This window comes from Serratia sp. SM04, from assembly GCF_040280225.1.
GTDB lineage: Bacteria > Pseudomonadota > Gammaproteobacteria > Enterobacterales > Enterobacteriaceae > Serratia > Serratia sarumanii.
The window spans coordinates 1-57671 of sequence record NZ_JBEOQT010000009.1 but is presented as its reverse complement, the minus strand read 5'-3'; the positions used below and the strand labels follow the sequence as shown (position 1 = coordinate 57671).

The following is a 57671-nucleotide window of genomic DNA, read 5'->3' as shown; positions in this document are numbered from 1 at the left end:
ACGCTGGAAGCGCAGGTGAAACAGGTACCGACCCAGTCGCAGATCACCGAACTCATCAGCAAGCTGAGCCGCGCTGAGGCACAGATGCATGGGATGCAAGAGCAGATGGCCGCGACCTATCGGCGAACCGAGAACATCGAAGCCTATCTGCTGCAGAAGAAATAACGGAGGACACCATGAGTTTTGCCGACTTCCTGCGCGAAGACCAGCGCCTGGTCATGTTGCGCTTTCTGGCCGAGATGCCGAGCTACAGCTCCAACAGTTCGGTGATTTACCAGGCGTTGACGCGCTATGGCCATGCTCCGAGCCGTGACCAGGTCAAGACCGAGTTACGTTGGCTCGAGGAGCAAGGGTTGGTGCGTATCGACGATATCGAGACCGTGCTGGTCGCACGCCTCACCGAGCGCGGTGCCGATGTCGCTGCCGGTCGCGCCATTGTCCACGGTGTCAAACGCCCTGGCGCGGGAGGCTGAGATGGGCCGTAAATCGACCATTCACAAGTTGCCGACCGACGTTCGGGCGCATATCGAACGCCGCTTGCGTGAAGACCAGCTGACGCTGGATGAGCTGCTGGAGGATATTCGCCAGCACTTCCCTGATACGGATGAAACCCCGAGTCGCAGCGCGCTGGGCCGCTATAAACAATCATTCGGCGAGATGGTCAGCCGCATGCGCGAGCAGGACCAGATGGCACGCCTGCTGGTGAGCGAGCTGGGCGAAAACCCGGACGACCGCGCGGGGGCGCTGATGGTTCAGGCCGTCACCACCTTGACCACCCATGCCGCATTCACAGCGCAGCAAGAAGCCGATCCAGATATCGATACCGTGCGTCACCTGGCACGCGCGGCTAAAGATGTTCTGCAGTCCCGTAAGGCCAGCCTCGACGAGCGTCGAGAAATTGAGCGCGCCGCCCGCGAGCGTCTGTTGAAAGAGCAGGAAGAGAACCTGCAGGAAACCGCCCGCGCCCAGGGCTTGAGCGAAGACCAGGTGCAGTTCTGGCGTGAGCGCGTATTGGGGATCAAGTGATGAAACCGTTAGCCTCCACGGTCCGTACCGTTGAATGGGACGAGTTACCCGCCCGCGCCCGTGACATCCCGTTTGCCTTCAACCCGTTCGAGGACGGTGTTTTGATGGCGCACCAGGCTGAATGCCTGAGTTATGACGTGTCCATTCTGGCTATCCCGAAAGGCCGTCGAACCGGCATCACGTTCGCCTGGGGGCTCAACTCCACGCTGATTGCCGGTGCGCAGAAAGCTGCTGGCGGCGATAACGTCTACTACATCGGCGACACCAAAGAGAAAGGCCTGGAGTTTATCGGCTACGTGGCCAAATTCGCCCGCGTGATTGCCGCACAACAAGCACAAGAGGTTTCGGCGATCGAGGAGTTCTTGTTCGAGGACCAGGACGACAAGGGCAACACCCGCATGATAACGGCCTACCGCGTGCGATTCGCTAGCGGTTTCCAGGTGGCCGCTCTGTCCTCACGCCCGGCCAACATCCGTGGCCTGCAGGGTGTGGTCGTCATCGATGAGGCGGCATTCCACCAGGATGTCCAGGGCGTGCTGGATGCTGCAACTGCGTTGCTGATCTGGGGGGGGCGAATCGTCATCATCAGTTCACATAACGGCAAAAATAACCCGTTCAATCAGTTCTGTACCGACATTGAGGCCGGGCGCTATGGCAATGATGCGGCGGTGTTTACCGTCACGTTCGATGATGCCGTGGCCAACGGCCTCTACGAGCGTGTCTGTGCGATGAAGGGTGAGACCGCCACGATTGAGGGGAAGAAAGCGTGGTACAGCCGTATACGCAACGCCTATGGCCCGCGCAAAGCGGCGATGCGCGAGGAGCTGGATGCCATCCCGCGCGACGGAAACGGCGTATGTATTCCCGGCGTCTGGATCGAACGAGCAATGCCCGACGAGCGGCCGGTGCTGCGCCTGGCACTGGATGACGACTTTATTAACAAGACCGAGGTTGAGCGCGAATCATGGGGTAATGCCTGGATTGAAGAGTATCTGCAGCCGGTCATGGCCGAGTGCCTGAACCCGCAGTTGCGGCATGTGTTCGGTATGGACTTTGCCCGCCACCGCCACTTCTCGGTGATCTGGCCGGTTGAAATCACCGAACAGCTGCGCCGCGTCGTACCGTTCGCCATCGAACTGAACAATGTCCCGTCCGGCCTGCAGCAGCAAATCCTGTTCTGGTTCATCAAAAATCTGCCGCGTCAGTCTGGCGGCGCAATGGATGCTACCGGCCCCGGCATGGTGCTGGCCGAGTACACCGCAGACCATTTTGGCCGCCCGCGCATCGCCGAAATCACGCTGAACCGCAAATGGTACGGGGTATGGATGCCCAAGTTCACCGAGCTGTTCGAGGACAACATGATCGAGCTGCCGCGCGACGAGAACATCGCCCAGGATTTGCGGACAGTAGAAACCGTCGACGGCATTCAGATGGTGACGGCGCTGGAACGCAAAGACCTGAAAGACCCGGAGCTGGTGCGCCACGGTGACTCGGCGATTGCCGGTTGCCTGGGCAACTATGCTGCGCTCAACCTGGCGGCGGAGATCACTTTTGAATCCACCGGCGCACGGCCGGTTTATCAGGTGCTGTCGGGCTATGGCTCTACAGGAGGCGGCGAGTTGACGGATACCGGCTTCGGTACGGTGCGCGGATTGAATGACTTTGGAGGATTTATATGAGCCGTAAAAACCGACGCCGTCCAGGCCAGGCAACGCCTGCCATGCCGCGTCCGCAACTGGGTCAGGAGTTTGCGTCCACCGGCGACGGCCGCGACATTACCCGCCCGTGGGTCGGTGCGTTGGCGCTCGCAGAGGACAGCGTTCTGCAGAGTCGCGGTGCGCCAGACCTCAAAATTTACCGTGAGGTACTGAGCGACGAGGAGGTAAAGTCCGCGTTCACCCAGCGCCAGGATGCGTTGATCTCCCGCGAGATTAAGGTCGAAGCCGGTGGTGAACGGCCGATTGATATCGAAGCCGCCGACGCCATGCGCCAGCAGATTGATAGTCTGGGCTTTGACCGCATCACCCGTCTGATGCACTACGGCGTGTTTTACGGCTATGCGGTTGCCGAACTGATTTACGGGGTCCGCGACAACCTGTTGTGGTTCGACGAGATCAAGGTTCGTGACCGTCGGCGCTTCCGCTTCAGCCCGACAGGCGAGCTGCGGTTGCTGACACCGCAGAATATGACTGTCGGTGAGGCGTGCCCGGCACCGTACTTCTGGTCGTTCGCGACCGGCGCTGACCACGACGACGAACCCTACGGCATGGGCCTGGCGCACTGGCTCTACTGGCCCACGTTCTTCAAACGTAACGACATCAAGTTCTGGCTGATCTTCCTGGACAAGTTCGGTATGCCGACCGTCGCGGGCAAGCACCCGGAGGGCGCGACACCAGAGCAGAAACGTAACCTGTTGGCGCTGACGCGCGCCATCTCGACTGACAGCGGTGTCATCATGCCGGAGGGCATGGCGATAGAAATGCTGGGCGCGTCGCGCTCGGGCGCTGCCGATTACCAGGCGATGTATAACGCCATGAATGAGGCCATCCGACGTGTGGTGGTCGGACAGATTTCCAGCTCCGGCGGCGCGTCAAAAGGCATTGGCGGCGACGAGTCTCTGCAGGACAAAATCCTCACGTCGATCGCCAAATCCGATGCGGATGTGATCTGCGAATCGTGGAACCGTGGTCCGGGCAGATGGCTGACCGAGTTCAATTTCCCCGGTGCTGCCGTGCCTATTGTCTCCCGCGTGTTTGATGATCCAGAAGACCTGGCAGCGCGCGCAGAGCGTGACAAATCCATCAGTGAAACCACCGGGTTCCGCCCAACGCTGGCAAGCACCCAGGAAACCTATGGCGGCGAGTGGGAGCCGAAACCGGCTGTTGAAACGCCACTCTCCGCAGGTGCGAAAGCCAACGTCGAATTCGCTGAACACAGCCATCAACCTGACGCTCCGGCCGCGATGGCCAACCGTCTAAATCGTGAGTTGGCACCGACCACCGATGGCTGGATGGCGCAGCTGCAGCAGTTGGTCGATAATGCCGAGTCACTGGAGGCGCTGCGCGACGGCCTGGATAAACTACTGCCGGACATGGACCTGGAACAGTACGCCGAGGTGATGGCACAGGCGATGTCTGCCGCCGCGCTGGCGGGTCGCTATGAATTGCTGGAGGAAATGAATGACCGGTAATGTTGCCTACGGCTCGCTGCCGTTCCGCGAGCAGATTGCCTTTTTCCAACGCAAGCTTAATACCAAAACCGATGCCTGGACGGATGTTTACGGTGCCGAGCATGACAACGAGTTTATGGTGGCCGGGGCCAATCGCGACGATCTGCTGGCGGACTTTCGCCAGGCGATTGAACGCGCCATCGCCGACGGGCGCACGCTGGCCGACTTCCGTAAGGACTTTGCCAGCATCGTTGCGCGTTACGGCTGGAGCTACAAAGGCGGCTTTGAATGGCGCTCCCGCGTCATTTACGAAACCAATCTCCGGTCATCGTATATGGCAGGTCGCTTCCAGCAACTGATGGCCATGCGGGATTCCCACCCCTACTGGGAGTACGTCCATAGCGACGTCGTCGAGGAGCCGCGCGAAGAGCATCTGGCTTGGAACGGTATGGTGCTGCGCTGGGACGACCCTTGGTGGGTGTATCATTTCCCGATCAACGCCTGGGGTTGTCAGTGCAGCGTGATTGCCCGCACGGAGGACGACCTTAAACGCATGGGGAAAGCCGGGCCGGATACTGCACCGACCATCAAGTTCGTGCAGCGCACCATCGGGCAACGCAGCCCAGGCGGGCCGCGCACGGTGTTTGTGCCCGAGGGCATTGACCCCGGCTTCGAGCATACGCCGGGCCGCAGCAAATATTTCAGCCAGGTGCCATCACCACGAGACGGTTCACCCACTGCGCCTGCAGCACCCAATGAAACGCCGCCAGCGCCGCCGCTATCTTCGCCACGTCCAGCGCGTGATCCAGCTTCAACAGGGAATGGTCCAGAGGCATTTCTCAATATCTTTGGCGCGACAACTACACAGCCTGTTGCCTTCCGTGATGCCGCTGGCCAGCGTATCGCCATCGGTGCCGAGATGTTTGCTGCCCGTGACGGCGCGGGCCAGATAAATGATGCTGCAGACCAACTGCTGCTGTTGGCGCAGGCTATCCAGGTTCCCGATGAAATATGGGCACAAGTGGTCTGGCAACCCGGCATGGATCAAGCGGTGGTTCACCGTCGGTACCTGGCGCGTGTTGAGGTTGCTGGCCAGCCTGATCCGGTGTCGGTGATATTCGAGACCGGCACTGACGGCTGGGCCGGAAATGTCTCCACCGACGATGCCCTGCTGCAGTCAATGCGCCAGGGCGTGATGCTGTATCAGCGAGGAGACGAGTGATGGCCGGTGCAACGCTGACGTTTGACTATCAGGATGCGCTGAATACGCTGCTCAGCACCCAGGCGGCGCTGGCTGACCCCGCGCCGTTGCTGGCTGGTATGGGCGAGAAGCTGCTGGAGTTTCACCAGCAACGGTTCAGAGAGCAAAAGTCCCCGGACGGGGAGCCCTGGACGGATCTATCGCCGCGTTACAAAAAGCGCAAGCGCAAAAACAAGGACAAAATCCTGACCTTGGATGGCCCACTGCGTAACACGCTACGGTGGCAGGTCAACGCCGAGGAGCTGTTGTTCGGTACCGACCGGGTGTACGGTGCCATCCACCAGTTTGGAGGCACTATAGAAATCGCTGCGCGGAGCCAGCAGGCGTACTATCGGCAGAAGAAGAACGGCAAGGTCGATAACCGGTTCTTTCGCAAATCGAAGTCCAATCTGGCCAAGTGGCATACTCTCCCGGCGCACACGGTCACCATTCCGGCCCGCCCCTGGTTGGGGGTATCTGCCGAGCAAGGTGATCGCCTGGTCGAATTGGCGAAGAATTACCTGCAACGGCAATTAAATCCGTGACCGCCGCAAACGCGCTGTAACGGCCTCAGAGACGTTCTGTGGCATGATGGCACCAATCCTGTTGCCGAGCCGTATTATAATACGTTCTAATACGGCTATCGGCGCAGTTCATCTCCCGCGCTAACCCCGACTTTCGCTTCCACCCCATTATTATCTGTCCGAGGGCAGATTACCCCCGTGCTGCAATTCGCCATTATCACTCCGTAACGTTCTTGCACGTCTGACGGATGATAACGATGACCACCCAAACCTCTACCGCCACACTCGCTGTTTTTGCGCCAGGTACCCATACCGCGATGGATGGGCGCACCATGACGCTAACGGCCGAAGACTGCATCGACATGGCCAACAGCTATGATCCGACCCTGTCTGAAGCCCCTTTTGTGATCGGGCATCCCAAACTGACCGCGCCGTCCTACGGCTGGTCTCGCCGTTTCGAGTATCGCGACGGTTTCTTGTATACCGAGCCGCACCAGGTGAACCCGGCGTTTGCCGAAGCTTTCAATGCGGGCAGCTACAAAAAACGTTCGCTGTCGTTTTACCTTCCGAACACACCAGGCAACCCTAAGCCGGGCCACTTTTATCCGCGCCACGTTGGCTTCCTGGGGGCTGTTCCTCCCGGCGTAAAAGGCTTGCCGGATGCCGAGTTCGCAGAATATGCCGAAGGTGACGATGCCCCGGTGTCGTTCGCCATTCCTTGGGAAACCGAAGTCCTGACCGACTTATTGCGCGGTGTGCGTGATTACATCGTGGAAAAAGATGGCGCTGAACGTGCCGACCAACTGATGCCGCAGTGGCGTCTGCGAACCCTCGAAGAGATCGCAGCCAATGCGGTGGATGACTCTCGTATCTCACCATTGGCGTATGCCGAGGAGACCAATGTGGACCCGAACAAAAAGACCCCCGTTACGGCGGAGACACTCGCCCAGCGCGAAACAGAGCTGGCAGAGCGTGAAGCCAAATTACGCAAAGATGAAGAAGCTGCGAAGGAACGCGAAGCGAAAGCACGTCGCGAAGCGATCGTCAGCTATGCCGATGGCCTGGTGAAAGCCGGTTCCATTCTGCCGCGCCAAAAAACGGGTGTGGTTGAGGTTCTGCTCAGCCTGGACAGCGCGCCACTGTCTTTCGCTGACGGTGAAACCACGGTGAACAAAACGCCGGAAGAGCTGCTGCGCGATGTGCTGAATGAAAAGCCCAAGGTGGTAGATTTCAGCGAGAAAACGCGTCAGGAAGACGGTGCCGCGCTGGATTTTGCCGACGTTACCGTCGTGGCAGACGCCGCCAACGCCTATGTCGCTGAACAGGCACAAAAGGGTCGCACGGTTTCCTATACCGATGCCGTCAATTACGTGAAGAAAGGAGCTCAGCAATGAATATTCCGGTTCTGATCACCGCGCACAAGGTAGAGGCAGCAACGCTGCCGCGCCAGTTGGTCATGCACGGTACCGTGGATGACGAAATCACCCCGGCCGTTGACGGCAGCAAACTCATCATCGGTGTCACCAGCGCTATCGGCAACGATATCGGTGAAGCGGCGGACGTGATCCGCTCCGGCCTGGCGATTGTTCGTTATGGCGCTGACGTCACCGTCGGGCAACCGCTGACGGCCGATGACGAAGGCCGTGCCGTTCCTGCTGCTGCGGGTAACTTCTACATCGGTTTTGCTGAATACGCCGGTGCGGAAGACGACCTCGGTTCGGTGTGGATTGCGCCCGGTCAACTGGCGGCGGCCCCTGCGGGCGGTTAACCCGGCTTAGCCCGAAGATTTTTCGCCGGGTAACACCGGCATCTAATCCCTTTTTTGGAGAGTGACAGTATGTCAAAAGCACCGCTTCCTATTGACCCGCACCTGACGGCCATCGCCATCGCGTACCGCAACACCAGCATGATCGCCGATGACGTTTTGCCTCGCGTCCCGGTCGGTAAAGCTGAGTTCAAGTGGTGGAAGTACGACCTCGGTCAGGGCTTTACCGTACCGAACACCAACGTGGGTCGCACTTCGCAGCCCAACCAGGTCGAATTCAATGCGGAAGAAGAAACCTCGTCGACCAACGATTATGGCCTGGATGCGCCGGTGCCGCAGTCGGACATTGATAATGCGCCGGCGAATTACGATCCATTGGGGCGTGCTGCAGAGCGCACCTCCGATTTGATCCTGCTGGACCGTGAAGTGCGTACCAGTAAAGAAGTCTTCAACGCAGCGAACTATGCGACCGGTAATAAGGAAACGTTGGCTACCGCTGACCAGTGGAGCAACGACACCAGCAAGCCAATCAAGAAAATTACCACTGCGCTCGACAAGATGATCATGCGCCCGAACGTGGCCGTGTTTGGCCGTGCAACGGCAACCGCATTGCGGCAGAACCCGTCGGTAGTGAAGGCGTACAACGGCACGATGGGCGAAGACGGCCTGGTGCCACTGCAGTTCCTGCGCGACCTGCTTGAACTGGACGACATTCTGATCGGCAGTGCGTTCGTCAACATTGCCCGCCCTGGTCAAAAGCCGGTGCTGGTACGTGCCTGGGCGAACCATGCCGCGTTCATCTACCGCAACAAGCTGGCGGATACCCAGGGTGGCGTCACCTTTGGCTTTACCGCGCAATTCGGCAACCGCGTATCCGGCTCTATTCCCGATCCGGATATGGGGTTGACCGGCGGACAGCGCGTGCGGGTGGGCGAACGTGTTCGCGAGCTGATTGTGGCGCCTGACTGCGGCTATTTCTTCCAGAACGCCGTCGCAGTTGCGTAAGCCCATTCGGTTTGCATCGATACGCATGGCCAGTTTGAACGCTGGCCATGCGGGAGAGTGGTTTTGAGGAAGAGAGTTATGGCTCTGACCTGGTACATCTCGCTGGCTGAATTAGCGGAGCGCCCCGGCGCGGTTGAGTTGTCTCAAACGTTCGCCGGGATGGGGAAACCCATGCCGCGCCCGGAAATATTGGATGCGCTGCTGCGCGGCGAGGAGACGTCGTCCTGGCCACCGGCCGAGGTGGAAGTCGCACTGGCTGCAGTAGCGAAGATCGGCGATGCCGTTGAGGAGACCCAGGGGCTGGTTGATGGCTACCTGCTAAAACGCGGTTATAAGCTGCCGCTCGCGAAGGTGCCGTCGATCCTGACCGGTTGGGCGCGCGCCATCACCCGGTACAAGCTGCATTCGCACCGCGTGTCCGAAGAGAAAACCGATCCGATTGTCCGTGACTACCGCGATGCGCTGAAGTTCCTGGAACAGGTGGCCGCCGGTAAGTTCAGCCTCGGGCTCGGGGATTCGCTGCCCGCTGCAGGTGGTACCCCGCAAATCACCGGACCGGGCCGCACCTTCAGCATGGACACATTACGGGACTACGGCAAATGAGCAGCGGACCGTTCGATATCAACCTGGTCGTCGCGCGGCTGCAGGAGCTCGACCCACAGCCATTCAGCCAAATCGGCACCATCGTCGAGTACAGCAAAGTCACCGACCTGTCGGGGTTTGCGATGCCGGGTGCGTATGTGTTGATGGGGCCAGAGCGCGGCATTCCGGGTAACGGTGCCCGCGCTCAGATGGCCGAGGCAGTGATCGGGATTGCGATATCCGTGCGCAATTATGGAATGGGTGCTGAGGGGCTGACCCATGAGGTTAATCCACTCATCGGGCAAGTTCGCGACCACCTGATTGGCTGGCGTCCGACGCCCGCCAGTGCCACGGGTATGCAGTGGTTGCGCGGTGATGTCCTGGATTTTGATGGCGGAATGCTGCTCTGGATGGACACGTTCCAGGTTCAACATGTGATCGGGGGGCGACGATGCCTGAAGTGAAACTCCTGCAGCCGCATACCCACGCGGGTAAAGCCGTTGCAGCCGGTGAAACTATCACCGTAACCGACGCCGAGGCCGACTGGCTCCGGGGTCAAAAAATTATCGAGGTGGCATTACCTGTCGTGAACAACGACAACCAGGGTGGTCGCCGTAACAACAAACTGGAGGCGGATAATGGCGCAGCAAGTTGAAACCTATTACTACGGCCAGGGCAAGGTATTCCTCGCTCGCCGTTTACCGAACGGCCGCCCGGGAGCCTGGCGCTGGATTGGTGACGTATCCGCACTGGCGCTCGCGCTGACCGTGGAAAAATTGTCGCACAAGGAGTCGTACTCCGGTCAACGCACCACGGTGCGCAGCTTCCCAACCAGTAAAGATGGCACCGTGACCAGTACCTGGCATGAGCTGTCAGCGGAGAACCTGTCCATCGTACTGTACGGCGATCGGGTAACTATTCCCGGCGGCACTGTCACGGCGGAACTGCTGCCCGCCGGTATCACTGCAGGTGAGCGTTATTCCCTGGCCCATCAGCGCATCAGTGATGTTGTGATCGGCACGTTGGTTGAAGGCACGGATTATGAAGTGGACTACACCTACGGTGCCATTTTGTTCCTGACCGACCAAACCACCGCACCGTCGGTCAACTACAAGTACGCCAGCAGCGTTAACACCACGCTGTTTACCTCACAGCCGGAGAATCTCGCGTTGCGATTTGAGGGGATCAACCTGGCTGAAGGCGGCGCGGCAAAAATCCTGGAGCTGTACAAGCTGTCGTTCGACCCGGTTTCAACGCTGGCATTGATCCAGGGCGACACTTCACTGGCCGGTCTGGAGACCACTGCCGGGGTACTGTTCGATAACGCCCAACCTGCAGATCCAACGCTGGGTCGGTTTGGCCGTGTCATCGATGTCGGGGAGCCGGTTGCATGAAAAAGGCAGCACCCAAACCGGCTGCAGAGCCGGAAAACGACCTGGACGTGTTGCTGTCTACCCGCGATATCACTATCGCGGGCAAACCCATCACCGTCCGCGAGGTAACCCTGGTCGATTCGCTGGTGCTGCATGACTCACTGGCACCGATGGTGGCCAGCCTGGCCGACGTCATGCAGACCGAATACCCACGGTTTGAGGAGGTACAGCAGGTGCTGGCTAAACATGCCACCGTGCTGCCGGTGCTGATCGCCCATTGTACTGACCAGTCGGTTGAGTGGGTTCAGACATTGCCGGGGAGTGAGGGGCTGGCGCTGATGGACTGGTGGTGGGCTGTGAATCGGCGTTTTTTTATGGGCGCTGCCACCCGCATCCTGCAGCTGCAACTGGCCAGGGCGAAGACACTGTCGGATTCGGCTGCATCTTCGCAACCCTCATCCGGGCAGGCCACAACCCAGACCGCCTCGGACAGTACACCGCCCGCCAGTTGACACTCTACTACCGGGAGGCGCTGCAGTTGCAAAAGCAAGACAGTATCCACCGGATATTGGATGTGATTGCCGGGCACGCCGGTGGCCAAGCGGCGACAACACGAATCAATGCCCTGAAATAATCGGGGCATCTCTCTTCTTTATATAGGGTGCTGTTATGGCTGCAGGAAACTCTACCCTCAATCTGGCGCTACGCATTACCGCCGATCTGAACGATGCCAAACAGGCGCTCGGAACCCTCACCAGCGATATCACCGCGACCGGTAACGCCGCTGACAACAGCAGCCGGAAATGGGCTGACCATGCCAATGCCGTGGAAGGCGCTGCAGCTGCAGCGCGTGAGCATGCCCAGGCAGAAAAAAGCGCTGCTGATTCTACGCGAGCGACCGGCGATGTCGCACAGCAAACGGCAGAAAGTTACCACGGATATCAGCGCGCGCTGAACCAAACCCGTGAAGCAGCCAACGCCGCGCAAAACACCATCGAAGACCTGACGACTGACCTGGCAACCCAACAGGCGGCATTGGCCGCATTGGTCGGCCGCATTGATCCAGTGGTCGGTGCCTATGAACGCCTGGATGCGATGGAGGAGCAGCTCAAGGGCTTTAATGCAGCTGGGCTGCTTCCGGGTGAAGAGCTCGACTTGTATGCCGCCAAAGTCGACGGCATGCGTCTGCAGGTGGAAAAAGCCGCCTATGCCGCAACGGAGGCTGGACGCCGTGAGATCCAGACCGCCCGTGAAACTGCCCAGGCCGAAGCACAGGCGGCGACGGCGAAAGAAGCCTTCATCACGCGGCTGCGTGAGCAGGCCGAAACGCTGAACATGACGACCACTGAACTGCTGCAGTATAAGGCCGCTCAGCTCGGTATTACGGCTGAAGCCGCGCCATTTATTCAGCGCATCAATGAGCAAGCCACGGCAATGGGCCACGGCGGTATCAGTGCCGGACAGTATTCCCAGGCCATGCGTATCCTGCCAATGCAGATCACCGACGTCGTGACGTCGTTGGCCAGTGGTATGCCGGTGTGGCTTGTGGCCATTCAGCAAGGTGGCCAGATCAAGGACTCGTTCGGTGGTGTCGGCAACACATTCCGTGCGCTCACCAGTCTGATCACCCCGGCCCGTTTGGCCATCGGCGGCATCGCGGGCGGTGTTGCTGCCGTGGGTATTGCGGCATTCAGCGCGGCTAATGATCAGGATGAATTCAACAATAGCATTCAGCAAACCGGCAACTTCGCCGGTGTCAGCGTTGGCCAGCTGCAGCGGCTGACGCAGGCCGGTGGCCAGATGAGCAGCAACTACAGCCAGGTGCGGGATATTCTCAACGGACTGGTCAGCAGCGGCAAGTTTACCGGTGAGACGCTGGACAGCGTTTCCCAGGCCGCGTCTGCAATGGCCGAACTGACCGGCGACTCTGCTGATCAGGTTGTGGCTGAGTTCGTCAAGATGACCAACAGTGTATCGGATTGGGCAGTCAACAGCAGCGAGCAGTATCACTGGCTGGACTCCGAGACCTATCAACGCATTCGCGCACTGGAAGACCAGGGGCTAAAAGAGGACGCCATCGAGCTGGCGTCTCAGGCATACAAAAAAGCCGCCGTCGAACGTCTGGGGGAAATCAAGACCCAACTGAACTGGGTAGCGCGTGGGTGGGATGATGTCAAAAATGCGGCTGCTGATGCCTGGCAAGAACTTAAAAACCGCACCAGCACTGCCCTCAACCTCGACACCCCAGATGAGGCACGGGCTAAGGAAATTCAGGATATCAGAGCCCAATTAGCTAATGCTGGCGATGATATTGATATTGCCTCTCGCGGACAGGGATATTCCGAGTGGGCGCGAGATAAGAAAGCCCGTCTCGCGGTATTGGAGGCTGAAACTGCAGCTAAAGAAAAGGCTTTAGCTGCGGAATCTAAACGACAGCAAATTGAGCGGGACGGTGTAAAAGCCGCTAATACGCTAGGTGCAACTTGGAAAGCCAATGCGTCCGATGTGGACAAGGAGGCTTTAGCGGTTGAACAGCTCCGCAAAAATTATCAGCAAATGTGGGCCACCAAAGGCGGTCAGGATGCCTTGCGTGATCGGGGCGTAACTTCCACCGACGGTCAGAATTTCTCCGGTGGTCAATGGGACGTCGATACCAAAAAGCTAGATACTGCGGGGCAAAAAGCCGAGCAGTACAACAAACAGCTGCAACAGACGCTGAACCAGAAAAAGGCGATCACTCAGCTGGCACGCGTAGAAGCGGATATCACGAACGGGTCGCTGAAGGATGCCAGCAAAGTCGAACAGGATAAGGCCCGCGCTACGGCCAGGCAGATTGATGCTCAGGAAGCGGCCAACAAATCCGCCAAGGCTGGTGCATCGGCGGCCAAACAGTCTGCAGCGGAAAACCAGCGATTTGTCGACCAGTTGGAGAAGCAAGCCTCCAAGCGCGTCGAGGGAGCTGCCGCTACGCGTGCGCAGGAAATTGCGACCCGCAACCTCACAGCCGAACAGCGCCGCCAGGCCGAGGCGGCAAACGCGGCCATCACCGCCCAGGAATTCAAGGGGCAGAACCTGCAGTTGCAACTGCAGCTCATGCGCGATACCGGCAACACGGCCGGAGCCAGTCTGCTGGAGACCCAATCCAAATTTGCCGATATGCGCCGCGAGTTTGAAGCAAGCGGCAATACCGAGGGGCTCAGCCTGATCGACAAGCTGCTGCCGGTCGCTGAAACAAAAATTCGTGTCGATGACATGAAGAAACAGATTGAGGATCTGTTCACCTACCAGGCGCAGCAGGAAACCAGCATTCAGGCGCAGGTCCAGGGAGGGCTGCTGTCCGAAATTCAGGGGCGGCAGCGCCTGGTGGAACTGCATCAGGAAGTCGGTGACAAGGTCAAAGGCTACCTGCCGCAGCTCAAAGAGCTGGCCAACGCGCCTGGCGAAGCCGGAGACAAAATCAGGGACATGATCCGGCAGCTCGAAGAGCAGCTCGGCAAGCTGAATCAGGCAGGCAATGAGCTGACCATCGCATTTCGTGATGGCCTGCAGGGCGGGATAGAAAGCTCACTCGTCGGCCTGGCAAAAGGCACGATGAACCTGAGCGATGCGGTGAAGAACTTGGCGCTCAGTATCGTCAACAGCATGGCGCAAATCGCCGCGCAGCAGCTGGCACAAATGGCGACTTCCAGCCTGGTCGGCAGCGGTGGCGGCATGGGCGGCCTGTTCGCCAGTGTATTCGCCGCCGACGGTGGCCACGTCCGCGGGCCTGGCACCACGACCAGCGACTCCATCCCCTCCATGCTTTCTGACTATGAATTCGTTACCCGCGCGGCCGTGGTTCAGCAGCCTGGCGCGCTGGACTTCCTGCACAGCTTCAACAGGCATGGTATGGCCGCATTGAACGCCTGGCTGCCGCGTGCTCGCCATGCGACTGGTGGCCTGGCTGGTATTCCTGCTCCTGCCGCGCCGATGCCGCAAACCGTACCGGAAGCTGCACCAGGCAGTCCAGCACCAGGTGTCACGATGCTGCAGCCTCTGCAACAAACGCTGTTAATTGATGCTGTTGATGTTTTCACTAAAGGGGCCGGGAGTGTTCAGGGCGAACGCGGCATCATGACGGTACTGCGCGCCAATATCCCAACCCTCAAGCAAATGCTGGGGGTGAAATCATGACGGCATTATTTCCCTGGCTGATTGAGCCAGACTGGACCGGCGGCATCACCGAAACGCTCGAGTGGAAAACCGACGTGCTGCAGTCGCCGAGCGGTGCCGAACAGCGCATTTCTCGCCGGTTGTCGCCGCGCCGCATGTTTGAGTTCGGCATCCTTGCGGGAGACGTCGATCGCCAGTGGCTGGAGAACGCGGTGTGGCAAGCTGGCGGCAGCACATGGGCGATGCCTGTATTCCCTGATGTGACCGAATTGCAGGCGTCGGTCACGGCCGGAGCCTCTGAGCTGCTGGTCGATACGCGCGGCCGCGATTTTTCATTGGGTGGAACGGTGTTGCTGAAAAATGCCGAGGCTATCGCGTCACCTGCCGCGCTGGTGACCGTCAGCGCGATCGGAGCTGATTCGCTGACTCTGTCCCAGCCGCTGACGGCAGGCTGGCTTGCAGGTACAGCGGTGTATCCCGTTCGCCCGGCGGTGTTGACTGACCCTCCGGCATTCACTCGTATCACCGGTGGCCTGGCCAGCGCCCAGGTGCGATTCCGTATCGCCGAACATAACCCATTCTCCTCAACACCCAACCTCGCGCTGTTCCGTGGCTATCCGGTGCTGGAGCCCGATGCCGATTGGTCAGAGAGCCTGACCGGTGAATATCAGCGCCTGATGATCGAGCTGGATAACGGCAGCGGTATCCCGGCCCGCCTCGACACCGCACGCCGCCCGTTCTATCTGCAGCGCCACACCTGGTCGCTGATGGGCCGCAGCGAGCAATTTGCGCTGCGCCAGCTGATGTACCACCTGCGCGGCCGCCAGCGCGCGTTGTGGGTGCCGAGCCAGAATGACGATCTGACCCCGGCGGGTGCGTTGGCCGGGAACACACTGCCGGTGATCCGCTGCGGGCTCAGCGAGATGGGCGTCGTACCTGGGCGGCGTGATCTGCGCATCTTGCTGGCCGACGGCCGCACGCTGTACCGGCGACTGACTGGCGTGGCCATCAGCGGCCAGGCAGAACTGCTGGCGCTGGATGGTGAGCCGGTCACCGTACCGCAGCAACAAATTGTCGCCGTGGCGTTCATGACACTCGCCCGGCAAAACAGCGATGCAATCACATGGCAGCACACCACTGACGCTGACGGTTTCGCCAGTGTGGCCACCTCATTTATAGGAGTTCGTGATGAGCTGGAGTGAGTTTGAATATTCGGTGGCTAACGGCCAACCGTTGACCCTGTATGAGTTTATTCGTGGAGACGTCGTGCATTACCGCTATACAAACGCCGACCGCGATATCCACTTCGCTGACGCTGATTGGCAGGCGGTAGCCATTAGCGACAGTGGGCTCAGCGCCGGAAACGGCGACGGCATGGATATCACAGTGCCAGCCAACAATGCTGTCGCCATGCTGTTTCGTGGCGTTCCTCCGTCCAGTCCGGTGCGCATCCGCGTTTACCGCCTGCATGCCGAGGATGCCGCCGCCGAATTTCGCACGGTCTGGGTGGGTACGGTGGCCGAAGCGAAGCGGGAAGCCATTGAGCGCACCAAACTTGTGACGTCAAGTCTGGCCAGCACGTTTTCCCGCATCGGCCTGCGCCTGACGTATGGCCGTGCCTGCCCCTATGCGCTGTATGACCACAACTGCAAGGTTGATCCGCTGGCGTTCGGCGTTAGCGGTCTGGTCGTGACTGCGATGGATGGCGTCAGCATCACTGTCAATCTGCCCGAGGGCACGGCGTCGGACTGGTTCTCCGGTGGTTATGTCGAGTGGGCTTTGGATGGCGTCACTGAGTTGCGCGGCCTGCGGGCGCAGAACGGCAACCAGATGAACCTGTTCGGCGGCTCGGCCGGTTTCGCCGTTGGCCAGGTAGTGACGCTGTATCCGGGCTGCAACCGCACGATTGCTCAGTGCGACAGCAAATTCGGCAATCACCTGAACTACGGGGGCATGCCGCACATGCCGGGTAAATCCCCGTATCAAGTCATCAAACTGTTTTAGGAGGTCATCGTGTGGTTCGCCATCGCTAAATTTGTTGCGGTCATGGTCGCGTCATACCTAGTTAACCGGGCGCTGGCCCCAAAACCCAAAAACAGCACGCCGGAAGCGGCGACGGAAGAAAGCTGGCAGTTACCCCAGCCGACCGAAGGCACGCCACAGTGTGTATTTTTCGGCGACTGCTGGACAGATGACTGGTTCGTGCTCGGTTACGGCAATTACCGTTATGACGCCATCAAAAAATAGGAGCGCATCATGAAAATCACGATGGAACATATCCGCGCCGGTGGCGGTTGTGCATGGGGCCTGCGAACCTTCTTCGCTCGCTACCAACTGGACTTAGAGGCATTTCTCCGCGACGGCGGCATCGACTCTGAAAAATTCCTGGCCACCGGGGATGCGCTGGCCATCAATATCGTGCGCCAAGCCGAAAAATCCGTATCAGGGGAGCATCAATAACATGGGGGGTAAAGGCTCAAAGAAAGTGACAGTCGGTTATCGCTACTCCTGGGACATCCACTCCGGTCTCGGGCGCGGTCCGGTTAACGAGATCGTCGCAATCAGCGCCGATAAAAAGACCGTGTTCGCGGGTACCGAGGGGCAGCTCTCGGGAAATACTTCCGTTTACATCGACCAGCCAAACCTGTTTGGCGGCGAGGATACCGGCGGCGAAGGCGGCATCCAGGGCACGCTCGACGTGATGATGGGCGGCCCGGACCAGGTACCGCCCCCGTCACTGCTGAATCTGTTGACAGGGTTGGTGCCGGGCTTTCGCGGCGTGGTAACGACGTTTTTCTCTGGCCTGGTCAGTTGCTACAGCGCCAGCCCGAAGCCGTGGTCGTTTCGCGTGCGGCGCACAACCTCCGGGTGGGATAACAACGCTGCCTGGTATCCGGAGAAAATGCGCATCATGCTGGAGAACACAGTCGGCCAGCTCGATGACGAGTCGAAGCTCTCCCCGGAGCAGGTCGCGAACCTGCGCCGTATTCACGCGATGAACCCGGCGCATATTCTGGTCGAATGCGCAACGAATCGGGATTGGGGACGCGGTTTGTCGCTGGCCGATGATCTGGACCTCGACAGTTATCGTATTGCTGCTGATCGCCTCTACGACGAGCAGTTTGGTTTGTGCTTCCGTTATAACCGCCAAGACAGCCTGGATACGTTTGTACAACAGGTGCTCGACCACATCGGTGCTGTGCAATATGGCGACCTCGAGACTGGCAAGATGGCGCTAAAGCTGTTACGTGATGACTATGTTGTCGACGATCTGCCGCTGTTCACGTATGACAACGGCATCATCAGCGTCCAGGACGATGACAGCAGCAGCGCAGACACAGCACCGAATGAAGTGGTCGTGACCTATCACGATCCGGTCACCAACAGCGATGGTGAGGTCAAGGCTCAAAACCTAGGGTCGATTCAGGCCGTGGGGCTCATTAGCAGCACGGTCGAGTACCGCGCTATTCCAACCCATGACCTGGGTGCTCGCGTCGCGCAGCGCGATCTGGAAATGGGGACATCCGGGCTAACGCGGCTCGTGATCAACTTTGACCGGCGCGGCGGCATTCTGAAGCCAGGCGGCGTATTCCGTGTGAGCCTGCCCGACCGCAATATCGCGAATATGGTGTTGCGTGTTGGCCAGATTAGCGAAGGCGACGACGGTTCCCTGAAAATCACCGTGGTGCAGGACGTTTTCGGGCTACCGTCGACGTCCTACAGCACTGGCGAACAGCCCGGCGGCTGGACGCCACCCGACCAGGCGGCGCGGCCGGTGACGGATATGCAGCTGATTGAGCTGCCCTATGCGGTGCTGGCGGGCACGCTCTCCGAGTCTGAACTGGCCTATGTTAAACCTGGCTCCGGGTTTATTGGCATCATGGCCAGCGCGCCAACGTCGCTCTCCATCAACTACCAGATCCAAAGCCGCGCCGCCGGTGCCGGATTTGTCGATCGCAACCAGGGTGACTGGACGCCGTCCGGTACGTTGCTGGCGGCCGTCGGTCCGCTGAATCGCACATTGCGCGTGGTGATGCCGTTCCCGCCCGCAGTAGGCGACGGTGCGATCGTGGGCAACGAGATAGTCCGAATTGACCAGGTGAATGTGTCTGCTGGCACCCTATCAGTGGGGCGCGCCTGTGCTGACACGCTGCCCGCTGAACATGCTGCAGGGACACCGATCCGATTCTACCGTGATGCCATTGAATCCGATGGCCAGGAGTACCTGGGCGGCGAGAACGTGGATGTACGTCTGCTGACGCGGACCGGCACCGAGACGCTGGCCGCGAATCTGGCCCCGGTGGGCAACATCACTATGGCGCAGCGCCAGTTCCGTCCATACCTGCCAGGCAACATTCGGGTTAACGGCGTTCCATATCCTACCGAAGTGTTCCCGGCAGCGGGCTACACGCTGACGTTTGCCCATCGCGACCGCGTGCTGCAGGCAGACCGGCTGATTGACTGTACAGAAGCGAGTATTGGCCCGGAGCCGGGGTCACGGTACACCGTGGCATTGGTGCGCCAGGACACATCGGAAACGGTCTGGACGCAAATACCCGATGGGAACACGGTTAAGCTGCCGTACCACACCGATGGCGTGGATGCAGTTATGCATATTCTGACGCTCAGCACCAACCGAAACGGCACAGAATCGCTGTATCGCTACCAGGCTACGCTCCCGGCCGGGCGCTATATTCCGGTACCACCGCCAGTTTCGGTGACCATCCCGGCGCTGGAGGTCATTACAGGCGCTGACTGGCAAGCTGCGACGCCAGCGGACACCACTACCGGCGCGGTACCGGAGTTTGTTGCATTGGGTGAGGCAGCGGGAGCTACCGATGGCACGGTACCGGCGTTCGTGGCGCGCGGGCTATCCATCCCTGCTGATGATATCGACTACCCGGCGGGGACCTGGCCTGACTCACCATTCCTGTTTGGTGAGCATCAGGTACTGATGTTGGCTAGCTATGCCCAAAGTCCGTTACTGACCGTGCTGGTGCTGGCCGGTGATGCCAGCGCGTTTGTGATTGAGTCCATCACGGGAGCGTCAGCGCCGGTTACCTGGTCAGCTGGAATTTATCGTGCCGCTGATGACATGACATTATTTACATCGTCCGGCGTTGTTTTGAACGAGGGCAAAATATCGCTGACGCTGCGTGAACGGAGTACCGACTCATGAATGAAACGTACTATTATGGCCAGGGTAAAGTTTATTTAGCGCGGCGTGATGAAAATGGTCGTCCTGGCTCATTTCGCTGGGTTGGCGACGTCTCGGAATTAACGATAACGTTGGCGTTTGAGCAAAAGACGGTAAAAACATCCAGGGGCGGAAAGCTGGTTAACACTCGACGCTATCTAACCTCTCAAGCAGGCTCTGTAACATCGAAGTGGCACAACTTCTCGTCTGAAAATTTATCGTTGCTGTTGAATTCTGAGGTGGTTCGTAATTACCCACGCATTATCGAAAATGAAGTGCTGCCGCCAAATATTTCTGAAGGTGACCGTATTGCGCTGTCATATCATAATGTTTGGGGTGTTGAGGTTAATGGGTTAACTGAGGGGCGTGATTATACAGTCGATGGTCCCTGGGGAATGATTGAATTTCTAACGACACCAGTTAACCAGCCGGTTCGTGTTGATTATGCAAGAGCCAACAGTACTACATTACCCATTTTTAACGGCAAAATTGACGAATTTGCTTTTCGTTATGAAAGCCTCAATTTGGCTGAGTCAAATCAGCGCATGCTTGTTGAGTTGTATCGACTGTCATTCGAACCGCTGACAACGTTTCAGCTTATTAATAACGATGTGAAAATAGCTGCGATAGATACTGCAGCAGAAGTCATGTATGACCTGACCCGCGTGGATGACCCTATTTTTGGCAGGTTTGGGCGGGTCACGGTAATCGAGACACTGAGTGGAATCACACACAACGGGGCCATTAATTATGATGGCCGTTATCTACATGGTGGGAACTAACATGGCCAAATCATTACCCGAGTCCCCGGTATGGGAAGATTCAATTTTCCAGCTAGAGACTGATACGCCAGTACTCGGTGGGGCCGATGGGCCGGATAACTGGCAGGCTCAGCAGTTGGCAAATCGAACCCAATATCTTAAACAATACATCGAGGCGCTCTCGTCCGGAGAGACCCCGTATACCAACGAAGCAGCGGCGCAGCAGGCAATATCTGCTGGTAAAATTTCTGAGGGCGCAAAATTCTCCGTCCGCAGCGACGATACGTTTATTTGGGTGCTCGAATATCAAAATATTTCCGGTACAGCAACACCGACGGGGAAAACGCTACCCTCGTCTGAATTTGTCATGCTGGTTGCTAAAGGATTGAATCTGGCCAACGCTGACATTGTCAAAATTTTAAATAGAATAACGCCATTAGATACGCTGATTTCCGATAAAATCGACCTGGCATTTACCAGTTCTGCCGGGCCTGTCGAATCAGCGATGGCTCTGGATAAAAACTGGGGGCTGATGTTAGCAGGGCTGGAAAAGCCATTGCAGGATTATGTGATAGGCGTTATTCCGGATAGCCTGAAGAATCGCTTTCCTGGTGTCCTTTGGGGGGTTATTCATCTCCAGACACGGCAAGGCCTTATACTCTTGATGGAAAATGGTGACCTTCACATCCCTGGTGTTGATGGGCCTCTGCAAGACGCACTGGGCCTAAGTGCAGCTACCATCAAGATGGTTGACGGCAAACCTGCGTTGTTCTGGCACGGACAGCGAGTCTGGAATGAACATTATGTTACCAGCGCCACACCAGTATCTGACAGCGGCGTATTGTTTAATTATGAGCAATCAGATGGCAGTGGTCATAGCGGGCTAATGTTTATCCCGAGCTTGCGTGAGGTGCCTGTTACGACCGCGTACATATTAATCTACATTTGCCTCGGGCAGTCTCTCGGTGCAGCATTCGATAAACCAGGACAAAATATTAAGGTCTGGGGGGCGGAGGCCGAATTTCGCGGACGCTGCATGTCGCCGTCAGGTCGCGCCGATGGTAATAGTGCGCCATATAGCCCAACTGACCTCGACCGAATCACTGACAATAACTACAATTTTGACCGTCAGGGCCACAACCTGCCACTGCAAAACTGCCTCATGTATGACATGAAGTCTGCAGGTTTAGACCTGCCATCAATCATTAATGCGCCTTGTAACGCAGGCGGACAGCCATTATCTGGCATTTCAAAAGGTACTTTTTCGTACACAAAGAGCCTGAAATATATTGAGCGCTCGGTTCAATTTGCGCAGGGTATCGGCAAGCCTTACCAGGCCGACTTTATTTTGTTCGAGCATGGCGAGACTGATAATGATAACGGAAACTGCCGTAATCCCGGAGATTATAGAACGTTGTTGGTTCCATATTTCACTGACTGTTTCCATGATTTTAAAAACATGCTCAGTCAGCAAAAAAATCCGACGATTGTTATCGGCCAGGTAGGGAGTCGTATTAATACCAAAGCCGGTTCAGTAGACCCGGAAGGGAACCCCACAGGTGAGTCGGAAATTGTGCAACCGTATTCAGTGACGGCAACGGATCAGCTGGACTATGTCAGACAGCACTCTACTGATGCGATTATGTACGGTTCAAAATACGTCCTGAATCATCTGTATAACGATGGGTCGCTGTCGCACTTAAATCAATTCGGCAAAGTGCTGCAAGGTGAATATGCAGAGCAGGCCATTTTTTGGCATATCTATGACCCAGTGAAAAAAGGCACCTGGCGAAGCAACCGCGTTAAGAGCATTACTGTTTCAGGGAATGTCATTACCTATACACGGCATGTTCCGTACCCTCCACTGGTGCTGGATTCCGAGTTTATCGGAGATTGTCCTGGTAAGGGGCATTCGCTGGAGCTTGGTTCAGCCACGGTTGAACTCGTTGAGTTGGTGGGGGCTGATACGGTCAAAATAACGCTGGATCAGGCACCATCTCAGACTGACCATCTCTTAATCGGATTCACAAACACGACACCGGCAAATAACGGAAATATTTACCCCGTGGTTTGCATTCGCGATTCATCAACGAAAGTGTCTCGTAAAGTTATGCGGAATGGTGCTGCGTTTCCGCTGTATAACTGGGCTGTTTTAGAGCGCGTTGCTCTCGACGGTTCATTCACTGACACCCTGTGAGGATGTAATAATGGGACAAATTATCGGTCTGTCAGAACCCTACCGTGGTTGGCGTTCTCCTGTAGATTTGACGGGGAAATACATCGACCCCGAAACGATTTTTTCAAATTTTAAATCTCGCGTTCTTGCGGACGGTGGGGTTATTCATGATGAAAACGGGTTGAAGGAGCGAATCAATCTGTTAATTGACCATAACATGTTAAATAAAATCGTTGTGGCTGCATCCCCGCGATTCGGTGTCAAGGTAGATGCAGATGGCGTATCTGTTCGCAAAGTCTATGGGCTGAATGGGCAGGATTTTATCGCTGTACAACAACAATATCAGCAGGCTCCTGCGCTACCGCTGCCCATTTACAACCCTACTGCTGGGAGCGTTCGGGTCAAAGTGGCTTCATACTCGGGCGGCTATCTGCGAACTGAAAATCTGGTGTCAGTCATTACAGGCTCTGCAACGACCTACGCTATTCAAGCCCTGGCGAACGATACAGACCCAATGGATCAGGTCGGCCTAACCCTCGGACTGTCGCTCTCAAATCTGGGGCTGGCCTATATGCGCACTATTGCAAGTCCATACTCGACAGGCACTCGCGAGGCATGGCGCTATGGTACCCGCGATGGAAATTATACCGGTGCAAGCAGTGGTTCTGGTGCCGGGGGAGCAGTACTGGTTAAGCGCGAACCCTATGAAGCATATGTGCCAAGCGCTGCGTTTTTTGACGTTAATAATGGCGTCATAACAGCCTATGAGAATGGATGTAAGCACTCAGATGTGACAACCCCAGTTGGTAAGCTGGCAAATGTGACTGCACCTGGTTATGTCATCATCGGCAGCCCAATTTTTGACAGTGTCGGCGGTGGCTCTTATATGCAAACGTGCGACGGTTCGTTTAAAGACCTCATTATTCTGCGCGATCCTCTTCCCATCCAGGCTCAGATATTATCGACCCTAAACTGACATAACGCCGCACAGCGGCGTTATCTATTTTGAAATTCTGTTGTAAATACTGAAATCATATCGACGTCGATTTATCTCGCTCCTAGCCCGCGATTTATCGCGCGGCGCATCAGCACGTCGGCGCCAAGCGTGAAACCGCGTCGTACCGCAACATCGCGCAGGCTATCGGCATCGCGCCCGACGAGCTGCTGTTTTTGTCCGACATCCGCCAGGAGCTGGATGCGGCGCAGGCCGCCGGCTGGCATACCTGCCAGCTGATCCGCGATGAGGCGGACGTGCAGAGCCGACATCCGCAGGTTAACCGTTTTGATCGCATCGATTTAGGGGAGTTCGTCTCATGAGTGGATTGACCATTTTCAGCGATACAGCGCCGCAGCAACCGCTGTGGCAGAGCCGTGATGTGCAGGAGATCCAGCGGCAGTTGGCGCAGATCGGCGTGCGCTTTGAGCGCTGGCAGGCGGATCGCGAGCTGGGCGACAATCCGCAGCCGGAGGCGGTGATCGCGGCCTACCAGCATGAGATCGACCGGCTGGTGGCGGAAAAGGGTTACCAGAGCTGGGACGTGATCAGCATGCGGCCGGACCATGAACAGCGCCAGGCGCTGCGTGAAAAATTCCTGTCCGAACATACGCACGGCGAAGATGAAGTGCGCTTTTTCGTCGAGGGCGCAGGGCTGTTTTGCCTGCATCTGGACGGCAAGATCTTTCAGATCTTGTGTGAAAAGAACGATCTGATCTCGGTGCCGGCTAATACCCGGCACTGGTTCGATATGGGCTCGGCCCCGCATTTCACCGCGATCCGGGTGTTCGACAACCCGGAAGGCTGGGTGGCGCATTTCACCGGCGACAAGATCGCCGATGCTTATCCGCGTTTGGACTGAGTGCCGATGGGCGGGCGTTAACCTAACGCCCGCTGGAAAATCCCCGCTTCAACCTGCTGCGGCGTAATCACGCCGCTGTCGAATATCCATCCGCTGATGAGCTTCGCCGGCGTGACGTCGAACGCCGGATTGTAGACCGGCGCATCGTTCGGCGCCCACTGGCAGGCGCCGAAGCTACCTGAAACGCCGGTGACTTCGGCCGCCGCGCGCTGCTCGATCGGGATGGCTGCGCCGTCCGGGCAGTGCGGATCGTGGGTGGTGTGCGGGGCGGCCACGTAGAACGGGATGCCGTGATAGTGCGCCAGCACCGCCAAGCTGTAGGTGCCAATTTTGTTGGCAACGTCGCCGTTGGCGGCGATGCGATCCGCGCCGACCCATACCGCATCGACCTGGCCCTGCGCCATCAGGCTGGCGGCCATCGAATCGCAGATCAGGCGATAGGGAATGCCCAGCTCGCCCAATTCCCAGGCGGTCAGACGGCCGCCCTGCAGCAGCGGCCGGGTTTCATCGACCCATACCTGTTGCACTTTGCCCTGCCGGTGGGCACGCAGCAGCACGCCGATGGCGGTGCCGACGCCGGCGGTGGCCAATCCGCCGGTATTGCAGTGGGTCAGCAGGCGGCTGCCGGGCTTGACCAGCCCAGCGCCGTGATCGGCGATGCGATCGCACAATCGGCGATCTTCTTCCACCAACCGCAGCGCTTCGTTCACCATCGCCGGCACCCAATCAGGCTCCGCCAGCGCCAGCTTCATGCGATCCAGATTATTCATCAGGTTGACCGCCGTCGGGCGGGCGGCGCGCAGCGTATGCAGCGCCTGTTCCAGCTCGGCGCGCGGCAGACCGCGTTCCGCCAGCAGCGCCAACAGCAGGCTGGCGGACAGCCCGATCAGCGGCGCGCCGCGCACCCGCAGGCTGTGAATGTGCCCGACCAATTCCTCCACGCTGTCGCAGGCGCGCCACCGCTTTTCCTGCGGCAGGGCTTGCTGATCGAGGATCCAAAGGCGGTTGTCCTGCAGGGTCAAGCTGGTGGTGTTAAGCGCTTGCATCGGCGGTTAATTCCTTGTTGCGTGGTTATTGCATCTGAAACGCTATTCTGCCAACATGACTTCCAGATGTATAGACGTCCAAATGCTTTTACGTCTAAATAAACAGAATCGCTGGGGTCAGTGAGAGAGAACAGAGGGGTTGGGGAATGTCGCTTTATCGTACGTTTACGGCTGCCGATGCCGTTGAATATGCCCGCCAATACGGGCAGGTGGCCGATCCGCAGGCGCTGCTGAGCGCCGACGAGATCGGTGACGGCAACCTGAACCTGGTGTTCAAGATCCGCGATCGCGAAGGCGTGAGCCGGGTGATCGTTAAACAGGCGCTGCCCTACGTGCGCTGCGTGGGCGAATCCTGGCCGCTGACGCTGGATCGGGCGCGCATCGAAGCGGAAACGCTGCGGGTTCACGGCGGTTTCTGCCCGCGGCATACGGTAAAAGTCTTGCATCACGATCCCGAATTGGCGGTGATGGTGCAGGAAGATCTCTCCGATCATCGCATCTGGCGCAGTGAGCTGGTGCAGGGCAACTATCACCCGCTGGCGGCCGGGCAGTTGGCGGAATACCTGGCGCAGACGCTGTTCCACACCTCCGATTTTTATCAGTCGGCGCAGCAGAAGAAGGCGGAGGTCAGACGTTTCACTAACCCCGAACTGTGCCAGATCACCGAAGACCTGTTCTTTACCGATCCCTATACCGACCATGAGCGCAATCAGTTCGAGGCGGCGCTGTTGCCGCAGGTGCAGGCGCTGCGTGAGGATGCGCCGCTGAAGCTGGCGGTCGCCGGCCTGAAACATCGCTTCCTCACCAAGGCGGAGGCGCTGTTGCACGGCGATATTCACAGCGGTTCGATCTTCGTGGCGGAAGGCCGGTTGAAAGCGATCGACGCCGAATTCGGCTTCTACGGCCCGATCGGTTTCGATATCGGTACTGCGTTAGGCAACCTGCTGCTCAACTATTGCGGGCTGCCGGGGCTGTTCGGGCCGCGCGACGCCGCCGCCGGGCGCGAGCAGCGCCTGCAGGATGTGCGCGAGCTGTGGCTGATCTTCGCCGATCGCTTTTTGGCTTTGTGCCATCAGCAAAGCCGGGATGCGGCGCTGGCGACGCCGGGTTACGCCGAGCTGTTCCTGCAACAGGTCTGGACCGATGCGGTCGGGTACTGCGGCACCGAACTGATTCGGCGCACCATCGGCCTGGCGCACGTCGCCGATCTGGACAGCATCGCCGACGCTGATATGCGCCTCGACTGTCAGCGCCATGCGCTGGGATTGGGGCGCACGCTGATCGTCAATGCGCCGCAGATCGAGCATATTGACGCGCTGTTGGCGCGCATTCGTCAGCAGGGCTGAAAAGGCGGGTGCTCGTGGATCTTGCCTGACACCATCAGCCAACGGGCGGGGCGAACCCCGCCGTTGGGTTGCCTTACCGTTCGGATTCGTAAGCCAAAGTGGCCGCAACCTCCGAGTCTCCCAGCCTGATGCGCAGTTCGCATAGCGAACCGCGGGTTAGCCAGATGAACGCGATCAGCGTCATACAGACGATCACCAGCTTAAGCACGACCCGTTTTTGCTGCATTTTTGACCTCCCTATCCTTGCCTTGCGGCGGGTAAGAGGCTAACCTGACGTTGCTAGGCATCAGAGTGGCCTCGGGTTGATAATATCGACTCGGGGCCTTTCTCTTTCTCTCCTTTGCCAAGGCTCCGGACAGAAAGATCCAGAGCACCCGTCGCGCAGTCTACTCGAACTTCCTTCCCGTGAAATCCGCCGTTGCGCCAACCTGCGGCGCGGTGCGCAGTTTGTCATGAAAGCAAAAGAAAAAGGGGCGATGATGATCGCCCCTTGGATGCGTGAAGTGAACGTTAAGCCGCTTCGGTTTGCTGTTGGCGCTTAGACTGCGCCGCCGGCTTTTCCGGCTTGGCGGCCGCCAGCGCATCCGGCGCAAAGTCGTCCACGTTGATGGAGCGCAGGCGGCTCTCTTCGGCTTTCACCAGGATCTTCGCCTCGTCGGCGCTGATCTTGCCTTCTTCCAGCGCGCGTTCCGCCAAACGATCCAGACGGGTGAACGGCAGGTTTTTGCCGGCCGCCTTGCACAGACGCTCGTGAATCGGCTCGGCGGCCATCACGTCGGCCAGCGCCGCTTCCAGCAGGCCGACTGGGTTATGCTCGCTCGGCGTCAGGTACTGACCGCGCCCCAGACGGCTGCGGGTGGCGGAAGGCACCTGCAGGATCTTGGCCAACTGGTGATCCAGACGGTCGGACGGTGCGGTATGCACGCGGCCAAACGGGAAGACCACGAAGCGCAGCGCGCCGGCGATAAAGCGGTTCGGGAAGTTGCGCAGCAGATCATCCAGCGCCTGTTCGGCTTTATGCAGGCTGTCTTGCACGCCCCAATGCACCAGCGGCAGATCTTCTTTCTGACGGCCTTCGTCGTCAAAGCGTTTCAGCACGGCGGAAGCCAAATACATCTGGCTGAGGATGTCCCCCAGGCGAGCGGAGATGCGCTCGCGGCGCTTCAGGCTGCCGCCCAGCACGCCCATGGAAACGTCTGACAGCAACGCCAGGTTGGCGCTCAGGCGGTTCAACTGCTGATAGTAACGACGGGTCGCGTCCTTGGTCGGCGTGGCGCTGGTACGGCCGTTGGTCAGGCCCAGCCAGAAGCTGCGTACCTTGTTGCTGCCGACGTGGCCCAGATGGCCGAACAGCGATTTATCGAAGGCGTTCAGATCGTTGCTTTGCGCCGCCGCCATTTCATCCAGCACATAAGGATGGCAGCGGATCGCGCCCTGGCCGAAGATCATCATGGTGCGAGTCAGGATGTTCGCGCCTTCCACCGTGATGGCGATCGGTGCGCCCTGATAGGCGCGAGCCAGGAAGTTGGATTCGCCCAGCATGATGCCTTTACCGCCGGCGATGTCCATGGCGTCAACGATCGACTGCTGGCCGCGGTGCGTACAGTGGTATTTGACGATGGCCGACAGCACGGCCGGCTTCTCGCCCTGCACCAGCGCATAGGTGATCAGCGAAGCGGCGGCGTCCATCACATAGGTGTTGCCGGCGATGCGCGCCAACGGCTCTTCGATGCCTTCCATCTTGCCGATGGAGATCTTGAACTGACGGCGAATGTGCGCGTAGGCGCCGGTCGCCAGGGCGATGGATTTCAGGCTGCCGGTAGAGTTGGACGGCAGGGTGATGCCGCGACCTACCGACAGACACTCAACCAGCATCCGCCAGCCCTGGCCGGCCATTTTCGGGCCGCCGATGATGTAATCGATCGGGACGAACACGTCGGTGCCGCGGGTCGGGCCGTTCTGAAACGGCACGTTCAGCGGGAAGTGGCGGTTGCCGATTTCCACGCCCGGCGTGCTGGTCGGGATCAGCGCACAGGTGATGCCCGGGGATTCGTTGTCGCTCAGCAGGCGGTTCGGGTCATGTAGTTTGAACGCCAGGCCCAGTACGGTGGCGACCGGCGCCAGCGTGATGTAGCGCTTGTTCCAGGTCAGGCGCATGCCCAGCACCTGCTTGCCTTGCCATTCGCCCATGCACACGGTACCCACGTCCGGAATGGCGCCGGCATCGGAACCCGCTTCCGGGCTGGTCAGCGCGAAGCAAGGGATCTCGTCGCCGCGCGCCAGGCCCGGCAGATAGTGGTTTTTCTGTTCTTCGGTACCGTAGTGCTGCAGCAGTTCGCCCGGGCCGAGGGAGTTCGGCACGCCGACGGTGATCGCCAGGATGCCGGAAACGCCGGCCAGTTTTTGCAGCACCATCGCCTGAGCGTAAGGGGAGAATTCCAGACCGCCGTACTCTTTCTTGATGATCATCGCGAAGAAACGGTGTTCTTTCAGGTACGCCCAGAGTTCAGGCGGCAGATCGGCCAGTTCGTGGGTGATCTGGAAGTCGTTGGCCATGCGGCAGGCTTCTTCCACCGGGCCGTCGATAAACGCCTGCTCTTCTTCCGTCAGGCGCGGTTTCGGGTAGCTGTGCAGCTTGTTCCAGTCCGGCGCGCCGCGGAACAGATCGCCTTCCCACCAGGTGGTGCCGGCGTCAATCGCTTCCTTCTCGGTGGTGGACATCGGCGGCATCACCTTGCGGAAGGCGCGCAGCGCCGGCGCGGAGAGCAGGGAACGGCGCACAGAGGAAAGGTTCAGCGGCAGCAGCACGATAGCCAGCGGCAGCAACAGCCAGAAGCTCCACAGGCCGATAGCGCCCATGGCGGCGGTGTACGCCACCAGGATCAGGCTGCTGAGGGTAAGGTTCACTCGGTGGTAGAACACCACGCCGAGGAGAGCCAGGAAAACGACGATACTAAGAACCATCATAAGAAGCTCCGAAGTAGTAAGAGGTCTGACCTGTTGTGTGTATGTAATAGGTTTTAGTACAAGGCAGAATTTTTATCAATGCGTTTACAGTTTAATTACAACTCAGGTCACAAACTGACAGCACCAATCATCAAAAACCTCTCCGCTTCCTTAACCGGCGCGCTGTTTGGCTGAGAATGCTTCTCGCTGTTTCCTCGATCCGGTACACTGCGGAGCGGAAGATTTGACGATAACAAGAGGTTCCTCATGTACCACGACCTTATTCGCAGTGAACTGAACGAAGCGGCTGATACCCTGGCGAAATTTATCAATGACGACGCCAACATCGATGCCATCCAACGCGCCGCGGTGCTGCTGGCGGATTCATTCAAAGCCGGCGGTAAAGTGATTTCCTGCGGCAACGGCGGTTCCCATTGCGACGCGATGCACTTCGCCGAAGAGCTGACCGGCCGCTACCGTGAAAACCGCCCGGGCTACCCGGCGATTGCCATCTCGGACGTGAGCCACCTGTCCTGCGTCAGCAACGACTTCGGCTATGAGTACGTGTTCTCTCGCTATGTGGAAGCGGTAGGCCGCGAAGGCGACGTGCTGCTGGGCATTTCCACCTCCGGCAATTCCGGCAACATCATCAAGGCCATCGACGCGGCGCGCGCCAAGGGGATGAAAGTGATCACCCTGACCGGCAAGGACGGCGGCAAGATGGCGGGTTCCGCCGATGTGGAAATTCGCGTGCCGCACTTCGGCTACGCCGACCGCATTCAGGAAATCCACATTAAAGCGATTCACATCTTGATTCAGCTGATCGAAAAAGAGATGGTTAAGGCTTGATAGCCTGCGGGGAGCTGCGGCTCCCCATGAATAAGACGGCGGGCGCCGCATGCTGCGCCCGCACAGCCTGTGTCAGTGTGGTTAAGGAGTGCTGGCGATGTGTGAACTGCTCGGGATGAGCGCAAACGTACCGACCGATATCTGCTTCAGCTTTACCGGCCTGGTACAGCGCGGCGGCCGCACCGGGCCGCATAAGGATGGCTGGGGCATTACCTTCTATGAAGGGAACGGCTGCCGCACATTCAAGGATCCGCAGCCGAGCTTCAACTCTCCGATCGCCCGCCTGGTGCAGGACTATCCGATCAAGTCCTGCGCGGTGGTGTCCCATATTCGCCAGGCCAATCGCGGCGAGGTGGCGCTGGAAAACACCCACCCGTTCACCCGCGAACTGTGGGGCCGCAACTGGACCTACGCGCACAACGGCCAATTGAAAGGCTATCGTCAGCTGGATACCGGCACGTTTCGCCCGGTCGGCCAGACCGACAGCGAATACGCGTTCTGCTGGCTACTGCATCAGCTGGCGCTGAAATACCCGCGCACCCCGAGCCAATGGCCGGCGGTTTTCCGCTATATCGGCCTGTTGGCGAACCAGCTGCGCAAGAAGGGGGTGTTCAACATGCTGTTGTCGGACGGGCGCTTCGTGATGGCCTATTGTTCCACCAACCTGTATTGGATCACGCGCCGCGCGCCGTTCGGCAAGGCGACGCTGCTCGATCAGGACGTGGAAATCGATTTTCAGCAGCAGACCACACCGAACGATGTGGTCACGGTGATCGCCACCCAACCGCTGACCGCCAACGAAACCTGGCACAAGATTGAGCCAGGCGAGTTCGCGTTATTTCACTTCGGTGAGCGGCTTGTTCTGAGCGAAGGGATTGGTGTTGGGCGTCGGGCTGGCTGACGCGTACTGCGTCATCATGCCGCCGCTGCTCATCAACGGTTGACCCAAGACGTACTGGCCATTGACCACGCCCATTGTCGGCGGCTGGTGGTTCTTCGCGAAGTAATCGTAGCCCGGCTTCAGCTGGCGCCAGAAGGCGATATAGCTGGATGACGCATGGCGCTTGAGGTTTTGCTCGGTCATGCGGAACGGGTAAATGCTGATGTTGACGCGGCTTTGGCCATAGGCGAAGGCGGCTTCGACGTAGCGATAGATCTCGTCCATATAGGTGTTGGTCATCGCGTAACAGCCAATCGATTTACATTCGCCGTGGATCATCAGATAAGCGCCGGAATAGCCCTGCGATTTATCGTAATCATTAGGGAAACCGATATTGATCGCCCGATAATACTTGCTGTCGGGTTTCAGATGGCGCGCGTCAACGCTATAAAAGCCTTCCGGACTTTTAAAGTCCCCTTCACGGCGTTTAGGACCCAGCCCGCCGGAGAAATTACAGATCGGGAACGTGTTGACCAGGCGGAATTCATTGCCCATTTTGGCATACAATTCCAGCTTGCGTTCCTCTTTGAAGATCTGAATATAGACCGGCGAACCCAATAATTGCTGTTTAACTACCGGCGCTTCGGGTACCTGCTCGCTGGCGCTGCAGGCCGTGATCATCGGCATAGAAACAAGCATCGCAAACAACAGCGCGATTTTGCTCATTATTATTCCTGCTTATATTTATTTGCCGGCGCAATGACGTTGGTCGGCATGCCACTGATATTGTTTTTACTGCTGCAAAACACCGCCAGATTACCAGCGCGTTTATTTTTAGCAATACGTGATATGTATAAAAAAACGACAAAGCTCGATAAAAGTGAAATGACCGGCAGATTTTAACGATAAGTAGTGAAAAACAGGCGAAATTTAATTGCGTTTGCTTGACCCAAGTCACGACGTAACGCAGAACAATGTTGCGAACAATGTTAATATTCTCCCTTCAATTTAACGCGCTGTGGCGATTGAAGCGGCAGGAGTTATGGCATATAACCCGGCCATTTTGATGGTTATTTGGCTACAGGCCGTTAACATATCGACCGTCGCGCTAACAACGGAAAGGGGGAATCAAGGGAATGCGCGTTACCCCAGTTTTTCACTGCGAGAAAGTTCATGTTGGGCGTGCCGCCATGCGCACTGCCCGGCAATCCTGGCATCGTCAGCACCCGCCTCTGGGGCCGGGCAGACGTGTAAACCAAACTACATCGTATAAATCCTATGATTAAGATTAGAAAAGGGTTAGATCTGCCGATAGCCGGAGCCCCGGTTCAGGCGATCCAAGACGGCCCGAACATTCAGCATGTTGCCCTGCTTGGGGAAGAGTATGTCGGAATGCGTCCCTCCATGCTGGTGCAGGAAGGCGATACCGTTAAGAAAGGCCAGGCGTTGTTCGAAGATAAGAAAAACCCCGGGGTTTTCTTCACGGCTCCCGCCAGCGGCCGCATCGCCGCGATTAACCGCGGCGAGCGGCGCGTATTGCAATCGGTGGTGATTGCGCTGGAAAACGGCGGTGACGATCAGCTCGAGTTTGCGCATTACCCGCTGGGTGAGTTGGCTCAGCTGCCGCGCGAACAGGTCGAGAGTGAACTGATCGCCAGCGGCCTGTGGACCGCGCTGCGCACCCGTCCGTTCAGCAAAACGCCGAGCCCCGGCAGCGAGGCGCGCGCCATTTTCGTCACCGCGATGGATACCCGGCCGTTGGCCGCCGATCCGCAGGTGATCATCGCCGAACAGCAGGCGGCGTTCAACGCCGGGCTGCTGGTGTTGGCGCGCCTGACGGCGGGCAAGGTGCACGTATGCCACGCCGCCGGTGCCTCCGTTGGCCAGCAGAGCAGCCCGCAGATCGCCTACAGCGAATTTGCTGGCCCGCACCCCGCCGGGCTGGTGGGGACGCACATTCACTTCCTTGAACCGGTCAGCCTGAAGAAAACCGTTTGGCACATCGGCTACCAGGACGTGATCGCCATCGGCACGCTGTTTACCACCGGTCAGCTCGATACCCGCCGGGTCGTGGCGCTGGCCGGGCCGCAGGTGGCGCAGCCAGCGCTGCTGCGCACCCGCCTGGGGGCCAGCCTCGATGAGCTGACCGCCGGCCGCCTGAAAAACGGCGAGAATCGGGTGATCTCAGGTTCGGTGCTGAACGGCATGCACGCCACCGGGCCGAACGCCTGGCTCGGCCGCTTCCACTCGCAGGTGTCGGTGCTGGAAGAAGGGCGCGACAAAGAGCTGTTCGGTTGGATCGTGCCTTCGCCGAACAAGTTCTCCATTACCCGCACCACGCTGGGCCACTTCCTGAAGAACAAACTGTTCGCCTTCTCGACCACCACTAACGGCGGCGAACGCGCCATGGTGCCGATCGGCAACTACGAGCGGGTGATGCCGCTGGATATTTTGCCGACGCTGCTGCTGCGCGATCTGCTGGCGGGCGACAGCGACAGCGCGCAGGCGCTGGGCTGTCTGGAGCTGGACGAGGAAGATCTGGCGCTGTGCACCTTCGTTTGCCCCGGCAAGTATGAGTACGCGCCGGTGCTGCGCGAGGTGCTGACCAAGATTGAGCAGGAAGGATAACCGATGGGCCTGAAGAATTATTTTGAGAAGATAGAGCATCACTTCACGCCGGGCGGCAAACTGGAAAAGTGGTACCCGCTGTATGAAGCGACTACCACGGTGTTTTACACCCCCGGCACGGTGACGCGCGGCGCTTCGCACGTGCGCGACGCCATCGATTTGAAACGCATGATGATCCTGGTGTGGCTGGCGGTGTTCCCGGCGATGTTCTGGGGCATGTACAACGTCGGCCAACAGGCGATCCCGGCGCTGCACCATCTGTACAGCGGCGACGAGCTGCAACAGGTGCTGGCGGGCGACTGGCATTATCGCCTGGCGCAGTGGCTCGGCGCCTCGCTGGCGGCCGACGCCGGCTGGGTCAGCAAGATGGTGCTGGGCGCCTGTTACTTCCTGCCGATCTACGCCGTGGTGTTTGTCGTCGGCGGCTTCTGGGAAGTGCTGTTCGCCATTATCCGCAAGCATGAGGTCAACGAAGGCTTCTTCGTCACCTCTATCCTGTTCGCGCTGATCGTGCCGCCGACCCTGCCGCTGTGGCAGGCCGCGCTGGGTATCACCTTCGGCGTGGTGGTGGCCAAAGAGATCTTCGGCGGCACCGGGCGCAACTTCCTCAACCCGGCGTTGGCCGGCCGCGCCTTCCTGTTCTTCGCCTACCCGGCGCAGATCTCCGGCGATCTGGTGTGGACCTCTGCGGACGGTTTCTCCGGCGCGACGCCGCTGGCGCAGTGGAGCGCAGGCGGGGCGCACAGCCTGAGCAACGTGGCCACCGGCCAGTCCATCAGCTGGATGGACGCCTTCCTCGGCAACATTCCCGGCTCCGTCGGTGAAGTCTCCACGCTGATGATCCTGATCGGCGGGGCGATTATCCTGTTCGGCCGCGTGGCTTCCTGGCGCATCGTCGCCGGCGTGATGCTCGGCATGGTGGCTTCCGCCCTGTTGTTCAACGCCATCGGTTCCGATACCAACCCGATGTTCGCCATGCCGTGGTACTGGCATCTGGTGTTGGGCGGTTTCGCCTTTGGCATGATCTTTATGGCGACCGACCCGGTTTCCGCCTCCTTCACCAACAAGGGGAAATGGTGGTACGGCATTCTGATCGGCGTGATGTGCGTGCTGATCCGGGTGGTCAACCCCGCCTATCCGGAAGGCATGATGCTGGCGATCCTGTTCGCCAACCTGTTCGCACCGCTGTTCGATTATCTGGTGGTGCAGGCCAACATCAAGCGGAGAAAAGCCCGTGGCGAATGAAGCGAAAAACGACGGCATCGGTAAAACGCTGCTGGTAGTGCTGCTGCTGTGTCTGGTGTGTTCAGTGGTGGTGGCGGGCTCCGCCGTCGGCCTGAAGTCCAAACAGCAGGAGCAAAAGCTGCTCGACAAGCAGCGCAATATTCTCGACGTAGCCGGCCTGTTGCAGCCGAAAATGGAGAGCGAGCAGGTCAAGCGCCTGTACAGCGAGCGCATCGAACCGCGCCTGGTGGATCTGAACAGCGGCGAGTTTGTCGCCGGCAAGGCGGCGGCGTTCGATCTGGGCGCCGCGCTGCGCGACGACGCCAAAAGCGTGGCGCTGGCGGCGGGCGACGATCCGGCCGGCATCAAGCGCCGCAGCAACCAGGCGGAAATCTACCTGGTGCGCGACGAAAGCGGCCGGGTGAACAAGATTGTGCTGCCGGTATACGGCACCGGTCTGTGGTCGATGATGTACGCCTTCGTGGCGCTGGATAACGACGGCAACACGGTCAAGGGCATCACCTACTACGACCAGGGGGAAACCCCGGGGCTGGGCGGCGAGGTCGAGAACCCGTCCTGGCGCCAGCAGTGGGTCGGCAAACAGCTGTTCGACGACAACGGCCAGCCGGCGATCCGCGTGGTGAAAGGCGGCGCGCGTCAGGGGGATGTGCATGGGGTGGACGGCCTGTCCGGCGCCACGCTGACCTCCAACGGCGTGCAGCATACGTTTGATTTCTGGTTGGGCGAGCACGGCTTCGGCCCGTTCCTGAAAAAAGTTCGTGAAGGAGCGCTGAAAAATGGCTGATTCCAAAGAGATAAAGCGGGTCCTGCTGGGGCCGCTGTTCGACAATAACCCGATCGCCCTGCAGGTGTTGGGCGTCTGTTCTGCGTTGGCGGTGACCACCAAGCTGGAGACGGCGGTGGTGATGACCATTGCGGTGACGCTGGTCACGGCGTTCTCCAGTTTCTTCATCTCGCTGATCCGTCACCATATTCCCAACAGCGTGCGCATCATCGTGCAGATGGCGATCATCGCCTCGCTGGTGATCGTGGTCGATCAGCTGCTGCGCGCCTACGCGTTCGAGATCTCCAAGCAGCTGTCGGTGTTCGTAGGCCTCATCATCACCAACTGTATCGTGATGGGGCGCGCCGAGGCTTACGCCATGAAGTCGCCGCCGATCGAGAGTTTTATGGACGGCATCGGCAACGGGCTGGGCTACGGGGTGATCCTGGTACTGGTCGGTTTCCTGCGCGAGCTGATTGGCTCCGGCAAGCTGTTCGGCGTCCCGGTGCTGGAAACGGTGCAGAACGGCGGCTGGTTCCAGCCGAACGGCCTGTTCCTGCTGGCGCCGAGCGCGTTCTTCATCATCGGCCTGCTGATCTGGGTGCTGCGCACCCTGAAGCCGGCGCAGATCGAAAAGGAGTAAAGGCCGATGGAACACTATATCAGCCTGTTTGTGCGCGCGGTGTTCGTCGAGAACATGGCGCTGGCGTTCTTCCTCGGGATGTGTACCTTCCTGGCAGTCTCGAAGAAGGTCTCGACCGCCTTTGGCCTGGGCATCGCGGTGACCATCGTGCTCGGCATTTCGGTGCCGGTGAACAACCTGGTCTACAACCTGATCCTGCGCGACGGCGCGCTGGTGGAAGGCGTCGATCTGAGCTTCCTCAACTTCATCACCTTTATCGGCGTGATCGCGGCGCTGGTGCAGATTTTGGAGATGATCCTCGATCGCTTCTTCCCGTCGCTGTATAACGCGCTCGGCATCTTCCTGCCGCTCATCACCGTGAACTGCGCCATCTTCGGCGGCGTGTCCTTCATGGTGCAGCGCGACTACAACTTCGCCGAATCGGTGGTGTACGGCTTCGGCTCCGGCACCGGCTGGATGCTGGCGATCGTCGCCATGGCGGGGATCCGCGAGAAACTCAAGTATGCCAACGTGCCGGCGGGACTGCGCGGCCTGGGCATTACCTTTATCACCACCGGACTGATGGCGCTGGGCTTCATGTCCTTCTCCGGTGTTCAGTTGTAAAGGCGGGAAGAATTTATGGAAATTATTTTAGGTGTAGCAATGTTCACCACCATCGTGATGGTGCTTGTGTTGCTGATCCTGTTCGCCAAATCGAAGCTGGTGAACACCGGCGACATCGCGGTGGAGATCAACGGCGATCTGGATAAGAGCTTCCATGCGCCGGCGGGCGACAAGCTGCTCAACGTGCTCTCCAGCCAGGGGATCTTCGTCTCCTCGGCCTGCGGCGGCGGCGGTTCCTGCGGCCAGTGCCGGGTGGTGATCAAAGAGGGCGGCGGCGATATCCTGCCGACCGAGCTCTCGCACATAAACAAGCGCGAAGCGAAAGAGGGTTGCCGCCTGGCGTGCCAGGTGAACGTGAAGCAGAACCTGAAGATCGAGCTGCCGGAAGAGATCTTCGGCGTGAAGAAATGGGAGTGCGAGGTTATCTCCAACGATAACAAAGCCACCTTTATCAAAGAGCTGAAGCTGAAGATCCCGGATGGCGAAGACGTGCCGTTCCGCGCGGGCGGCTTCATCCAGATCGAAGCCCCGGCGCACGACATCAGCTACGCCGACTTCGACGTGCCGCAGGAGTATCGCGGCGACTGGGACAAGTTCAACCTGTTCCGCTACCGCTCGACGGTGAACGACACCACGGTGCGCGCCTACTCGATGGCCAACTACCCGGAAGAGAAGGGCATCATCATGCTCAACGTGCGTATCGCCACGCCGCCGCCGAACAACCCGGACGTGCCGCCGGGCATCATGTCTTCCTATATCTGGTCGCTGAAGCCGGGTGACAAGGTGACCATCTCCGGGCCGTTCGGCGAATTCTTCGCCAAGGAGACCGACGCCGAAATGATCTTCATCGGCGGCGGCGCGGGCATGGCGCCGATGCGTTCGCACATCTTCGATCAGCTTAAACGCCTGAACTCGAAGCGCAAGATCACCTTCTGGTACGGCGCGCGTTCGCTGCGCGAGATGTTCTATGAAGACGACTTCAACCAGCTGCAGGCGGAGAACGACAACTTCACCTGGCACGTGGCGCTGTCGGATCCGCAGCCGGAAGATAACTGGACCGGCTACACCGGCTTTATCCATAATGTTCTGCTGGAGAACTATCTGAGGAACCACCCGGCGCCGGAGGACTGCGAGTTTTACATGTGCGGGCCGCCGATGATGAACGCCGCGGTGATCAAGATGCTCAAAGATCTGGGCGTCGAAGACGAGAACATCATGCTGGATGACTTTGGTGGCTAAATGCGCGCACTGGCGATGAAGAACTGGCTGACGGGCGTGGCGCTGAGCGCCACCCTGCTGCTGACCGGCTGCGGGCCGGAACAGGTGGACCTGACGGGTAAAACCATGGGCACCTCGTATTCGATCCGTTACGTGGCCGGCGACGATACGCCGTCGGCGCGCGAGATGCAGGCGGAGATCGACAAACGGCTGGAACAGGTGAACGACCAGATGTCCACTTACCGGCCGGACTCCGAGCTGAGCCGCTTCAACGCCAGCCGCGACATTGACCGGCCGTTCCCTGTTTCGCCGGCGACCGCCAAGGTGGTGCGCGAAGCGCTGCGCATCAACCGCGTGACCGATGGCGCGCTGGACGTGACCGTCGGGCCGCTGGTCAACCTGTGGGGCTTCGGCCCGGAAGGGCGGCCGGATAAAGTGCCGAGCGAGACGGAGCTGGCGCATCGCCGCGCCTGGACCGGCGCCGACAAACTGGCGGTGCAGGGCAGCGCGCTGGTGAAAAGCATCCCCGAGCTGTATGTCGACCTGTCGTCAGTAGCCAAAGGGTACGGCGTGGACGTGGTGGCGGAGTATCTGCAATCGCAACACGTAAAAGACTACATGGTGGATATCGGCGGCGAAGTCCGCACCCGCGGGCGCAACGGCGAGCAAAAGCCGTGGCGCATCGCCATCGAGCGCCCGACCGCCGGTACGCAGCAGCAGGCGCAGCTGGTGATCCAGCCGGGTGAGATGTCGATCGCCACCTCGGGTGACTATCGCAACTACTTCGAGCAGGACGGGGTGCGCTATTCGCATACCATCGATCCGATCACCGGCCGGCCGATCAACCACCGTTTGGTGTCGATCACCGTGCTGAGCCCGGCCTGCATGACCGCCGACGGCCTGTCCACCGGCCTGAACGTTATGGGGCCGGAGCGCGGCATGGCGTTGGCCAATCTGCTCGGCATTCCGGTGTTCATGATCGTGAAAACCACCGACGGGTTTGAGGAGCGCTATTCCGACGCGTTCAAACCCTATATGAAAAAGCGTTCGTGAGGTTGCTATGTTGACGGTATTCGCCGCCACCTTCGTGTTGTTCCTGCTGATCGTCGGCGGGATGTCGTTGGGTTACGTGTTCAAACGCAAAAGCCTGCAGGGCAGCTGCGGCGGCATCACCGCATTGGGGATGGAGAAAGTCTGCGACTGCCCGGAGCCTTGCGATGCGCGCAAAAAGCGCGAAGCCAAAGCGGCACAGCGGCGCGAGCAGTTGGACAAACACCGCATTCTGTAGCTGTAGCGAAAACCCGGCCTTGGCCGGGTTTTTTACTTCGCCTTGCGGAAGCTTTTTGCCTCGGCCGGTGAGTTGACCATCACGCCGTCGGCGCCCAACGCCAGCGCCTGCTGATAATCCTGCGGCGAGTTGACGCCGAACAGGATGATGTGCGCCGGGCCCTGCGAGCGGAAACAGTCCATCGACTCTTTATCCCAGGTCAGAAACGCCTTCGAACGCCCTTCGCCGAGGGTATATTTCTCCACCACTTCCACCTCGCGCTTCAGCTCCAGCCCGTACCAGCGCGGCTGGCGGTTGTCCGGTTTGACGTCGCACTGGTGCGCCATGGTGACGTTGGCCAGCAGCGTGCGGGTCTCGTCGCGGCTTTCGAAGCGCGGGATGGCCGGCGGCAGCGCCTGCAGGTATTTGGCGTCGGTAGAGTAGACGCGGATGCGGTTCAGGCTGTCGGTGCTTTCCAGCGTCGCCAGCAGCGCCCGGCCAAACTGCGCCGGATCGGCGTCCGGGGATTTGATGTCCAGATAGAAGGTGACGTGCGGAAACGCTTTAAGCACGTCGTCCAGCCGCGGAATGCCGATGCCCTGGCCGCGGAACGGGTGCGCATCTCCCCTGGCGAAGGCCCAGCCGGCGTCGGTCTCGGCCAGCTGCGCGGCGGTATAGGCAGAGACCGGGCCCTGCCGGTTGGTCAACGCTTTCAGATCCGAAGGGCGATACAGCACGATGACGCCGTCTTTGGATTCTTGCAGGGTGATCCAGATGGCGTCGGCGCCGTTTTTCAGCGCGGTTTCGATGGCGATGCGGGTGTTCTCCGGCGCATCGGCGGTGCCGCCGCGGTGGGCGACGATCGCCGGCGCGTGACCGGCAGCGCTGGCCGCCAGCGCGCTCAGCGACAGCGCGGAAGCCAGCAGCAAATAAGAAAATCTGATCATGTAGGGTACCTTGTCGTTATCGTTGTGGTGAGCCGCACGGGATGGCGGAAATCATACTATTGAAAAATTAAGCTTTTTTAACAACGCGGAAATATCTGGCGGAAACGGTGCTTTCGTCGAATCCTGCGGCCTTGAGCTTTCGGTATCTGACTGTATACTTATACAGTGTTACTGGAGGGTGCGATGCGTAAAATCATTCATGTCGATATGGACTGCTTCTTCGCGGCGGTGGAAATGCGCGACGATCCCAGCCTGCGCGATATCCCGCTGGCGATTGGCGGCAGCGCCGATCGCCGCGGGGTGATCAGCACCGCCAACTACCCGGCGCGGCGCTACGGCGTACACAGCGCCATGTCCACGGCAATGGCGCTCAAGCTGTGCCCGCACCTCACCCTGTTGCCGGGGCGCATGGCGGCCTACAAAGAGGCCTCGCTGCATATCCGCGAAATCTTCGCCCGGTATACTCCGCTGATCGAGCCGCTGTCGCTCGATGAAGCCTACCTCGACGTGACCGACAGCCCGCAATGCAATGGCTCGGCAACGCTGATCGCCCAGGAGATCCGCCAGGCGATCGCCGACGAACTGAACCTCACCGCCTCGGCCGGCGTTGCGCCGATCAAGTTTCTCGCCAAAATCGCCTCCGAGATAAACAAGCCGAACGGGCAATACGTGATCACGCCGGCGCAGGTGCCGGCGTTTTTGCAACAGCTGCCGCTCAGCAAGATCCCCGGCGTCGGCAAGGTGACCGCCAAGCGGCTGGAAGAGGTGGGGCTTATCACCTGCGCCGACGTGCAGCAATACGATTTGGCGCAGCTGCTCAAGCGCTTCGGCAAATTCGGCCGGGTGCTGTGGGAGCGGTGCCAGGGCATCGATCGGCGCGAAATCTCGGCGGAGCGGCTGCGCAAATCGGTGGGGGTGGAGCGCACGCTGGCGGAAGACATTCACGACTGGGAAGACTGCGAAACGCTGATTATCGACAAACTCTATCCCGAGCTGGAGATGCGACTGCGCAAGGTGAAGCCGGATCTGCACATCGCCCGGCAGGGCGTGAAGCTGAAGTTTCAGGATTTTCAGCAAACCACCCAGGAGCACGTGTTCCCGGTGCTGAACCGGCAGGATTTGCTGGAGGTGGCGCGGCAGGCGTGGCGCGAGCGGCGCGAAGGGCGCGGCGTGCGGCTGGTGGGGCTGCATGTGACGCTGCTCGATCCGCAGCTGGAGCGGCAGCTGGCGCTGCCTTGGGAATAAAAAAGCCGGCAAGTCGCCGGCTTTTTGCGTTAAGCGCGCGGCTTATGCGCGCTCAGGGATCGCTTTCAGCAGCGAGGTCAGCAGCTTCCAGTACAGACCGACGCTTTCGATATGCACTTGCTCATCCGGCGAGTGCGGGCCGGTGATGGTTGGCCCGATCGATACCATGTCCATGTTTGGATACGGCTTTTTGAACAGACCGCATTCCAGGCCGGCGTGGATCACCATGATGTTCGGCGTCTTGTCGAACAGCTCCTGATACAGCTCGCGCACCAGGTGCATCACCGGCGAATCGGCGTCCGGCTGCCAGCCCGGGTAGCCGCCCTTCGGCGCCACCTTGGCGCCGGCCAGCTGGCCCAGCGCGGTCAGCATCTCGACCACGTAGTCTTTGCCGCTGTCGATCAGCGAGCGGATCAGGCAGATGATTTCCGCTTCGTTTTCGCTGGTGGTGACCACGCCGACGTTCAGCGAGGTTTCCACCACGCCTTTTACCGCGTCGCTCATGCGGATCACGCCGTTCGGCGTACCGTTCAGCAGCGCCAGGAAGCGCTGCTGGCTGTCGGCGCTCAGCGCCTGCGAAGCGCTGGTGGTCGGCTCCAGCAGCACGGTGATGTTCTTCTCTTTGGCGGAGAGTTCGTTCTGCAGCACCGCCAGGAACTCCTGGCTCAGCGCTTTCAGCGCGTCGGCCTTGTCCGCCGGCACCGCAACCACCGCAGAGGCTTCACGCGGGATGGCGTTGCGCAGGGTGCCGCCGTTCAGATCCAGCACGCGCAGGTTCAGCGCCGCCGCATGGGCGAACAGGAAGCGCGCCAGCAGCTTGTTGGCGTTGCCCAGACCGACGTGGATCTCGGCGCCGGAGTGGCCGCCTTTCAGGCCCTTGAGGGTCAGCTTCAGGGTTTGATAACCGGCCGGCACCGCTTCGCGCTGCAGCGGCAGGGTAGTGATGAAGTCGATACCGCCGGCGCAACCCATGTAGATTTCGCCTTCTTCTTCGGAGTCGGTATTGATCAGGATATCCGCCTGCAGCCAGTTCGGCTGCAGCCCGAAGGCGCCGTCCATGCCGGCCTCTTCGGTCATGGTCAGCAGCACTTCCAGTGGGCCGTGCTCAACGCTGTCGTCGGCCAGCACCGCCAGGGCAGAGGCCATGCCGATGCCGTTGTCGGCGCCCAGCGTGGTGCCGCGCGCTTTCACCCACTCGCCGGCGATATAAGGCTGGATCGGATCCTTGGCAAAGTCGTGCACGGTGTCGTTATTCTTTTGCGGCACCATGTCCAGGTGCGCCTGCAGCGCGACCGGCTTGCGATTTTCCATGCCTTTGGTGGCCGGCTTGCGCAGCAGGATATTGCCGACCCGATCGCGCTCGGCGTGCAGGTTCTTTTCTTTGGCCCAGGTGAGGATGTGCTGCGCCAGCGCTTCTTCATGATAAGAAGGGTGCGGGATAGAACAGATCTTGGCGAAAATATCCCACAGCGGCTGTGGCGAAAGCTGAGACAATTCAGACACTATAAGTCTCCTGTGACGGCAGGCTCCGACAGGACGGGCGTGCCGCGCGGTTAAGGTGAGCGGGTATCTGTGCGTCGTGGCACGATCACCAGAGAATATCACTTTATTTCCGGCGGTGCGCGCACCGTATTGTGCGGTTTAAGCGCTTGATCACACGGCTTCGCTGCGGGAACGTTCGCTTTTTCAGCATCAATCACCGAAAAGCCGCACGGCGGAAATCGCGAGGTTTTCCTCGGTACAACTGGAATTCAACGCGGCCAGTCTCTATAATCTCGCGCAACCTTTTTTCCCCTGAACTATAAAGTAAGCCGCTTCACCAGCCGGCTGGGACACGATTCTATGAGCGAAAAATACGTTGTTACCTGGGATATGCTGCAAATGCACGCACGCAAGCTGGCGCACCGCCTGCTGCCTGCCGACAAATGGACGGGCATCATTGCCGTAAGCCGCGGCGGCCTGGTGCCGGCGGCTCTGCTGGCGCGCGAACTGGGTATCCGCCATGTGGATACCGTCTGCATTTCCAGCTACGACCATGACAACCAGCGCGAAATGAAAGTGCTCAAGCGCGCCGAAGGCGACGGTGAAGGCTTCATCGTGGTGGATGATTTGGTGGATACCGGCGGCACCGCGAAAGCGATCCGCGATATGTACCCGAAAGCGCATTTCGTCACCATCTTCGCCAAACCGGCGGGCCGTCCGCTGGTGGACGACTACGTGGTCGACATTCCGCAGGACACCTGGATCGAACAGCCGTGGGATATGGGCGTCAGCTTCGTTCCTCCTATCGGCGGCCGCTAAGCCCAGCCAGTTCCAACTCAACGCCCGGTTATGCCGGGCGTTTGCGTTATTTTGGTTTCTCCCGCCAGAGTTAGGTACACTACCTCCAGTTAAGTAGGCCTTTTGCGGCCTATCGCCAGATTTACGGAGGCTGTTGTTACCATGGCACAGGCCAACCTTTCTGAAATTCTTTTCAAGCCCAAATTCAAACACCCTGAAACCTCGACGCTGGTGCTGCGCGCGCGCAACAAAGTGAGCGCCGCCATGCATTCCGCATTGGAAGGCGACACCACCGGCAGCTGGTACCGCATGCTGAATCCGCTGCTGTGGGCCTGGCGCGGCGTCAGCCCGATCGAAATCCACGAAGTGCTGGCGCGCATCGCCGCCTCCGACGCCGAACGCAGCAATCCGCAGCGGCTGGATACCGTGGTGGGCTACCGCAACGGCAACTGGATCTACGAGTGGATCCATCAGGGCATGCAGTGGCAGCAGCGGGCGACGGAGCAGCAGGATCCGCTGCTCGGCGGCCAATACTGGCTGAAGGCCGCGAGCCTGTACAGCATCGCCGGTTACCCGCACCTGAAGGGCGACGAGCTGGCCGAACAGGCGGAGATGCTCGCCAACCGCGCGTACGAAGAGGCGGCGCTGCTGCTGCCGTATCAGTTGAAAGAGCTGGAGTTCCGCATCGAAGGCGGCGGTAGCGTCACCGGCTTCCTGCACATGCCGGAGAAGGGCGAAGCGCCGTTCCCGACGGTGCTGATGTGCGGCAGCCTCGATACGCTGCAGACCGACTATCATCGCCTGTTCCGCGACTACCTGGCGCCGCACGGCATCGCCATGCTGACGCTCGACATGCCGTCGATCGGCTCCTCCTGCAAATGGAAGCTGACGCAGGATTCCAGCTACCTGCACCAGCAGGTGCTGATCCAGCTGGCCTCGGTGCCGTGGGTGGATCATCAGCGGGTGAGTGCCTTCGGCTTCCGCTTCGGCGCCAACGTGGCGGTGCGGCTGGCCTACCTGGAGCCGCAGCGGCTGCGCGGCGTAGCCTGCCTGGGGCCGGTGGTGCATCGCCTGCTGTGCGACAGCAGCACCCAGCTGAACGTACCGGACATGTATATGGACGTGCTGGCTAGCCGCATGGGCATGGCCAACGCCTCCGACAACGTGCTGAAGGTGGAGCTGAACAGCTACTCGCTGAAAATGCAGGGGCTGCTGGGGCGCCGTTGCCCGACGCCGATGATCTCCGGCTACTGGGAGCGCGATACGCTCAGCCCGAAAGAGGAGTCGCAGCTGATCGTCACCTCCTCGGTGAGCGGCAAGCTGGTCGCCATCCCACGCACCCCGGTTTACGACAGTTTCCACCGGGCGTTGCTGCAAATGTCCGGCTGGCTGAAGGACAAAATGCGTTAATTAGTTGCTAAATTTTAACAGTTTGTTAAAAAGAGTGGTCTACATTGAGGAGGTTAGAGAATGACGTTACCGAGTGGTCACCCTAAAAGCCGACTAATGAAACGTTTTGCCAGCTTGGGGCCGTACCTGCGTGAAGGGCAATGTGAAAACGACCGTTTTTTCTTTGATTGTTTGGCCGTCTGCGTCAATGTAAAGCCCGCTCCGGAGAAGCGCGAGTTCTGGGGCTGGTGGATGGAGCTGCAGGCGGAAGAGGCGCGCTTCACCTATTCGTACCAATTCGGCCTGTTCGACAAAGAAGGCGACTGGACGGCGCAAAACATTAAGGATGATGAAGTGAACGCCAAGCTGGAAGACACCCTGCGCGACTTCCATCGCCGCCTGGGCGAGCTGCTGGCGACCATGGAACTGGGGCTGGAACCCGCCGACGATTTCAAAGAAAAACTGATCAAACTCTCCGCCTGACCCCGTTTGACCACGTATTGTGCTGATTTCGCGTTGTGCCTGTTGGCATAACGCGTCTCTCCTGTTACAAAGACCTTTGCACTCTTCTTCTCATCATTACACACGGCAGAAATACTATGAACGGCAGCCAGACATTGGTTGTGAAATTGGGCACCAGCGTGTTGACCGGCGGATCGTTGCGTCTGAACCGCGCCCACATCGTCGAATTGGTGCGCCAGTGCGCGCAGCAACACGCCGCGGGCCACCGCATCGTCATCGTCACCTCCGGCGCCATCGCCGCCGGGCGCGAACACCTGGGCTACCCCGAGCTGCCCGCCACCATCGCTTCCAAGCAGCTGCTGGCGGCGGTGGGGCAGAGCCGCCTGATCCAGCTATGGGAACAGCTGTTTTCCATTTACGGCATCCACGTCGGGCAGATGCTGCTGACGCGCGCCGATCTGGAAGACCGCGAGCGCTTCCTCAACGCGCGCGACACCATGACGGCGCTGCTGGACAACCGCATCGTGCCGGTAATCAATGAGAACGACGCCGTCGCCACCGCCGAAATCAAGGTGGGCGACAACGATAACCTGTCGGCGCTGGCGGCCATTCTGGCCGGGGCCGACAAACTGCTGCTGCTGACCGATCAGCAGGGCCTCTACACCGCCGATCCGCGCAACAACCCGCAGGCCGAACTGATCCGTGAAGTGCACGGCATCGATGACGCGCTGCGCGCCATCGCCGGCGACAGCGTCTCCGGCCTGGGCACAGGCGGCATGGGCACCAAGCTGCAGGCGGCCGACGTGGCCTGCCGCGCCGGCATCGACGTGGTGATCGCCGCGGGCAGCAAGCCGGGCGTGGTGGCGGACGTGATCGAAGGCAAACCGGTGGGTACCCGTTTCCACGCGCTGGAAACCCCGTTGGAAAACCGCAAACGCTGGATCTTTGGCGCGCCGCCGGCCGGCGAGATCACCGTTGACGATGGCGCGGTGGAAGCGATGATGGCACGCGGCAGTTCGCTGCTGCCGAAGGGCATTCGCGACGTGAAGGGCGACTTCTCGCGCGGCGAAGTGATCCGCATCCGCAACCTGGCGGGGCGCGATCTGGCGCACGGCGTCAGCCGCTACAACAGCGACGCGATGCGCATGATCGCCGGGCACCACTCGCAGGAAATCAGCGAAATCCTCGGTTATGAATACGGTCCGGTGGCAGTGCACCGCGACGATATGATTGTCAGTTAAGGAGTGAGCATGCTGGAGCAGATGGGGAAGGCCGCCAAGCAGGCCTCCTGGCAGCTGGCGGTGCTGAGCACGGCGAAGAAGAATCAGGTGCTGTCGGTGATGGCCGACAGGCTGGAGGCCAACAGCGAAGCGATCCTGTTGGCGAACGAACAAGACATGGCGCAGGCGCGCGCCACCGGCATGAGCGAAGCGCTGCTCGATCGCCTGCTGCTGACCCCGGCGCGGCTGGCGGCGATCGCCAACGACGTGCGCCAGGTGTGCCGCCTGAACGATCCGGTCGGCCACGTGCTGGACGGCAACCTGCTGGACAGCGGGCTGAAGCTGGAGCGCCGTCGGGTGCCGCTCGGCGTGATCGGCGTGATTTACGAGGCGCGCCCCAACGTCACCATCGACGTCGCCAGCCTGTGCCTGAAAACCGGCAACGCGGTGATCCTGCGCGGCGGTAAAGAGACGCACAACACCAACCAGGCGACGGTGAAAGTGATCCAGCAGGCGCTGGAACAGTGCGGCCTGCCGGCGGCGGCGGTACAGGCGATCGACAGCCCGGATCGCGCGCTGGTGAACGAGCTGCTGCGCCTGGATCGCTATGTCGACATGCTGATCCCGCGCGGCGGCGCCGGCCTGCACAAGCTGTGCCGCGAGCAATCGACCATCCCGGTGATCACCGGCGGCATCGGCGTGTGTCACACCTACGTGGATGCCGACGTCGATTTCGACAAGGCGCTGGCGGTCATTGAAAACGCCAAGATCCAGCGCCCGAGCGCCTGTAACTCGCTAGAAACGCTGCTGGTGAACCGCAGCATCGCCGCCGAGTTCCTGCCGGCGCTGAGCGCCAAAATGGCGGCGGCGGGCGTGACGCTGCACGCGGCGGAAAACGCGCTGCCGCTGCTGCAGGGCGGCCCGGCGACGGTGGTGCCGGTGAACGCGGAGGATTACGACGACGAATGGCTGTCGCTGGATCTGAACGTGTTGCTGGTGGACGATATCGATCAGGCCATCGACCACATCCGCACCCACGGCACCAACCACTCCGACGCGATCCTCACCCGTTCGCTGAGCAGCGCCGAGCACTTCGTGCGCGCGGTGGACTCTTCGGCGGTGTACGTCAACGCCAGCACCCGCTTCACCGACGGCGGCCAGTTCGGCCTGGGCGCGGAAGTGGCGGTGAGCACCCAGAAACTGCACGCCCGCGGCCCGATGGGCCTGGACGCGCTGACCACCTACAAGTGGATTGGCTACGGCGACGATCTGGTGCGCAGCTAAGGCCGGATTGCGGTCATAAAGACGTCAGGGCGCAGCGTGCTGCGCCCTGAGTGTTTTTGGGGGGCACGGCAGTATCACTGCTTGCAAAACAACCAAACGCCCCGGCGGCTATTGACTCATTTCGCGCGCAGGTCTACCTTGTTCAACGCACTTCCGGCTTGCCCCGCAGGCCCGGTTCGATGCCGATATAGCTCAGTTGGTAGAGCAGCGCATTCGTAATGCGAAGGTCGTAGGTTCGACTCCTATTATCGGCACCATCTCAATATCCCAGACATTCGAGAAAGCAAAATAATTATAAAATGCAGTCGCATCATGATGTATTTGAGAAAACCACCAAGTTGGAACTATGCGAATAAGATCGCGTTTGGCTGGCGACAGAAAATGTCGTTGATTGTATAATCAAGGAAAGTTATTCATTGGCTCTAGATGTTGCTAATTTATTGAGCTGATTGTTAGAGAAAAGGTATTCTAAATAAAAAACAATGGGTTATTTTTCTTTTTGTCACAAACATGCGCTGATTAATCACATCCTGTTTCGCTGGCAACATGTTGTAACTTCGTTACGCCCTCAATTTTATTTCCCATTGTTTGTAAATTTTACAAGCACTGTTTTAGCCGATATCCAAATGTCTTCACGTGGCTTATTCATTTTGCGAAACATCGTAGGGGAAACGCCATAGTGGTTTTTAAAGATGCGACAGAAAGCCTGCTGTTCCAGATAACCATATTCAAGTGCAATGTCTATGATCTTCCTGTCTGTAGATAAAATCATTTTCGCCGCCTCTGTCATTTTCCTTGACCTGATGTAAGACTTCATCGATATGCCGGCCAAAGCGCAGAACTTACGTTGAACATACCATCTGGAATATCCAGTTTTATCAATCAGGTTGATGATGTTTACCGGTTGCTTGAGATGCATTTCCAACAGATTGATAACGCTATTAATAAATATTCTAGACTGTTCAATTTTGCTCATTTCCATTGCATCGGCTCCCGATATCTTCACCTGTTGGCGTTATTTAAATCTCGATTATTGCTTAACTTTGTCAAGATGTTATCAATTTCTGTTTTTTTATTTTCGGGTTAATGCTACTCCGCAGGTAACTATTTGAATTTCAATGTTATTATTTCGTTTTTTTGTCGAGCCGATTTTGAATGAAGTCATGCTGACTTTATTTTTAATCGCCTGATATGTACTATCGTCGTTTTTTGTTTATTCTTTAAATAAAAAAGTGCTAAACTTTATTATATTGTTCTTACTTGGTTAGCGTGACTGAATAGCAGGTTAATATATGGAAGAAAAAAGAATTTTAATCATCGAGGACGATATGCATGCTGCAGAAGTCCTGGAAGCTTATCTAAAAAGAGAGTGCTTTGCCGTTGCTAAGGTAGGCGATGGTGTTAAAGGGCTTGAGATGGTTTTTTCCTGGCAACCTGACTTGGTTTTATTAGATGTCATGCTACCGGGGATAAATGGCAATGAAATATTGGCACGTGTGCGTAGAAAGAGTGATGTGCCGGTCATCATGGTGACGGCAATCGGCGAGATTCAGGATAAGATCTCCTCGTTGAGGCACGGCGTTGATGATTACATCGTGAAACCCTATAACCCGGGAGAGGTCGTTGCTCGGGTTCATGCTGTGCTGAGAAGAGCGACTGCTTTAAATATAAAATCTGAGCTTATTATTTGTGGCCCGGTAGAACTTGATGAAGAGGCGATGCTGGTTCACGTCTGCCCCGCTGAAAACATTAAAATTGCAGTTGATCTTACGCCGACTGAATTTTTATTGTTATCTGTGCTAATGCGTGCGCCAAAAAGAGCATTTTCCCGCCAAACATTGTTAAATATGTGTCTGCCGGAAAGTGATGCATTTGAGCGGGTTGTCGATACGCATATTTATAACTTGCGCAAAAAGCTCAATTCGGTAGGGGTGAATGATGTACTGCTGACCGTTAGAGCGATGGGCTACAGGTATTGGAATAAATGAATAAAAAAAGCAAAAGAGTTTCGCTTTGGAAGTGGATTTGCGTGAGGGTAATTTCCCAGTCTGTCGGGGTGGTTGTTATTATTGCACTCTGTATGTGGTTGCGCTATGCCATTTATAGTACCTGGGTTTTATATCATGAAATGCCGGCGGATGTCCGAAAGGAATTCCTGTACTTGCTTAATAATCCCAATGAAGATTTATATAGATTTTATAGCCTTTTTCACTACTGGTATGGCATTGACTTTGCTAATCCATCGATCACGTCGGGGGATTGGATTATGCTGGCTATTTTGGTGGTTGTCGCCATACCTCTCATGGTCTTACTGGGGCTCTATATGTCGCGGCCGTTGGCGAAGCAATTTTCCTACCTGGTCGCTGCCGCGAGAAAAGTCGCGGAGGGAGATTTCTCTGTGCAAGCAAAATTAGAAGAGAAAGCGCCGGAAGAACTTCTTACTCTAACTCACGATTTCAATGAGATGACCAAAAAACTGACTTATTATGAAGGGGAGTTGCGTGCTTCTCATATCGCTATGGCGCATGAATTACGCTCGCCGTTGACGGCTTCAATCGCACGCCTTCAGGGAATTATGGATGGCGTTTTTGAGCCGGACAAGCATCAGTTAAATCTGGTCATGCAGCCCTTGACCAGCCTAAATCGCCTTATTGATGATCTTCAAACGCTGTCCTTGTCGCAAGCCGGGGCGTTATCATTAGAAAAATACCACGTTAATTTGTGCGAGTTGATTCAGGAGCGTTTGCAATGGCTAAAGGCTGAAGTTTCTCAGGAAGATTTCACGATTGAATTTGAAAGTCCTGCTCCCGTATTCGTCTACGCCGATCCATTCCGAATTGGGCAAGTTGTTACGATTCTCATAAAAAATGCAATGCGCTACGCGTATTCCGGCAAGAAACTGACAATCACGGTTAATCATTTTAATAATGAGGTTGTCGTCTGTTTTCGTGATTATGGTCCGGGCGTCAGTGAAGCGTTTTTACCTTTGATGTTCGAGCGTTTTTCACGGGAAGAAAGTTCTCGATCGAGAAATCTGGGGGGGAGTGGGCTTGGGCTTTCTATCGCCATGGCGATAAGTCGGGAGCACGGCGGCAGTCTCAGTGCTCAGAATCATCCTGACGGTGGGATGCTATTTCAACTAATTCTTCCAATGAAAATAGAGTCTTGATGATTCCTTGAAAAAACATGGACTAAATCTACACATAAAAAAGGTTTAATTCTTCGACAGACTATCAGGAGAATGTCTTATGTCAGTAGGTTTGTTCAGGTTAATAAGTACGGTCAAGAGCGTGTTTCTATTTCAATATTGGAAACTGTTTATTATTCCCCTGTTCGTTTTTTTGGCGGGATGTGATGATAAAGCACAGACACAGGAGGTGCCTACACGTTCCGTACGAACGCTTGTCGTCGATAATCCGGTTGGCGGAGTCTTAATAAAGCATACCGGAGAAATTCGCCCCCATGAGGAGTCTCAGCTCTCGTTTCGCATTGACGGCCGGCTCCTCAGCCGCCCAGTCGATGTGGGGGACAAATTAAAGGCGGGGCAAACGATCGCGACGTTGGAGCCCAGAAATAACGAGAGTCAGGTGCGCAGTGCGCAGGCCGAACTGGCCGGTGCCGTTTCTTCAGAGCGCCTGGCTGCTCTCAATTTCAGGAGGCTGCAATCATTGATCAAAACCGGCGCTATCGCGCAGGCTCAGGTTGATGAGGCTAAGGTCAATCTTGAAGTCGCTGCGGCAAAACGCGTCTCTGCTCAATCGAATTTGAAAATCGCTCAGGAGCAATTGGGTTACACCCGTCTGGTTGCGCCGTCGGATGGCGTAGTGACTTCGGTTAACCTGAACCCTGGCCAAACTGTCAGCGCAGGGCAGGGGGTCGTTACGCTCTCACTCAATCAGGGAGTGGATGCCGTATTTGACGTTCCAGAAGCTATTTTGTACAGCAATCTTTCCGATAATAAAGTCAAGATTGCGCTGCTTTCCGATCCTTCCGTCGTGACTGAGGGCGTGATCCGAGATGTGAATCCACAGGCGGATAAGCAGACGCGGACCTGGCGAGTCAGAGTCTCGCTGCCGAACCCTCCAGAGAAAATGGCTTTGGGCGCGACGGTGCAGGGAAGTATCGTGATCCCGGGGCAGGCTGCGTTTGTTCTGCCGGCGTCTGCGTTGACCCGTGATGGCGCGGATCCTGCCGTTTTAATTGTTCAACCGGATACATTAACCTTGGCATTGCGCAAAGTTAACGTTATCCGCTATAGCTCCGAGGACGTGTTTATTGCTGATGGCCTCAAACCTGGCGACAAGGTGGTGATCGCCGGCGTGAGTAAGTTACGGCCTGGGGAGAAAGTGAGTTTGGAGGATAAATTCTGATGAATGCCTCTGAACCCGAGAAGTTTAACCTGTCTGCCTGGGCGCTTGCCAATCAGCAACTGGTTGCCTTTTTTATGTTGGTTCTCACCATTGCCGGGGTGATGAGCTATTACAACTTGCCGCGTAATGAAGATCCGGCGTTTACCATTAAAACGGCGGTGGTTTCCGCGAGTTGGCCTGGGGCTTCTGTGGAGGATACCGTCAATTTCGTGACCGATCCGTTGGAGAAGAAACTTCAGGAAGTTCCTTATCTTGATTATTTGGAGAGTTACAGCCGGCCCGGCGAGTCGGTTATTTTTATCTATCTGCGTGATAATACGCCGCCGGAGAAAGTCAAAGAACTGTGGTATACGGTCAGGAAAAAAATAAAGGACGTTTCCCCTCAGCTTCCTGCCGGCGTCAGTTCACCTGCCGTCAACGATGAATTTGATGATACCTACGGCACCATTTATGGCTTTACGCGTGAAGGATTCAGCGAGCGCGAACTGCGCGATCTGGTTGATAAAGTTCGCACGGACGTCTTAACGCTGCCAGACGTCGGGAAAGTGAACCTGCTGGGCGTAAAAGAAGAGCAGGTCATCTTATCATTCTCACCGCAGAAAATTGCGGGCATGGGGCTGACGCTCGACCAAATCAAGAACGCCATCAGCGCGCAAAACGCCGTGACTCCGGCGGGAGAAATCAGAACCGACAAAGATAAAGTCATGTTGAGAGTCAGCGGCGCTTTCGCATCGGAAGAAAGCCTCAAACAGCTGACACTGCATATTCAGGATAAATTCGTTCCTCTGACGGATATTGCGACCATCTCTCGCGAGGCGGTCGATCCGCCGACGCCGGCCTTCAGGGTTAACGGGGAGTCGGCGATTGGCCTGGCCATCTCCATGGCCCCGACAGGCAATATGCTGGATTTCGGCAAAGCGCTTAACGAAAAGATGGATGATATCTCCAGCCGCTTGCCTGCGGGTATCAACGTGCTGAAAGTGGCCGATCAGTCGACGGTGGTGCATGACGCGGTGGGGAGCTTTATGAAAGTGCTCCTTGAGGCGGTTGTCATTGTGCTGGCTGTGTCTTTCTTGTCATTAGGCACTCGTGCCGGGTTAGTGGTTGCAGCATCCATTCCGCTGGTGCTGGCCATGACATTTATCGGTATGGAAATTGCCGGCATAGGCATACAGCGCATCTCCCTCGGTGCGTTAATTATTGCGCTGGGGTTGCTGGTCGATGATGCCATGATCACGGTAGAGATCATGATGTCGCGCCTGGAGAAAGGAGACCCTGTCAAAAAGGCGGCGACAAAAGCCTGGACGACGACGGCTTTCCCGATGCTGACCGGCACATTGGTCATGATCGCCGGTTTTATCCCGGTCGGTTTCGCAACGTCGAGTGCGGGGGAGTACTGTTATTCTCTGTTCATGGTGGTGCTGATTTCACTTATCAACTCCTGGATTGTTGCCGTACTTTTTTCACCGCTGATAGGCGTGTGGCTTTTACCTAAGGTGATGAAGGAACACGCCCACGGTAAAGGTAAAGTCATGCAAAAGTACGAAAGTGTATTGCGATATATCCTTAAGCGCCGAGGGATGACCGGCATCGTGGCGGTTCTGTTGCTGGCCATTGCTTTTATCGGATCCTCGCATATGGAAGAAGAGTTCTTTCCCGCTTCTGACAGGCCGGAGTTACTCGTCAGTCTGACTCTGCCGAGAAATGCCGTGCAGGAAGATACGGCGAGGGAAGCCATTCGCTTGGAGGAAATCCTCAAGAAGGATCCCGATATTGATCATTTTACGACGTACGTTGGATCGGGTGCCGTGCGGTTTTATTTGCCGATGGACCTGTTGCTTGATAACGAAAATATCGCTCAATTGGTCGTGGTCACCAAGGGACTTGAAGAGCGTGACGCGGTGAAGTCCAGGCTTGAAAAAATTCTGCAAAAAGATTTCGGCCATCTTGTTACGCGAGCTTCACCGTTGGAGCTGGGGCCCCCGGTAGGTTGGCCGTTGAAATATCGCGTTTCCGGCCCGGATTTGACCAAAATACGTGAGATATCCATGGAGTTGGCGGCGAAATTCGGCAACAACCCACAGACAAGAGAGGTCAACCTAACTGCGGGAGAACCGCAACGAGAACTCTATATTACGCTTAATCAGACGGAAGCGAGAGCCTTGGGATTAAGTTCTCAGGATGTCGCCAGCGCCCTTGCTGAAATGTATTCCGGTTCCGCTGTGACGACGATCAGGGACAGAAACCGCCAGGTTAACGTTGTGCTGCGAGCTTCGGAAAATACGCGGAGAGACATTGAAACCGTCGCGGATTTGCAATTAACGACGGCCGATGGACGCGTTGTGCCATTAAAGCAGATCGCAACGATAGGCTATACGTTGGCCGAACCTATTCAGTGGCGGCGGCAACGAGAGCCTTTCATTACGGTGCAAACGGATATTGCGCCAGGGCTGAATGCGTCCGGCGTATCCAAGAGTTTAGCGCCTGTTGTCGATGAATTACGCAAAAGTCTGCCACCGGGATATCACATTACCGAGGGGGGAAGCGTCATTGAAGCCATGAAAGGCAACCGTTCAGTATTCGCCGTTCTACCTGTGACCTTATTGGTGATGCTCATCTTGCTGATGGTGCAGTTGCGTAGTTTCTCACGCATGATGCTGGCGCTGTTGATTGCCCCCTTCGGTTTGATTGGCGTTGTCGCTGCCATGTTACCCACCGGAACACCGATGGGGTTTGTCGCGATTCTTGGCGTGATTGCGTTGGCGGGGATGATTATCCGCAATGCCGTGATCCTTATTGAAGAAGTGGAAATAAACAGGGCGCAAGGTGCGGATAATACTGAGGCGATCGTCGAGGCGTCACTGCATCGTTCCAGACCGATACTCTTGACGGCTTGTGCAGCAATATTAGGGATGATACCTATAGCGCATCAGGTATTTTGGGGGCCTATGGCCTATGCCATTATTGGTGGGCTATTTGTTGCCACCCTATTTACCCTGACGGTATTGCCGGCTGCCATCAGCGCCGTTCTGCAATGGGAGAAGTCTCGATAGAACTTACCCCCGGAGATAACTCCGGGGGAGTCTTAAAAAGGAGGTGGGCAGATGTTTGAGTTATTTAAACTTATTGGGCTAGGGTTGGTTTTATTACTGCCGCTGGTAAACCCATTGACCACTGTGGCTCTTTTTCTTGGGCTTTCAGGCGACATGTCTGAACAAGAAAAAAAGAAGCAGTCAGCTATGGCAGCTTTCTATGTCTTTGTGATTATGATGGTTGCATGGTATGCCGGTAAGGCTGTTATTAATACCTTTGGCATATCCATTCCGGGGTTACGAATTGCAGGGGGAATGATCGTTGCCTTTATTGGGTTTAACATGCTGTTTCCGCAGGATGTGAATAAGCCTCAAAGTGGCGAGAAGGGAAAAACCAAAAATATAGCATTTATCCCCTTGGCAATGCCCAGTACGGCAGGCCCGGGTACCATTGCTATGTTGATCAGTGCCGCGTCGACATTCAGCGCTGAAACATCGCATCTGGATTTGTGGGTCGCCTATACCGCGCCCCCCCTGATTGCGATAGCTATTTCTCTGATTTTATGGGTGTCTCTGCGGGCGTCACTGGGTGTTATGAAGCTTGTAGGAACATCGGGAATCGATGCTATTTCCCGAGTGATGGGATTCCTGCTGGTCTGTATGGGGGTTCAGTTTGTTATAAATGGCGTCATTGAGCTCGTCACAATGCAATAAACGTGAACGCTTCAGTGTCTGATATGCGTGAAGTTGCGCATATCAGACGAGAATAATATCTAAAACCTTATATTTATATCAGTTCTGATAATGCTCTGATGCTCTTGGCTGCCATAAAGCTTTTTTTGCATGGACAATGCTGTGAGCGCCGGTGGTAATGACTGTCGTCATGCTATTGTTTTTTTATCAAAAAGTTCCCAAGTAAGGTGGGAACTTTTTTTACTTTTTCTTTTATTCTGGTGCGTCGTCAACAGGCCTAATCCCGAATCTGATCCCATCACCATAAGCCGCCATCGGTGCATTATGGCTGTTGATTGCCATTTCAGGGGGACAGCACTTTGGCGATAGCCTGAGCTTCCTGCTGCCAGCCCTGCGCCAGGGTGCGCACCAGGGCATCATAGCCGTCCTCGCCCTGTTTCAATTCCAGGCTGAAAGGCCGTTTGATCAAGCGCCCCTGGCGGTTCAGCA

55 protein-coding genes, 1 tRNA gene and 1 pseudogene (1 of these 57 running past the window's edge) are annotated in these 57671 nt (G+C 57.9%); 49 read left to right on the top strand and 8 right to left on the bottom strand.

Features of this window, described 5'->3' with window-relative positions; translation table 11 throughout:
- From ABTW55_RS13535 to ABTW55_RS13410, 26 genes and pseudogenes are all read left to right on the top strand, one after another.
- Positions 1-165, top strand: the 3' portion of a protein-coding gene (locus tag ABTW55_RS13535; protein ID WP_072269495.1) for a DUF2730 family protein. 138 nt of this gene lie to the left of the window's left edge; only the last 165 of its 303 coding nucleotides appear in the window; the start codon falls outside the window, past its left edge; its stop codon occupies positions 163-165.
- An 11-nt stretch (positions 166-176) separates the two neighbouring features.
- A complete protein-coding gene (locus ABTW55_RS13530) occupies positions 177-473 on the top strand; it encodes a hypothetical protein (RefSeq protein ID WP_041033421.1) in 297 nt (98 codons plus the stop codon).
- A 1-nt stretch (position 474) separates the two neighbouring features.
- Positions 475-1026 (top strand): phage protein Gp27 family protein, encoded by a 552-nt coding sequence (locus ABTW55_RS13525; protein WP_060424486.1) that lies wholly within the window; start codon positions 475-477, stop codon positions 1024-1026.
- A complete protein-coding gene (locus ABTW55_RS13520) occupies positions 1026-2705 on the top strand; it encodes a hypothetical protein (RefSeq protein WP_060424484.1) in 1680 nt (559 codons plus the stop codon). The genes ABTW55_RS13525 and ABTW55_RS13520 overlap by 1 nt, the downstream gene beginning before the upstream one ends.
- Complete coding sequence (locus tag ABTW55_RS13515; RefSeq protein ID WP_080431159.1) at positions 2702-4216, top strand: DUF935 domain-containing protein; 1515 nt, start codon at positions 2702-2704, stop codon at positions 4214-4216. The genes ABTW55_RS13520 and ABTW55_RS13515 overlap by 4 nt, the downstream gene beginning before the upstream one ends.
- Positions 4206-5417 carry a PBECR2 nuclease fold domain-containing protein gene (locus ABTW55_RS13510; RefSeq protein WP_060424480.1) on the top strand — a complete coding sequence of 404 codons (1212 nt, stop codon included), beginning with the start codon at positions 4206-4208 and terminating at the stop codon, positions 5415-5417. The genes ABTW55_RS13515 and ABTW55_RS13510 overlap by 11 nt, the downstream gene beginning before the upstream one ends.
- Positions 5417-5980, top strand: a complete 564-nt coding sequence (locus tag ABTW55_RS13505; protein ID WP_060424479.1) for a phage virion morphogenesis protein — start codon at positions 5417-5419, stop codon at positions 5978-5980. Before ABTW55_RS13510 ends, ABTW55_RS13505 begins: the two co-directional genes overlap by 1 nt.
- 236 nt (positions 5981-6216) lie before the next feature.
- Positions 6217-7353: a hypothetical protein gene (locus ABTW55_RS13500; RefSeq protein WP_072269496.1), complete on the top strand. Its 1137-nt coding sequence runs from the start codon at positions 6217-6219 to the stop codon at positions 7351-7353.
- Positions 7350-7727 (top strand): capsid cement protein, encoded by a 378-nt coding sequence (locus ABTW55_RS13495; RefSeq protein ID WP_060424476.1) that lies wholly within the window; start codon positions 7350-7352, stop codon positions 7725-7727. The genes ABTW55_RS13500 and ABTW55_RS13495 overlap by 4 nt, the downstream gene beginning before the upstream one ends.
- A 69-nt stretch (positions 7728-7796) precedes the next feature.
- A complete protein-coding gene (locus ABTW55_RS13490; RefSeq protein ID WP_350429257.1) occupies positions 7797-8729 on the top strand; it encodes a major capsid protein in 933 nt (310 codons plus the stop codon).
- A gap of 78 nt (positions 8730-8807) precedes the next feature.
- Complete coding sequence (locus ABTW55_RS13485; protein WP_060424472.1) at positions 8808-9332, top strand: gp436 family protein; 525 nt, start codon at positions 8808-8810, stop codon at positions 9330-9332.
- Positions 9329-9775 carry a hypothetical protein gene (locus tag ABTW55_RS13480; protein ID WP_060424470.1) on the top strand — a complete coding sequence of 149 codons (447 nt, stop codon included), beginning with the start codon at positions 9329-9331 and terminating at the stop codon, positions 9773-9775. The genes ABTW55_RS13485 and ABTW55_RS13480 overlap by 4 nt, the downstream gene beginning before the upstream one ends.
- Entirely contained in the window at positions 9763-9966 is a 204-nt protein-coding gene (locus ABTW55_RS13475) for a hypothetical protein (RefSeq protein WP_060424468.1), read from the top strand. Before ABTW55_RS13480 ends, ABTW55_RS13475 begins: the two co-directional genes overlap by 13 nt.
- Entirely contained in the window at positions 9950-10705 is a 756-nt protein-coding gene (locus ABTW55_RS13470) for a hypothetical protein (protein ID WP_060424466.1), read from the top strand. The genes ABTW55_RS13475 and ABTW55_RS13470 overlap by 17 nt, the downstream gene beginning before the upstream one ends.
- On the top strand, positions 10702-11196 hold the full coding sequence (locus ABTW55_RS13465) for a DUF6631 family protein (RefSeq protein WP_060424464.1): 495 nt from the start codon (positions 10702-10704) through the stop codon (positions 11194-11196). Before ABTW55_RS13470 ends, ABTW55_RS13465 begins: the two co-directional genes overlap by 4 nt.
- 157 nt (positions 11197-11353) lie before the next feature.
- Entirely contained in the window at positions 11354-14857 is a 3504-nt protein-coding gene (locus tag ABTW55_RS13460; RefSeq protein WP_060424462.1) for a phage tail length tape measure family protein, read from the top strand.
- Complete coding sequence (locus ABTW55_RS13455; RefSeq protein ID WP_060424461.1) at positions 14854-16038, top strand: hypothetical protein; 1185 nt, start codon at positions 14854-14856, stop codon at positions 16036-16038. Before ABTW55_RS13460 ends, ABTW55_RS13455 begins: the two co-directional genes overlap by 4 nt.
- Positions 16025-16840 (top strand): phage BR0599 family protein, encoded by an 816-nt coding sequence (locus ABTW55_RS13450; RefSeq protein WP_060424459.1) that lies wholly within the window; start codon positions 16025-16027, stop codon positions 16838-16840. Before ABTW55_RS13455 ends, ABTW55_RS13450 begins: the two co-directional genes overlap by 14 nt.
- 9 nt (positions 16841-16849) lie before the next feature.
- Complete coding sequence (locus ABTW55_RS13445; protein ID WP_230200439.1) at positions 16850-17083, top strand: hypothetical protein; 234 nt, start codon at positions 16850-16852, stop codon at positions 17081-17083.
- A gap of 9 nt (positions 17084-17092) precedes the next feature.
- On the top strand, positions 17093-17296 hold the full coding sequence (locus ABTW55_RS13440) for a hypothetical protein (RefSeq protein ID WP_060424457.1): 204 nt from the start codon (positions 17093-17095) through the stop codon (positions 17294-17296).
- A 1-nt stretch (position 17297) separates the two neighbouring features.
- Positions 17298-20015, top strand: a complete 2718-nt coding sequence (locus tag ABTW55_RS13435; protein WP_060424455.1) for a phage tail protein — start codon at positions 17298-17300, stop codon at positions 20013-20015.
- Positions 20012-20815, top strand: a complete 804-nt coding sequence (locus tag ABTW55_RS13430) for a hypothetical protein (protein ID WP_072269497.1) — start codon at positions 20012-20014, stop codon at positions 20813-20815. Before ABTW55_RS13435 ends, ABTW55_RS13430 begins: the two co-directional genes overlap by 4 nt.
- 1 nt (position 20816) lies before the next feature.
- Entirely contained in the window at positions 20817-22991 is a 2175-nt protein-coding gene (locus ABTW55_RS13425; RefSeq protein ID WP_060431792.1) for a hypothetical protein, read from the top strand.
- 10 nt (positions 22992-23001) lie between these two features.
- Positions 23002-23946, top strand: a complete 945-nt coding sequence (locus ABTW55_RS13420) for a hypothetical protein (RefSeq protein ID WP_060431791.1) — start codon at positions 23002-23004, stop codon at positions 23944-23946.
- 113 nt (positions 23947-24059) lie between these two features.
- A pseudogene (locus tag ABTW55_RS13415) lies at positions 24060-24287 on the top strand (acireductone synthase); the annotation flags it as partial.
- The gene (locus ABTW55_RS13410; RefSeq protein ID WP_060423824.1) at positions 24284-24826 is read left to right on the top strand and encodes an acireductone dioxygenase; all 543 of its coding nucleotides are present in this window, start codon (positions 24284-24286) and stop codon (positions 24824-24826) included. The pseudogene ABTW55_RS13415 and the gene ABTW55_RS13410, both read left to right, overlap by 4 nt.
- 17 nt (positions 24827-24843) lie before the next feature.
- Here ABTW55_RS13410 and mtnA read toward each other — a convergent pair whose 3' ends face one another.
- Positions 24844-25872: an S-methyl-5-thioribose-1-phosphate isomerase gene (mtnA, locus tag ABTW55_RS13405; protein ID WP_060387317.1), complete on the bottom strand. Its 1029-nt coding sequence runs from the start codon at positions 25870-25872 to the stop codon at positions 24844-24846.
- 146 nt (positions 25873-26018) lie between these two features.
- Here mtnA and mtnK point away from each other — a divergent pair, with 146 nt between their 5' ends.
- Positions 26019-27218 (top strand): S-methyl-5-thioribose kinase, encoded by a 1200-nt coding sequence (gene mtnK / locus ABTW55_RS13400; protein WP_060423828.1) that lies wholly within the window; start codon positions 26019-26021, stop codon positions 27216-27218.
- Between the two features lie 73 nt (positions 27219-27291).
- Here the strand turns inward: mtnK and ABTW55_RS13395 are convergent, their stop codons facing one another.
- A complete protein-coding gene (locus ABTW55_RS13395; RefSeq protein WP_004930217.1) occupies positions 27292-27444 on the bottom strand; it encodes a Hok/Gef family protein in 153 nt (50 codons plus the stop codon).
- Between the two features lie 284 nt (positions 27445-27728).
- The gene (gene fadE / locus ABTW55_RS13390) at positions 27729-30185 is read right to left on the bottom strand and encodes an acyl-CoA dehydrogenase FadE (RefSeq protein WP_060423832.1); all 2457 of its coding nucleotides are present in this window, start codon (positions 30183-30185) and stop codon (positions 27729-27731) included.
- 246 nt (positions 30186-30431) lie between these two features.
- Between fadE and lpcA the strand changes: the two genes are divergently transcribed.
- A complete protein-coding gene (gene lpcA, locus ABTW55_RS13385; RefSeq protein WP_004930220.1) occupies positions 30432-31013 on the top strand; it encodes a D-sedoheptulose 7-phosphate isomerase in 582 nt (193 codons plus the stop codon).
- Positions 31014-31110: 97 nt separating this feature from the next.
- Positions 31111-31914, top strand: a complete 804-nt coding sequence (locus ABTW55_RS13380) for a class II glutamine amidotransferase (protein ID WP_025301665.1) — start codon at positions 31111-31113, stop codon at positions 31912-31914.
- Here the strand turns inward: ABTW55_RS13380 and dpaA are convergent.
- Positions 31849-32619, bottom strand: a complete 771-nt coding sequence (gene dpaA, locus ABTW55_RS13375; RefSeq protein ID WP_033637205.1) for a peptidoglycan meso-diaminopimelic acid protein amidase — start codon at positions 32617-32619, stop codon at positions 31849-31851. The genes ABTW55_RS13380 and dpaA overlap by 66 nt on opposite strands.
- Positions 32620-33171: 552 nt before the next feature.
- On the opposite strand from dpaA, the gene ABTW55_RS13370 reads away from it, so the two are divergent.
- Genes ABTW55_RS13370 through nqrM form a run of 8 tightly spaced genes read left to right on the top strand, consistent with a single transcriptional unit; the run spans position 33172 to position 40281 of the window.
- Positions 33172-34521 carry a Na(+)-translocating NADH-quinone reductase subunit A gene (locus tag ABTW55_RS13370; RefSeq protein ID WP_060422203.1) on the top strand — a complete coding sequence of 450 codons (1350 nt, stop codon included), beginning with the start codon at positions 33172-33174 and terminating at the stop codon, positions 34519-34521.
- 3 nt (positions 34522-34524) lie between these two features.
- Entirely contained in the window at positions 34525-35766 is a 1242-nt protein-coding gene (locus ABTW55_RS13365; RefSeq protein ID WP_033637208.1) for an NADH:ubiquinone reductase (Na(+)-transporting) subunit B, read from the top strand.
- On the top strand, positions 35756-36550 hold the full coding sequence (locus ABTW55_RS13360; protein WP_060423836.1) for a Na(+)-translocating NADH-quinone reductase subunit C: 795 nt from the start codon (positions 35756-35758) through the stop codon (positions 36548-36550). Before ABTW55_RS13365 ends, ABTW55_RS13360 begins: the two co-directional genes overlap by 11 nt.
- Complete coding sequence (locus ABTW55_RS13355) at positions 36543-37172, top strand: NADH:ubiquinone reductase (Na(+)-transporting) subunit D (RefSeq protein ID WP_033653338.1); 630 nt, start codon at positions 36543-36545, stop codon at positions 37170-37172. Before ABTW55_RS13360 ends, ABTW55_RS13355 begins: the two co-directional genes overlap by 8 nt.
- A 6-nt stretch (positions 37173-37178) precedes the next feature.
- The gene (nqrE, locus tag ABTW55_RS13350) at positions 37179-37775 is read left to right on the top strand and encodes an NADH:ubiquinone reductase (Na(+)-transporting) subunit E (protein ID WP_004930235.1); all 597 of its coding nucleotides are present in this window, start codon (positions 37179-37181) and stop codon (positions 37773-37775) included.
- Between the two features lie 15 nt (positions 37776-37790).
- On the top strand, positions 37791-39014 hold the full coding sequence (nqrF, locus tag ABTW55_RS13345) for an NADH:ubiquinone reductase (Na(+)-transporting) subunit F (RefSeq protein WP_039567058.1): 1224 nt from the start codon (positions 37791-37793) through the stop codon (positions 39012-39014).
- Entirely contained in the window at positions 39015-40046 is a 1032-nt protein-coding gene (locus tag ABTW55_RS13340; RefSeq protein ID WP_060423839.1) for an FAD:protein FMN transferase, read from the top strand. It abuts the gene before it with no gap.
- A gap of 7 nt (positions 40047-40053) precedes the next feature.
- Entirely contained in the window at positions 40054-40281 is a 228-nt protein-coding gene (gene nqrM, locus ABTW55_RS13335) for a (Na+)-NQR maturation NqrM (RefSeq protein WP_004930244.1), read from the top strand.
- Between the two features lie 32 nt (positions 40282-40313).
- Here the strand turns inward: nqrM and ABTW55_RS13330 are convergent, their stop codons facing one another.
- Positions 40314-41207 (bottom strand): glycerophosphodiester phosphodiesterase family protein, encoded by an 894-nt coding sequence (locus tag ABTW55_RS13330; protein WP_060423841.1) that lies wholly within the window; start codon positions 41205-41207, stop codon positions 40314-40316.
- Positions 41208-41390: 183 nt separating this feature from the next.
- On the opposite strand from ABTW55_RS13330, the gene dinB reads away from it, so the two are divergent.
- Positions 41391-42452, top strand: coding sequence for a DNA polymerase IV (gene dinB / locus ABTW55_RS13325; protein WP_060423844.1), 1062 nt, complete (start codon positions 41391-41393; stop codon positions 42450-42452).
- Positions 42453-42494: 42 nt separating this feature from the next.
- On the opposite strand, the gene pepD is transcribed toward dinB, so the two are convergent.
- Entirely contained in the window at positions 42495-43955 is a 1461-nt protein-coding gene (gene pepD, locus ABTW55_RS13320) for a beta-Ala-His dipeptidase (RefSeq protein WP_033649935.1), read from the bottom strand.
- Positions 43956-44294: 339 nt separating this feature from the next.
- Here pepD and gpt point away from each other — a divergent pair, with 339 nt between their 5' ends.
- The 6 genes from gpt to ABTW55_RS13290 all read left to right on the top strand — a co-directional run bounded on the left by gpt (position 44295) and on the right by ABTW55_RS13290 (position 49344).
- Complete coding sequence (gpt, locus tag ABTW55_RS13315; protein WP_033637215.1) at positions 44295-44753, top strand: xanthine phosphoribosyltransferase; 459 nt, start codon at positions 44295-44297, stop codon at positions 44751-44753.
- 141 nt (positions 44754-44894) lie between these two features.
- On the top strand, positions 44895-46142 hold the full coding sequence (gene frsA / locus ABTW55_RS13310; RefSeq protein ID WP_041033496.1) for an esterase FrsA: 1248 nt from the start codon (positions 44895-44897) through the stop codon (positions 46140-46142).
- Between the two features lie 60 nt (positions 46143-46202).
- Positions 46203-46604, top strand: a complete 402-nt coding sequence (crl, locus tag ABTW55_RS13305; protein ID WP_004930258.1) for a sigma factor-binding protein Crl — start codon at positions 46203-46205, stop codon at positions 46602-46604.
- A gap of 116 nt (positions 46605-46720) precedes the next feature.
- Positions 46721-47824, top strand: coding sequence for a glutamate 5-kinase (gene proB / locus ABTW55_RS13300; RefSeq protein ID WP_033637217.1), 1104 nt, complete (start codon positions 46721-46723; stop codon positions 47822-47824).
- 9 nt (positions 47825-47833) lie between these two features.
- On the top strand, positions 47834-49087 hold the full coding sequence (proA, locus tag ABTW55_RS13295) for a glutamate-5-semialdehyde dehydrogenase (protein ID WP_060423849.1): 1254 nt from the start codon (positions 47834-47836) through the stop codon (positions 49085-49087).
- A gap of 181 nt (positions 49088-49268) precedes the next feature.
- Positions 49269-49344 (top strand) — tRNA-Thr (locus tag ABTW55_RS13290).
- Between the two features lie 317 nt (positions 49345-49661).
- Here ABTW55_RS13290 and ABTW55_RS13285 read toward each other — a convergent pair.
- A complete protein-coding gene (locus tag ABTW55_RS13285) occupies positions 49662-50069 on the bottom strand; it encodes a helix-turn-helix domain-containing protein (RefSeq protein ID WP_046897666.1) in 408 nt (135 codons plus the stop codon).
- Positions 50070-50379: 310 nt separating this feature from the next.
- Here ABTW55_RS13285 and ABTW55_RS13280 point away from each other — a divergent pair, with 310 nt between their 5' ends.
- The 5 genes from ABTW55_RS13280 to ABTW55_RS13260 all read left to right on the top strand — a co-directional run bounded on the left by ABTW55_RS13280 (position 50380) and on the right by ABTW55_RS13260 (position 57203).
- Positions 50380-51075 (top strand): response regulator transcription factor, encoded by a 696-nt coding sequence (locus ABTW55_RS13280; RefSeq protein ID WP_060423852.1) that lies wholly within the window; start codon positions 50380-50382, stop codon positions 51073-51075.
- Positions 51072-52256: an ATP-binding protein gene (locus ABTW55_RS13275; protein ID WP_060423855.1), complete on the top strand. Its 1185-nt coding sequence runs from the start codon at positions 51072-51074 to the stop codon at positions 52254-52256. Before ABTW55_RS13280 ends, ABTW55_RS13275 begins: the two co-directional genes overlap by 4 nt.
- Positions 52257-52335: 79 nt before the next feature.
- Positions 52336-53457 carry an efflux RND transporter periplasmic adaptor subunit gene (locus ABTW55_RS13270; RefSeq protein ID WP_060423858.1) on the top strand — a complete coding sequence of 374 codons (1122 nt, stop codon included), beginning with the start codon at positions 52336-52338 and terminating at the stop codon, positions 53455-53457.
- A complete protein-coding gene (locus ABTW55_RS13265; RefSeq protein ID WP_060423861.1) occupies positions 53457-56510 on the top strand; it encodes an efflux RND transporter permease subunit in 3054 nt (1017 codons plus the stop codon). The genes ABTW55_RS13270 and ABTW55_RS13265 overlap by 1 nt, the downstream gene beginning before the upstream one ends.
- 51 nt (positions 56511-56561) lie before the next feature.
- Positions 56562-57203, top strand: coding sequence for a MarC family NAAT transporter (locus ABTW55_RS13260; protein ID WP_060423864.1), 642 nt, complete (start codon positions 56562-56564; stop codon positions 57201-57203).
- A 322-nt stretch (positions 57204-57525) separates the two neighbouring features.
- Here ABTW55_RS13260 and ABTW55_RS13255 read toward each other — a convergent pair.
- Positions 57526-57671 (bottom strand): ABC-type transport auxiliary lipoprotein family protein (locus ABTW55_RS13255; protein ID WP_170310510.1); only part of this gene is annotated, 146 nt, incomplete at its 5' end.

Bases quoted from the DNA above. Each gene is read 5' to 3' on its own strand.
- ABTW55_RS13530 (WP_041033421.1), top strand. From the start codon at position 177: ATGAGTTTTGCCGACTTCCTGCGCGAAGACCAGCGCCTGGTCATGTTG.
- ABTW55_RS13525 (WP_060424486.1), top strand. From the start codon at position 475: ATGGGCCGTAAATCGACCATTCACAAGTTGCCGACCGACGTTCGGGCG.
- ABTW55_RS13520 (WP_060424484.1), top strand. From the start codon at position 1,026: ATGAAACCGTTAGCCTCCACGGTCCGTACCGTTGAATGGGACGAGTTA.
- ABTW55_RS13515 (WP_080431159.1), top strand. From the start codon at position 2,702: ATGAGCCGTAAAAACCGACGCCGTCCAGGCCAGGCAACGCCTGCCATG.
- ABTW55_RS13510 (WP_060424480.1), top strand. From the start codon at position 4,206: ATGACCGGTAATGTTGCCTACGGCTCGCTGCCGTTCCGCGAGCAGATT.
- ABTW55_RS13505 (WP_060424479.1), top strand. From the start codon at position 5,417: ATGGCCGGTGCAACGCTGACGTTTGACTATCAGGATGCGCTGAATACG.
- ABTW55_RS13500 (WP_072269496.1), top strand. From the start codon at position 6,217: ATGACCACCCAAACCTCTACCGCCACACTCGCTGTTTTTGCGCCAGGT.
- ABTW55_RS13495 (WP_060424476.1), top strand. From the start codon at position 7,350: ATGAATATTCCGGTTCTGATCACCGCGCACAAGGTAGAGGCAGCAACG.
- ABTW55_RS13490 (WP_350429257.1), top strand. From the start codon at position 7,797: ATGTCAAAAGCACCGCTTCCTATTGACCCGCACCTGACGGCCATCGCC.
- ABTW55_RS13485 (WP_060424472.1), top strand. From the start codon at position 8,808: ATGGCTCTGACCTGGTACATCTCGCTGGCTGAATTAGCGGAGCGCCCC.
- ABTW55_RS13480 (WP_060424470.1), top strand. From the start codon at position 9,329: ATGAGCAGCGGACCGTTCGATATCAACCTGGTCGTCGCGCGGCTGCAG.
- ABTW55_RS13475 (WP_060424468.1), top strand. From the start codon at position 9,763: ATGCCTGAAGTGAAACTCCTGCAGCCGCATACCCACGCGGGTAAAGCC.
- ABTW55_RS13470 (WP_060424466.1), top strand. From the start codon at position 9,950: ATGGCGCAGCAAGTTGAAACCTATTACTACGGCCAGGGCAAGGTATTC.
- ABTW55_RS13465 (WP_060424464.1), top strand. From the start codon at position 10,702: ATGAAAAAGGCAGCACCCAAACCGGCTGCAGAGCCGGAAAACGACCTG.
- ABTW55_RS13460 (WP_060424462.1), top strand. From the start codon at position 11,354: ATGGCTGCAGGAAACTCTACCCTCAATCTGGCGCTACGCATTACCGCC.
- ABTW55_RS13455 (WP_060424461.1), top strand. From the start codon at position 14,854: ATGACGGCATTATTTCCCTGGCTGATTGAGCCAGACTGGACCGGCGGC.
- ABTW55_RS13450 (WP_060424459.1), top strand. From the start codon at position 16,025: ATGAGCTGGAGTGAGTTTGAATATTCGGTGGCTAACGGCCAACCGTTG.
- ABTW55_RS13440 (WP_060424457.1), top strand. From the start codon at position 17,093: ATGAAAATCACGATGGAACATATCCGCGCCGGTGGCGGTTGTGCATGG.
- ABTW55_RS13435 (WP_060424455.1), top strand. From the start codon at position 17,298: ATGGGGGGTAAAGGCTCAAAGAAAGTGACAGTCGGTTATCGCTACTCC.
- ABTW55_RS13430 (WP_072269497.1), top strand. From the start codon at position 20,012: ATGAATGAAACGTACTATTATGGCCAGGGTAAAGTTTATTTAGCGCGG.
- ABTW55_RS13425 (WP_060431792.1), top strand. From the start codon at position 20,817: ATGGCCAAATCATTACCCGAGTCCCCGGTATGGGAAGATTCAATTTTC.
- ABTW55_RS13420 (WP_060431791.1), top strand. From the start codon at position 23,002: ATGGGACAAATTATCGGTCTGTCAGAACCCTACCGTGGTTGGCGTTCT.
- ABTW55_RS13410 (WP_060423824.1), top strand. From the start codon at position 24,284: ATGAGTGGATTGACCATTTTCAGCGATACAGCGCCGCAGCAACCGCTG.
- mtnA (WP_060387317.1), bottom strand. From the start codon at position 25,872: ATGCAAGCGCTTAACACCACCAGCTTGACCCTGCAGGACAACCGCCTT.
- mtnK (WP_060423828.1), top strand. From the start codon at position 26,019: ATGTCGCTTTATCGTACGTTTACGGCTGCCGATGCCGTTGAATATGCC.
- ABTW55_RS13395 (WP_004930217.1), bottom strand. From the start codon at position 27,444: ATGCAGCAAAAACGGGTCGTGCTTAAGCTGGTGATCGTCTGTATGACG.
- fadE (WP_060423832.1), bottom strand. From the start codon at position 30,185: ATGATGGTTCTTAGTATCGTCGTTTTCCTGGCTCTCCTCGGCGTGGTG.
- lpcA (WP_004930220.1), top strand. From the start codon at position 30,432: ATGTACCACGACCTTATTCGCAGTGAACTGAACGAAGCGGCTGATACC.
- ABTW55_RS13380 (WP_025301665.1), top strand. From the start codon at position 31,111: ATGTGTGAACTGCTCGGGATGAGCGCAAACGTACCGACCGATATCTGC.
- dpaA (WP_033637205.1), bottom strand. From the start codon at position 32,619: ATGAGCAAAATCGCGCTGTTGTTTGCGATGCTTGTTTCTATGCCGATG.
- ABTW55_RS13370 (WP_060422203.1), top strand. From the start codon at position 33,172: ATGATTAAGATTAGAAAAGGGTTAGATCTGCCGATAGCCGGAGCCCCG.
- ABTW55_RS13365 (WP_033637208.1), top strand. From the start codon at position 34,525: ATGGGCCTGAAGAATTATTTTGAGAAGATAGAGCATCACTTCACGCCG.
- ABTW55_RS13355 (WP_033653338.1), top strand. From the start codon at position 36,543: ATGGCTGATTCCAAAGAGATAAAGCGGGTCCTGCTGGGGCCGCTGTTC.
- nqrE (WP_004930235.1), top strand. From the start codon at position 37,179: ATGGAACACTATATCAGCCTGTTTGTGCGCGCGGTGTTCGTCGAGAAC.
- nqrF (WP_039567058.1), top strand. From the start codon at position 37,791: ATGGAAATTATTTTAGGTGTAGCAATGTTCACCACCATCGTGATGGTG.
- ABTW55_RS13340 (WP_060423839.1), top strand. From the start codon at position 39,015: ATGCGCGCACTGGCGATGAAGAACTGGCTGACGGGCGTGGCGCTGAGC.
- nqrM (WP_004930244.1), top strand. From the start codon at position 40,054: ATGTTGACGGTATTCGCCGCCACCTTCGTGTTGTTCCTGCTGATCGTC.
- ABTW55_RS13330 (WP_060423841.1), bottom strand. From the start codon at position 41,207: ATGATCAGATTTTCTTATTTGCTGCTGGCTTCCGCGCTGTCGCTGAGC.
- dinB (WP_060423844.1), top strand. From the start codon at position 41,391: ATGCGTAAAATCATTCATGTCGATATGGACTGCTTCTTCGCGGCGGTG.
- gpt (WP_033637215.1), top strand. From the start codon at position 44,295: ATGAGCGAAAAATACGTTGTTACCTGGGATATGCTGCAAATGCACGCA.
- frsA (WP_041033496.1), top strand. From the start codon at position 44,895: ATGGCACAGGCCAACCTTTCTGAAATTCTTTTCAAGCCCAAATTCAAA.
- crl (WP_004930258.1), top strand. From the start codon at position 46,203: ATGACGTTACCGAGTGGTCACCCTAAAAGCCGACTAATGAAACGTTTT.
- proB (WP_033637217.1), top strand. From the start codon at position 46,721: ATGAACGGCAGCCAGACATTGGTTGTGAAATTGGGCACCAGCGTGTTG.
- proA (WP_060423849.1), top strand. From the start codon at position 47,834: ATGCTGGAGCAGATGGGGAAGGCCGCCAAGCAGGCCTCCTGGCAGCTG.
- ABTW55_RS13285 (WP_046897666.1), bottom strand. From the start codon at position 50,069: ATGGAAATGAGCAAAATTGAACAGTCTAGAATATTTATTAATAGCGTT.
- ABTW55_RS13280 (WP_060423852.1), top strand. From the start codon at position 50,380: ATGGAAGAAAAAAGAATTTTAATCATCGAGGACGATATGCATGCTGCA.
- ABTW55_RS13275 (WP_060423855.1), top strand. From the start codon at position 51,072: ATGAATAAAAAAAGCAAAAGAGTTTCGCTTTGGAAGTGGATTTGCGTG.
- ABTW55_RS13270 (WP_060423858.1), top strand. From the start codon at position 52,336: ATGTCAGTAGGTTTGTTCAGGTTAATAAGTACGGTCAAGAGCGTGTTT.
- ABTW55_RS13265 (WP_060423861.1), top strand. From the start codon at position 53,457: ATGAATGCCTCTGAACCCGAGAAGTTTAACCTGTCTGCCTGGGCGCTT.
- ABTW55_RS13260 (WP_060423864.1), top strand. From the start codon at position 56,562: ATGTTTGAGTTATTTAAACTTATTGGGCTAGGGTTGGTTTTATTACTG.